The following is a 57,671-nucleotide window of genomic DNA, read 5'->3' as shown; positions in this document are numbered from 1 at the left end:
GCTGTTCCAGCGCGCCGACGCCGCCGGCCCCGACGCGCTGGCGCTGGCCGACGCCGCCCCGGACGACGTCGCCGCGCAGACCCGCGCCGCCGACTTCCTGCTGGGCACCGGCGACGTCGAGGGCGCGTTCGCCCGGCTGGTCGACACGGTGCGGCGCACCGCCGGCGACGACCGCGACGCCGCCCGCCAGCACCTGGTCGAGCTGTTCGCGGTCGTCGGCGACGACGACCCGCGGGTGGCCGCCGCGCGCCGCCAGCTGATGCTCGCCCTCTACTGACGAAGGACCCCCTCGCCCCCCACCGCTCGCACGCTCGCGGCGGAGCCCTGCGAGGGGGCCGGCCGCTGGTCGCGACACGCACACCTCTCAGGAGACGTTGCAGGCGGAGGCGCCCTGCAGGAAGCCGTTGCGGAAGAGGTCGACCAGTTCGAAGCCGTCGCCGCCGGTCGCCAGGTCGGCGTCGCTGAACTCCCGCTGGGTGAACGGCCGGCCGGGACCGAACTCGTCGCGGCACGCCTCGGCGCCGGCGTCGAAGCCCTCCTGGAACGCGGAGACCCGGTCGAAGAAGGAGCCGTGCGCCTGCTCCTCGAACTGCCCGGTGCCGACCGGGTCGCGCAGCTGGAGGTAACCGCCGAGCACCTGGTCCAGCTCCACCTCGCGGATCCGGGTGTGCCCGGCCTCGCCGGCGGCCACCCAGGCGGTCCAGGCGCCGGCGAAGCAGTCGGCCTGCGTCTCGGTGAGGATCGACGTCCGGGGGTGGCCGACCCGCGCCTGGATCGCGTGGCCGTACTCGTGCGCCATCACCAGCGCCGGCAGGAAGCGCCCGGAGTCCTCGGCGAGCGCGCCGAGGAAGGCGCGGTCCCAGCTGATCGAGTCGGAGTTCGCGACGCGCCCGGCCTGGCAGTAGAAGGCGTTGTCCGCCAGCGCGGCCGGCTCGGCGCCGCACCCGACGCCGTCGGGGTAGTCGGCGGGGTCGGCGTCGTCGGGGTCCACGCTGAAGAAGCCGCCCCGCAGGGGCTCGAGGTCGACGCCGAAGACGTCGGGCAGGGTCCGGGCCCAGTAGGTCTCCAGGTCGGCGAGCGCGTTGGTGGCCAGCTGGTCCACCGGACCGCCGTCGGTGCCGACCACGGTGATCGCGCCGTCGGGCACGTCCGGTGGCCGCGGCTCGGCGGCCCGCGGCGCGCCGCCGAGCGTCACCACGCACCCCGACAGCAGCAGGCCGGCGGCCACGGCAGCGAGAACGGCGGCGGGACCGGCGCCGCCCCGGCGCCGGACCCCGGAACCAGGACGTCCCACCGTCGCGGGGTGCCCGCGACGGTGGGACGGCAACCGCGCTGCGCGGTCCTGCGGCTACTGGATGCCGCAGGGAGCGGCGCCCGGCCCCCCGAGGAAGCCGGCGCGGAAGGCCCCGACCAGCTCGAAACCGGTGGCGTCGACGTCGGGCAGCACGCTCTCGGTCTGGCCGTAGGTGAGGAGGAACTGGATCGCCTCGTCGACGTCGCCCGGGCTGAGCGTGGTGTTCTCCTGGAAGTCCCCGTTGAAGAAGGCCGCGGTGTAGGCGCCGGTGAGGCAGACCGTCGCCGTGGTGTCGTCGGGAGCCAGGCCCAGGTGCGCCCGGACGGCCTGCGCGTAGGGCAGGGCGAACGCCGTCGCCACGGCGAAGTCGCCGATCTCCTCGTATGCCGGCTGCAGCAGGTCGGTCTCGTCGACGTAGACGGTGTTGTCCGCCTCGCACCAGCCCAGGTCGAGGTCCTGGGCGCCCAGGTCCCCGCAGTCGGGGGCCGTGCCGTCGAAGGTGGCCAGGGAGGGGGCCGAGAAGCCGTCCACCCAGGTGTCGAAGTACACCGGCAGGGAGCCGTTGATGATGCCGGGCAGGTCGGCGTAGGGCGCGTTGCCCTCGTTGTCGTAGTCCTCCTGCGACGCGAAGTCCGCGACGGTGAAGACGCGCGCGCCCACCTCGTAGTTGTCCCGGCAGGCGGCCACGCCGTCGGTGTAGCCCTCGTAGAAGGCCGAGGCGCGGTCGAAGCCGGACCCGTGGGCGCCCTGGACGTCCACGTCGGTCAGGCCGACCGGGTCGCGCAGCTCCACGAAGCCGGTGATGACCCGGTCGAGGTCCTCGACCCGCACGGTCGTGTGCTCGGCGTTGCCGGCCACGACCCACGCGGTGAATGCGCCGGCGAGGCAGTCGGCCTGGGTCTCGAGGTAGATCGTGATGTCGGTGAAGCGGCCGATGCGGCCCGCGGGTTCGTCCAGCGGGCCCTGCAGCAGGTGCCCGAACTCGTGCGCCATGATCGCGGAGTTGATGTACGGGCCGAACTGCTCCATCTGGCTGGCGATGAACGGCCGGTCGTAGGCGACGACGTCGCAGCCGTAGTGGTAGAACGCGTTCATCTCCACCTCGGCCGGGTCGACCGGGTATCGCTCGCAGCCGATGCCCGTGTCCTCCGGGTACTGGCCGTAGTCGATGTCGTCGGTGTCGACCGAGGAGTAGGGGCCCTGCAGCGGCAGGAAGTCCTCGCCGAAGTACTCCGGGAACGCCTGGGTCCAGAAGGTGTTGAGGTCGAGGAAGGCGTTGCGCGCGATCCGGTCGACCTCGTTGTCGGTCGCTCCCACGATCGGGAACTCGTCGGCCGTCGCGTCGGTCACCGGCGGGTTCGCGGTGCCGTCGATGCTGCTGGTGCAACCGGCGAGCAGCGCGCTGCCCACCGCTGCCGCGACCATCGCGCGGCGCGAGACCTGCCTCATGGAGCGTCGTCCTCGTCTACTGGGGTTCGCCGCCCCGCGGGCGGTCCGTTCGCGAGCCGGCACATGATGCACGAGCGCGGTCCGCCGTGGTGCCGAATCTCGCGCCGAGTCCTCCTGGTGGGGGGCCGGGTGCCGCCGGCTCAGAGCCCGCAGGACCCGGCGCCCTGGAGGAAGCCGGCGCGGAAGGCGCCGACCAGCTCGAACCCGGTCGCGTCGGTGTGGGGCAGGACGGCTGCGGTCTGCCCGTAGGCGAGCAGGAACAGGACCGCCTCGTCCACGTCGCCCGGGCTGAGCAGGACCCCCGCCTGCTCCCCGGGGTCGTAGAAGTCGCCGGAGAAGACCCGCGCCGTGTAGGTGCCGGTGAGGCAGACGGCCGAGACCGTGGCCTCGGGGGTGCCGGTCGGCAGGCCGAGCGCGGCACGGGCGGCCTCGGCGTAGGGCAGCGCGATCGCCGTGACGACGGCGAAGTCGCCGATGTCGTCGTAGGCGGGCTCCAGCAGGTCGGTCCCGTCGGCGTAGACCGTCCCGTCGGCCGGGCAGAACCCCACGTCCCGGTCCTCGGCGCCCATGTCCCCGCAGTCCGGCGCCGTGCCGTCGAAGGTCTCGACCGCAGGCGGCTCGAAGCCGTCGACGAACGACTCGTAGAAGACCGGCAGCGTGGCCTCGACGAGCGCGGGGACGTCCCCGTACGGGGCGTTGCCGTCGTTGGCGTAGTCCTCCTGCTCGGTGAAGGGGACCTGGGTGAACACGCGGTCGGTCCCGAAGTCGTCGCGGCAGGAGGTGACGCCGTCCTCGTAGCCGCTCAGGAAGCCCGACACCCGGTCGAAGCCGGATCCGTGGGCGAGCTCGTCCTCGGGATCGGACCCGACGTCGTCGCGCAGCCCGAGGAAGCCGAGGACGACCGGGTCGATCTCCGCCCGGCGCACGGCCACGTGCGCCCCGTTGCCGTCGGCCACCCAGCGGGTGAACGCGCCGGCGAAGCAGTCCGCCTGCGTCTCGTCCTGGATCGACGAGTCGTTGTAGCCGAAGCGGAACTGCATGGCATGGCCCATCTCGTGGGCCATGACGGCGGGTCCGATGAACGGGCCGTACTCCTCGCCGAGCTCGGCGAGCAGCGCGGTGTCGAAGGCGATCACGTCGCAGTTCGGGTCGTAGAAGGCGTTGCCGGCCACCTCCTCCGGATCGGTCGGCGACCCGGGGCAGCCGATGCCGTGGTCGGGGTAGCGGCTCTCGTCGAGGTCCTCGGAGTCGACCGAGAAGAACCCGCCCTCCAGCGGCGTGAAGGGCTCCCCGTAGGCCTCCGGGTAGGCCTGCTCCCAGAAGGTGACCAGGTCGTCGAGCGCGTTGCGGGCGTACCGGTCGACGTCGCTGTCGGTGGCCCCGGTGATCGGGAAGTCCTCCGCGGGGACGTCGGTGACCGGGTCGGCGAACGCCGCCGCGCCCTCGACGGTGCTCGTGCAACCGGTGACCAGCGCGCTGCCCACCGCGGCCGCGACCAGCGCGCGGCGCGAGACCTGCCTCATGGAGCGTCGTTCCTCGTCTGCCGGCGCCGCCGCCCCGGCGGGGCGTCCGTGAGCGGGCACATGATGCCCGCCGGCGACCGCCGGTGGCGGGCGCCACGCAGGCGGTGACCGGATCGGCGTGCGACCCGGCCGCCAGGGTCCTGCGTGCCACCCGGCCGCCGGGTCCTGCGGGGATCCGGCCGCCGGGTCCTGCGGGTCAGCCCTCGTGCAGCAGCCAGACGGTGCCCAGCGGGGGAGCCGAGAGGGTCACCGAGAACGGCTGCCCGTGCCAGGGCTGCGCCTCGGCGACGACGAGCCCGGAGTTGCCCACGCCCGACCCGCCGTAGCCCTCGGCGTCGGTGTTGAGGACCTCCCGCCAGGCACCGCCGCGGGGCAGGCCGATGCGGTACCCGTGGTGCGGGTGGCCGGCGAAGTTGGCGACGACGGCCAGTGCCTGCCCCGGCGCCTCGCCGGCGACCGGGCCGGCGTCCTCGCCGGGCTCCGCGCCCTCCGGCAGCTGCTCGGATCGCGGCCTGCCGTAGCGCAGGAAGCTCAGCACGTTGCCGGAGGCGTCGTTGGCGTCGATCCACTGGAAGCCCGCCGGGTCGACGTCGAGGGACCACAGCGCGTCGAGTTCGCGATACCGGGCGTTGAGGTCGGTCACCAGCTGCAGGACGCCGCGGTGCGCCGGGTCGTCGAGGTGCCACCAGTCCAGCGACCGGCTCTCGGCCCACTCGGCGTCCTGGCCGAACTCCGAGCCCATGAACAGCAGCTGCTTGCCCGGGTGCGACCACATGAAGGCCAGGTAGGCGCGCAGGTTGGCCAGTTGCTGCCACCGGTCGCCGGGCATCTTCCGCAGCAGCGAGCCCTTGCCGTACACGACCTCGTCGTGGCTGATCGGCAGCACGTAGTTCTCGGAGTAGGCGTAGATCATCGAGAAGGTCATCTGGCCGTGGTGGTAGCTGCGGTGCACCGGCTGCTTGCTCACGTACTCGAGCGAGTCGTGCATCCAACCCATGTTCCACTTGAAGCCGAAGCCCAGGCCGCCGAGGTAGGTGGGCCGCGTGACGCCGGGCCAGGCGGTGGACTCCTCGGCGATGGTGACCACGCCGGGCACCTCGCGGTAGACGGTCGCGTTCATCTCCTGCAGGAACGCCACCGCCTCCAGGTTCTCCCGCCCGCCGTGGACGTTCGGCGTCCACTGGCCCTCCTCACGGGAGTAGTCCAGGTAGAGCATCGAGGCCACCGCGTCGACGCGGATGCCGTCGACGTGGAACTCCTGGCACCAGAAGAGCGCGTTCGCGACCAGGAAGTTGCGGACCTCGACGCGGCCGAAGTCGAACACGTAGGTGCCCCAGTCCGGCTGCTCGCCGCGGCGGGGGTCGGGGTGCTCGTACAGCGGGGTGCCGTCGAAGCGGGCCAGCGCCCACGCGTCCTTGGGGAAGTGCGCCGGGACCCAGTCGACGATGACGCCGATGCCGGCCCGGTGCGCCCGGTCGACCAGGTAGCGGAAGTCGTCGGGGCTGCCGAATCGCGCGGTGGGCGCGTAGTAGCTGGTCACCTGGTAGCCCCAGGAGCCGCCGAAGGGGTGCTCGGCGACGGGCATGCACTCGATGTGGGTGAAGCCGGCGGCGGACACGTAGTCGACCAGCTCGTCGGCCAGCTGCCGGTAGGACAGGCCCTGCCGCCACGAGCCCAGGTGGACCTCGTAGACGCTCATCGGCCGCTCGTGCCAGTTGCCGGCCGCGCGCGCGGCCAGCCACTCCTGGTCGCCCCACTCGTGCGTGGACTCGGTGACGACCGAGGCGTTGAGCGGCGGCACCTCGGTGGCGAAGGCCAGCGGGTCGGACTTCTCCCGCCACGTCCCGTCGGCGCCTAGCACGTGGTACCGGTACCGGCTGCCGACCTGGATGCCGGGCACGAAGATCTCCCACACCCCCGACGAGCCCAGCGACCGCATCGGGTAGGAGCGGGCCTCCCAGTAGTCGAAGTCACCGGTCACCTTGACCCCGCGGGCGTTGGGCGCCCACACCGCGAACGAGACGCCCTCCACGGTGCCGCGCGGGGTCTCGTAGCGGCGGACGTGCGCGCCCAGCACCTCCCACAGCCGCTCGTGCCGGCCCTCGCCGATGAGGTGCTGGTCCAGCTCGCCGATCGTGGGCAGCCAGCGGTAGGGGTCGTCGACGGTGAACGCGGAGGTGCTCCCGGAGCCGTCGCCGTAGACCACCTCCAGGCGGTAGTCGCCCGGCTGGGAGGGCAGCAGTGCCTCGTAGATGCCGCCGCCGTGCAGCTGGCGCGCCTCGTGGCGGGAACCGTCCTCGTCGAGGACGGCGACCGACACCGCCTCGGGTCGCAGGGTGCGCACCGCCCAGCCGTCCGCGGTCGGGTGCGCGCCCAGGACGGCGTGCGGGTCGTGCGACCAGCCCTCCACGACGGCGCGCAGGTCGTCCCCGGAGACCGCGCGGGGGCCGTCGGAGGCCGGCGGGACGCCGTCGGTGCCCGGGGGGACGCCGTCGGTGTCCGGCGCCGGCGCGGCGGCGGGGCTCTCCTCCGGTGCCTGCGGCGTGCTCGGCGTCGCCGGGTCGGGGTCCGGCGCCTCCGGCTGACCGGCCGGGGCCCCGGTGGGCGAGCCCGGCTCGGCGATCGGCGCGGGCGCGACGACGGGTGCCGCGGTGCCGCCCTGCTCGGCGACCACCTCGGCCTGCGGCTCGTGGATGTCCGCGGGGGAGCTCGCGGTGGCCTTCTTCCGCGGCGCCCGCTTCGCCGGGGCGCGACCGGCCGGCGCCTTCCTGGGCGACCGCTCCGCCGGACCCGCTGCGGCGTCCCCGGTGGGGGCGTTCTGCGCGCCCACGGTCCCGGCGTCGGCCGGGGGCTCGACCTCGGCGACGATCCCCTGCGCCGCGACGGTCTTCTTCGCCGCCGCCTTGCGGGTCGCCTTCTTCGCCGGCGCGGCGCCCTCCGCGGCGGTCGCCGTCCGCGCGGGCGCTTTCTTCGCGGCGGGTGCCTTCTTGGCGGCGGGTGCCTTCTTGGCGGCGGGTGCCCTCTCGGCGGGAGCCTCGCCCGCGGCGGTGCCCGGGCCGGGCACCGTGGCGTTGACGACGGGCTCGTTCTCGGCGGACCGCGCCTGCTCGGCCATCTGGTCGACCGCCTGCTGCAGCTGCTCGCGGGTGGCCGGGCTGTCCGGGGTCTCGGAGCTCATCTGGGGGTCCTCTTCATCGGAGTCTGTGTCATGCCGTCCCGGCCCCTCGGCGCCGGCCCACCGCGCGCCTGCGAGCGGTCGGGGGCAGCGGGGTCGTCCATCAGCTCCCGGTCGCGAGCCGCGCCAGCGACTGCAACGGGATCATCAGCCAGTGGGGGCGGTTGCGCGCCTCGTAGAGGCACTCGTAGACGGCCTTGTCCGCCTCGAAGGCCCGGAGCACGGGGGAGTCGGCGCAGGGGTCGAGCCCGCTCGCGGCGGAGTAACCGGCGCAGAAGGCGCCGCGGTTGCGCTCGGCCCACTCCTGGGCGCGGTAGGCGCGCTGGGCGTCCTCGGGTTGCTCCACCAGCATGTGCCGGGCGGCGTAGTCGAAGCTGCGGAGCATCCCGGCGACGTCGCGCATCGGGCTGTCCAGCTGGCGCCGAGCGGCCAGCGGCCGCGCCGGCTCACCCTCGAAGTCGAGGATGATCCAGCCGGTGGCGGTGCGCAGCACCTGGCCCAGGTGCAGGTCGCCGTGCACGCGCTGGCGCACGACCGGCTCGTCGCAGCCGGCGAGCTGCTCGTAGAGCCGCCGCAGGCCCTCGGCGTGCTCCTCCAGCTGCGGGACGACCGGCAGCGCGGCCTCCAGCCGGCCGGTCATCTCCTCGGCCGCGGCGGCGAACCACGCGCGGTCGGCCGGTCGGGTCGGGAGCACCTCGGCGAGGTCGCGGTGCACCGAGGCGGTCGCCGCGCCGAGCCGCTCGCTGTCGGCGGCGAAGTCACCCCCCACCTCGTCGGCGTGCAGATCGCCCTCGGCGTAGAGGTCGCGCACGCTCGCGGTGGCCAGGCGCCACCCGTCGCTCGCGTTGGGGACGAAGGTCTGCAGCATCGCGACCGTGGCCGGCTCCCGCGACGGGTCGGGATCGAGGATCTCGATGTGCCCGAGCAGCGGGGCGATGTGCTCGTTGCGGGTCTCGCGGAGGGCCGCGTGGATCTCCACGTCGGGGTTGAGCCCGGGCTCCAGCCGGCGGAACAGCTTGAAGATCGCCTCCTGGCCGTAGACCAGCGAGGTGTTGCTCTGCTCGGTGGAGACGACGTCGCCGGGCACCCCCTCGGGGATGGCGGCGACCCCGGCGGGGTGGAAGTGCATCGGGCCGACGGTGTCGGCGGCGACGAGGTGCACCAGCCACGGCGGGGTGGCGTCGCGGTCGCGCATCGCGTCGTAGGCGTAGTTCTCGACGGCGTGGCCCTCGCGGTCACCGCCCGCGACGGCGCCGACGAACGCCGTCGACAGCTCCTCGACGGCGTGGTCGCGCCACGACAGCGGGACGAGGTAGGTGTCACTGCCGCCGTCGGCGTAGGAGACCCGCACCCGGTGCACCGAGAGCACCGGGTCGACCCGGCTGAGGAGGAAGCCCTCCTCCTCGACGCCGGTCCACTCGCGTCCCTTGCCGCCGAACCAGCGCTGGTGCGGCATCCACTCGCGCAGGATGTCGGTGAGCGCGCTCATCGGTCCCCTCCCGGTACGTCCTCGGCGGCGGAGACGACGCCCGCGGCGAGCAGCGAGTCGGCGACCGCGCTGGTGGTGGGCTCGTGCTCCTCGACGACCGGCTCGGGCTCGGGGGCCGGCTTGGCCAGCTCGAACCAGTAGAAGCCGTGCCCGGCGAGCGTGAGCATGTACGGCAGGACGCCGATCTGGGGGAACTCCACCCGCCCGGTCAGCTCGATCGGCGTGTAGCCCTCGAAGCGGCGCAGGTCCAGCTCGACCGGCTGGGGGAAGCGCGACAGGTTGTTCACGCACAGCACGACGTCGTCGCCGAACTCCCGCACGAACGACAGCACCGTGGGGTTGCGCGAGCCGATCTCGGCATAGCTGCCCAGCCCGAAGGTCGGGTGCTGGCCGCGCACGCGCAGCATCTCCCGGATCCAGTGCAGCAGCGAGGTCGTGTTCCGCAGCTGGGACTCGACGTTGGTGACCTGGTAGCCGTAGACCGGGTCGGCGTTGAGCGGCAGGTACATCCGCTGCGGGTCGGCGGTGGAGAACCCGCCGTTGCGGTCCGGGGTCCACTGCATGGGGGTGCGGACGCCGTCGCGGTCACCGAGCCAGATGTTGTCGCCCATGCCGATCTCGTCCCCGTAGTAGAGGACCGGGGAGCCGGGCAGGCTCAGCAGCAGGGCGTTGAACAGCTCGAGGGTGTCGATGTCGTTGTCCAGCAGCGGCGCCAGCCGGCGGCGGATGCCGATGTTGGCCTTCATGCGGGGGTCCTTGGCGTACTCCGCCCACATGTAGTCGCGTTCCTCGTCGGTGACCATCTCGAGGGTCAGCTCGTCGTGGTTGCGCAGGAAGATGCCCCACTGGCAGTTGTCGGGGATGTCCGGCGTCTGCGCCATGATCTCCGAGATGGGGAAGCGCTGCTCCCGCCGGACGCCCATGAACAGGCGGGGCATGACCGGGAAGTGGAAGGCCATCTGGCACTCGTCGCCGTCCTCGCCGAAGTACTCGACGACGTCGGCCGGCCACTGGTTCGCCTCGCACAGCAGCACCCGGTCGGGGTAGTCGCGGTCGACCACCTTGCGCACCTGCTTGAGCAGCTCGTGGGTCCGGGGGAGGTTCTCGCAGTTGGTCCCCTCCTCCTCGAACAGGTAGGGGACGGCGTCCAGCCGGAACCCGTCGATGCCCAGGTCCAGCCAGAAGCGCAGCGCCTCGAGGACCGCCTCGACGACCTTCGGGTTCTCGAAGTTCAGGTCGGGCTGGTGGGAGAAGAACCGGTGCCAGAAGTACTGCTTGCGCACCGGGTCGAAGGTCCAGTTCGACGACTCTGTGTCGACGAAGATGATCCGGGCGTCGGTGTAGCCGGTGTCGTCGTCGGCCCACACGTAGAAGTCGCCGTAGGGACCCTCCGGGTCGCTGCGGCTGGCCTGGAACCAGGGGTGCTGGTCCGAGGTGTGGTTCATGACGAAGTCGATGATCACGCGGATGCCGCGGGAGTGCGCCTCCTCGAGCAGCTCGCGGAAGTCCTCGATGTCGCCGAACTCGGGCAGCACCGCGGTGTAGTCGCTGACGTCGTAGCCACCGTCGCGCAGCGGCGAGGCGAAGAACGGCGGCAGCCACAGGCAGTCGACGCCGAGCCACTGCAGGTAGTCCAGCTTGTCGATCATCCCGCGCAGGTCGCCCACGCCGTCGGCGTTGCTGTCGGCGAAGCCGCGCACGAGCACCTCGTAGAAGACCGCGCGCTTGTACCACTCCGGGTCGGTGCCGGGTGGGGGCAGCGCGGAGCGACGGGGTGAGTCGGGAACGGGAACGGTCATCGGGAGGAGTGCCCCTCGGTAGTGCTGAGCGGGTGGGGTGCGCGGCCCCCTCGCCGTCCCCCGCCGCGGTCGTGCGGACGGCGGGGGGCGAGGGGGTCCTTCATCAGGCGACCGGCGGCGGCCAGGTCACCGGCCGGGGGAACGTGACCGAGAAGACGTGCGCCGGCTCGTGGTACGGGTCGAGCTCGACGTAGTTGAACTGGCCCCAGTCGTAGGTGGCGCCCGACAGCTCGTCGCGGACCGTGAACCGCTCGTGCCAGTCCAGACCCAGCACGCTCATGTCCAGCGCCGTCGTCCCGATCTGCCGGTTGTGGCTCTCCAGCGCGACGACCACCAGGACGGCGTCCTGCGAGCCGGGGTCGGTCTTGGAGAAGCAGATCAGGTTCGGGTTGTCGACCGGGTGGAACCGCAGCGTGCGCAGCTGCTGCAGCGCCGGGTGGGCGCGGCGGATCTCGTTGAGCCGGGTGAGGTACGGCGCCAGGCTGCGGCCCGCCGCCTCGGCCGCGGCGAAGTCGCGCGGGCGCAGCTGGTACTTCTCGCTGTCGAGGTACTCCTCGCTGCCCGGGCGCACCGCCACGTGCTCGTACAGCTCGTAGCCGGAGTAGACGCCCCAGGTCGGGCTCATCATCGACGCCAGCACCGCGCGGATCTTGAACATCGGCGGCCCGCCGTACTGCAGCGACGCGTGCAGGATGTCCGGGGTGTTCACGAAGAAGTTGGGCCGCATGTAGTGCGCGTTCTCGGCGAGTTCGCGGCCGTACTCCTCGATCTCGCCGCGCTCGGTGCGCCAGGTGAAGTACGTGTACGACTGCGTGTACCCCAGCCGGGCCAGCTGGTGCATCATCGCCGGCCGCGTGAAGGCCTCGGCGAGGAACAGCACGTCGGGGTGGCTCTCCTTGACGTCCCAGATGAGCCAGTGCCAGAAGTTCAGCGGCTTGGTGTGCGGGTTGTCGACGCGGAAGACCTTCACCCCGGCGTCGATCCAGACCTGGATCACCCGGCGGCACTCGGCGTAGATGCCCTCGGGGTCGTTGTCGAAGTTGACCGGGTAGATGTCCTGGTACTTCTTCGGCGGGTTCTCCGCGTAGGCGATCGTGCCGTCGGGCTTGGTGGTGAACCACTCCGGGTGGCTGGTCACCCACGGGTGGTCGGGTGCGGCCTGCAGCGCGAAGTCCAGGGCCACCTCCATGCCCAGCTCGCGGGTGCGGTCCACGAACGCGCGGAAGTCCTCCATCGTGCCCAGCTGCGGGTGCACCGCGTCGTGACCGCCCTCGGCGGAGCCGATGGCCCACGGGGAGCCGACGTCGTCGGGCTCCGGGCTGAGCGTGTTGTTGCGGCCCTTGCGGTTGACCGTGCCGATCGGGTGGATCGGCGGCAGGTAGACGACGTCGAAGCCCATGTCGGCGACCGCGGGCAGCCGGTCGGCCGCGGTGGTGAACGTGCCGTGGGTGGGGGTCCCGCCCACGACGGGCCCGGTCGACCGGGGGAAGAACTCGTACCAGGAGCCGTACAGCGCCCGCGGCCGGTCGACCCACACCTGGTACTCGGGCGTGGCGGTGACCAGCTCGCGGACCGGGTGGTCGTGCAGGTACTCCTGGACCGCGGGTGCCAGGGCCGGCGCCACCCGCTCGTGCAGGACCCGGCCGGTGTCGCGCAGCGCGGTCACCACGTCGGCCAGCCGGCCCCGCCACTCCTCGTCGGCCTCGGCGGCGACCCGCTCGACGAGCCGGGCGCCCTCCTCGAGGTCGTTGGCGAGGTCCTCGGGGCCCTGCCCGGCCTCGATCTTGACCTCGACGGCGTGGTGCCAGGTGGCCAGCGGATCGCTCCACGCCTCCACCCGGAACGTCGAGCGGCCCTCGCGGTCGGGCACGACCGTGGCCAGCCAGCGGTCGGGCTCCTGGCTGTAGGGCGCCATCCGGGTGGAGACGCCGCCGGTGCCGTCGGGCGTGGTGCGGGCTGGACCGCCGGCCGTCTCGCCGGGTGGGCTCCACACGACGTTCGCGGCGACGGCGTCGTGGCCCTCGCGGAACACGGTGGCGGTGATCGGCAGGTGCTCGCCGACCACGGCGCGGGCCGAGAAGGACCCGCAGGACACGACGGGGGCGACATCGGTGATGCCGAGGCGGAGGTCTGCGCGGCCAGTCATCGCGATCACGCTAGCGAGAGGGCGTGGGTCGGGCACGTCGGGACGGATCGCGGCCGCCGGACCCGCACCGGTGGCCCCGTGCCCGGGGGCCTGCCGGGTCGCTCACCGAGTGGTTCGGTTAGCCTCACCTCACCGTCGCTGACCGACAGTGGCCGATGACAACGGAGTTCTCGTGCGCGCTCACCCCACCCGTTCCCCACGTGCCGTGGCCGCCGCCGGGGCGGGCCTCCTCGCCCTGGGTCTCGCGGCGTGCGGCGACGCCTCCGACGACGAGGGGGGCGCCTCGGCCGCGGAGACCACGTGCCGGGCCGGGGCCGTCGAGTACGGCGAGGTGGACCCCGAGGCGTCGGCCTCGCCCGTCGACGGGGACGCTCTGGTCGTGTACTCCGGTCGCAACGAGCAGCTCGTCGCGCCGATCCTCGAGGAGTTCACCGCCGAGACGGGCATCGAGCTGGCGGTCCGGTACGGGTCGACCTCCTCGATCACGGCACAGATCCTCGCCGAGGGCGCGGAGAGCCCGGCCGACGTCGTGCTGCTGCAGGACGCCGGTGCGCTCGGGGCGCTCGGGGACTCCGACTGCCTGGCGGACCTTCCCGCGGAGCTCACCGGACAGACCTTCGAGGCCTACGCGGACGAGGACGGCCGCTGGGTCCCGGTGACCGGGCGGGCGCGCGTCGTCGCCTACAACCCCGACCTGATCGCCGAGGCGGAGCTGCCCCGGGACACCGCGGACCTGGTCGACCCGCGCTTCGCCGGGCAGCTCGGCATCGCGCCGGGGAACGCCTCGTTCCAGGCCTTCGTGACCGCGCTGCGCCAGCTGGAGGGCGAGGAGGCCGCCGAGGAGTTCCTCCGCGCCCTCGTGGACAACGACGCGCAGACGTTCGACGGCAACGGCGACATCCTCACGGCCGTCGACTCCGGACAGCTGCCGATGGGCCTGATCAACCACTACTACTGGTTCGAGCTCGCCGCCGAGGTCGGGGTGGAGAACGTGCAGGTCCAGCTGGCCTACCTGCAGGACGGGGCCGCGGGCTCGCTGGTCAACGTCAGCGGGTCCGGGGTGATCAGCTCCACCGACCGGGCGGAGGACGCCACCGCGCTCGTGGCCTTCCTCCTCAGCGACCGGGCGCAGGAGTACTTCGCTCAGGAGACGTACGAGTACCCGATGACCGACTCGGTGTCGGCCGAGGCGCAGCTGCCGCCGCTCGACGCGCTGCAGGCCCCCGCCATCGACCTCGACGACCTGGCCTCCTTGTCGCAGACCCTCGAGCTGCTGGACCGGGTGGGTCTGACCTGACCGACGCCGACCTCGCCGTACGCACCGCCCCGACCGGCGCCGGCATCCTCGATGCCGGCGCCGGTGGGGTCGCGCCGTCGGTCCTCCCGCCGCCACGCGGGGTCCGCCGGAGCGCGCGCCGGAGGCTGCCCCGGTTGCTGCTGATCCCGGCCGTGCTCAGCTGCGCGGTCGCGGTGCTGCCGCTGGGGCACCTCGTCGCCATGGCGGCGGGGGCCAACGCCGGGGAGATGCTCGACGTCCTCCTCCGCCCCCGCACCCTGGAGCTGTTCGGCGTCACCCTGGCGCTCGCGGCCGTGGTCGCCGCGGGCAGCCTCGCCGTGGGGTCGGGCGCCGCGTGGCTGGTCGAGCGGCACGACTTCCCGGGGCGCCGGGTCCTCGCGCTCGCGCTGGCACTGCCGCTCGCGGTGCCGTCCTACGTGGCCGCCTACACCTGGCTGGCTGCCGCGCCGGCGGTGCGGGGGTTCTGGGGAGCCGCCCTGGTCCTCACGCTCTGCTGCTACCCCTACGTCTACCTGCCCGTCGCGGCCGCGCTCCGCGGGTTGGATCCGGCATGGGAGGAGGTGGCCCGGTCGTCGGGGCGCGGCCCGTGGGCGGCCTTCCGCCGGGTGACCGTTCCCCAGCTGCGCCCGGCGGCCGCGGCCGGCACCCTGCTGGTCGTCACGTACGTCCTGGCCGACTTCGGCTCGGTGTCGATCATGCGGGTCGACACGCTCACGCGCTCGATCGCGACCTCGATGGAGAACAGCTTCACGCGGCTCGTGCCCACGACCCTGTCCCTGCTGCTGGTGGCCGTGACCGGCATCGTCGTCCTGGCCGAGCTGCGCAGCCGGGGGCGGGCCCGGTTCGCCCGCCTGGGCGGCGGCGCCGGTCGCCGTCCGAGGCCGCGATGTCTGGCCGGCGCCGCCCGGCTGGCTGCTCCGGCGGCCCTGGGACTCGTGCTCGTCGCCGCGCTGGGGGTCCCCCTGGCCAGCCTGGGGTGGTGGCTGACGGTCGGCCGGTCCAGCGACCTGGACGGCTCCCGGCTGGCATCGGCGGCCGTGACGACGGCGGGGTACGCGGTCGCCGGCATGGTGCTGACCCTCGTGCTCGCGCTGCCGGTGGGCCTGCTGGCCGGGCGCCACGCGGGGCGCACCGCGCGCGCTCTCGAGGCGGGTAGCTGGCTGCCGCACGCCGTGCCGGCGATCGTCGTCGCCCTGTCGCTGGTCTACCTCTCGGTGCGGCACGCGCCGGCCGTCTACCTCAGCCCCGCCCTGCTGGTCCTGGCCTACGCGATCCTCTTCCTCCCCCTGGCGGTCGGGGCGATCCGTGCCTCGGCCGCCCAGTGCCCGCCGGTCCTGGAGGAGGCGGCTCGGTCACTCGGCCGGAGCCCGAGCCAGGTGCTCCGGGCGGTCACACTCCCGCTGGCCGCACCCGGGATCGCGGCCGGCGCCCTCCTCGTGCTCCTGTCCGGCCTCAAGGAGCTCACTGCCACGCTGGTGCTGCACCCCACCGGGACGGAGACCCTGGCGATGCGGCTGTGGACGACCACGGGCGTCGGGCAGTACGCCGCGGCCGCGCCGTATGCCGCCCTCATCGTGCTGCTCGCGGCGGTTCCGGGCGGGTTGCTCGTCTGGTGGCAGGGGCGTCGTGGCTGACCGCGGTGATCCCGGCGCCGGGCTGGTCGTCGACGGGCTGGTCAAGGCCTACGGGCCGGTGCCGGTCCTCGACGGGGCGAGCCTCGCCGTGCCGCAGGGGAGCCTGACGGCCGTGCTGGGCCCCTCCGGCTGCGGGAAGACCACGCTGCTGCGCCTGATCGCGGGGTTCGAGCGGCCGGACTCGGGCACGATCACCGTGGGTGGCCGGACGGTCGCCGGCCCGGAGGTCCACCTGCCGCCGGAGCGCCGGCGGGTGGGCGTGGTCCCGCAGGAGGGGGCGCTGTTCCCGCACCTGTCCCTGGGGGAGAACGTCGCCTTCGGCCTCTCCCGGGCCGAGCGGCGGACCGGCCGCGTGGCCGAGGCGCTCCGGCTGGTGGGGCTCGAGGGGCTCGGCGAGCGCATGCCGCACGAGCTCTCCGGCGGCCAGCAGCAGCGGGTGGCCGTCGCGCGCGCGCTCGCGCCACGACCGGCGCTGGTCCTGCTCGACGAGCCGTTCAGCGCGCTGGACGCCGGGCTGCGGGCCGACCTGCGCGCCGACGTCCGGGCCGCGCTCGCCGCGGACGGGGCCACCGCGGTCCTCGTCACGCACGACCAGCAGGAGGCGCTGTCCTCGGCGGACCTCGTCGCCGTCCTCCGGCACGGCCGGGTCGTCCAGGCCGCTGCTCCGGCCACCCTGTACCGCGAGCCGGTCGACCTGGGGGTGGCGACGTTCGTCGGCGAGTCGATCGTCCTGCCCGGGACCGCCGTCCCCGGTGGCGTGCGCACCGTCCTGGGCGAGCTCCCGGTCGCGGAGGACGTCACGTGCGCCGGTGCGGCGGTGCGGGCGCTGCTCCGGCCGGAACAGGTGGAGCTGGGCGAACCCGGCGCCTCCGGCGGCGTGCCGGCGACCGTGGGGTCGGTCGTCTTCGCCGGAGCCGACTCGCTGGTCCGGATCGCGGTCAGCGGGCCCGGCGGGGTGGAGCACTTCACCGTCCGCGAGCGCAGCAGGGATCGCGCGTCCGGTTCTGCCGTGTCCGTGCGGGTCGCCGGCCCGGCCCGCGTCTACCTGACCGCCTGACCGCCGTCGGCGGGAGCGGAGGCCCCGACATGGATAGTCTCGGCCGGTGCGTGCTCTCCGTCGGTTCACGGTCCGGGCATCCCTCCCCGAGGAGCTGATGCCGCTCGCCCAACTCGTCATGAACCTCCGGTGGTCCTGGCACCCGGAGACCCGGGACCTGTTCGAGGCCCTCGATCCCGAGCTCTGGCAGACCTGCGGCGGCGATCCGGTGAAGGTGCTCGGCGAGGTCTCCGCCGAGCGGCTGGCCACGCTGGCCAGGGACCGGCGCTTCGTGCGCCGCCTGCAGGACGCGGTCGACGACCTGGAGGAGTACCTGTCGGGCCCGCACTGGTACCAGTCGCTGGGGGAGGACGCGCCGGCGTCGATCGCCTACTTCAGCGCGGAGTTCGGCATCACCGAGGTGCTGCCGCAGTACTCCGGCGGCCTGGGCATCCTGGCCGGGGACCACCTCAAGGCCGCCTCCGACCTCGGGGTGCCGCTGATCGGCGTGGGGCTGCTGTACCGGGCCGGCTACTTCGAGCAGGGGCTGTCGGCCGACGGCTGGCAGCTGGAGCACTACCCCTCGCTGGACCCGCACGGCCTGCCGGTCAAGCTGCTGCGCCAGTCCGACGGGTCCGCCGTCGTCGTGCACGTCCCGCTGCCCGAGGGGCGCGCGCTGCACGCCCACGTGTGGCGGGCCCAGGTCGGCCGGGTCTCCCTGCTGCTGCTCGACAGCGACATCGAGGAGAACGCCCCGGCCGAGCGCGGGGTCACCGACCGGCTGTACGGCGGCGACGAGGACCACCGGCTGCGCCAGGAGATGCTGCTGGGCATCGGCGGCGTCCGGGCGCTGCGGGCGTACTGCCAGCTCACCGGGACCCCGGCGCCGGAGGTGTTCCACGCCAACGAGGGCCACGCCGGCTTCCAGGGGGTGGAGCGGATCCGCGAGCTCACCGAGTCCCACGGGCTGTCGTTCCCCGAGGCGCTGCAGGCCGTCCGCGCCGGCACGGTGTTCACCACCCACACCCCGGTGCCGGCCGGCATCGACCGCTTCCCGCGGGCGCTGATCGAGCGGTACTTCGCCGGTTTCGGCGTCCCGCTGGAGCACCTGATCCCGCTCGGCGCCGAGGACGACCCGGCGAAGTTCAACATGGCCCACATGGGCCTGCGGCTGGGCCAGCGCGCCAACGGCGTGAGCCGGTTGCACGGGCACGTCAGCCGGGGGATGTTCAGCGGTCTCTGGCCGGGCTTCGACGAGTCCGACGTGCCCATCTCCTCGATCACCAACGGCGTGCACGCCCCCACCTGGACCGCCCGGGAGCTGGTCGACCTCGGCACGCAGAGCTCCGGCTCCGGCGACCCGTTGGGGAGCGAGGGCCCGGCGTCCTTCGACGGCGTCGACCGGATCCCGGCCGGCGACCTGTGGAACACCCGCCGCATGCTGCGCGGCCGGCTGGTCGACGAGGTGCGCCGCCGGCTGCGGGAGACCGCGCTGTCGCGGGGCGCGGCCGAGGCCGAGGTCGGCTGGACCGACACCGCGTTCGACCCCGACGTGCTGACCATCGGCTTCGCCCGGCGCGTGCCCAGCTACAAGCGGCTGACGCTCATGCTGCGCGACCCCGAGCGGCTGCGGGCGCTGCTGCTGGACGCCGAGCGGCCCGTGCAGCTGGTCATCGCCGGCAAGAGCCACCCGGCCGACGACGGCGGCAAGCAGCTCATCCAGCAGATGGTCAAGTTCGCCGACGACCCCGCCGTCCGGCACCGGATCGCCTTCCTGCCGGGATACGACATCGGCATGGCCCGGTACCTGTACTGGGGCTGCGACGTCTGGCTGAACAACCCGTTGCGCCCGCTGGAGGCGTGCGGCACGTCGGGGATGAAGGCCGCGCTCAACGGCGGGCTCAACCTCTCCATCCGCGACGGCTGGTGGGACGAGTGGTTCGACGGCCAGAACGGCTGGGCCATCCCGACCGCCGACGGCGTCGCCGACCCCGACCGGCGCGACGACGTCGAGGCCCGGGCGATCTACGAGCTGCTGGGCACGCAGGTCATCCCGCGCTTCTACGAGACCGACCGCGACGGCATCCCCAGCCGGTGGGTGGAGATGGTCCGGCACACGCTGCGCGAGACCGGTCCGAAGGTGCTGGCCACCCGCATGGTCCGCGACTACGTGCAGCGGCTGTACGTGCCCGCCTCCGGCTCGGCCCGGGCCATGGCCGGCGGCGGCTACGCGCCGGCCCGGGAGGAGTCGGCGTGGCGGGCCCGGCTGGCCGACCGCTGGGCCACCGTCCGGGTCGCGCACGTGGAGGCGACCGGGGTGGGGGACACCCCCGAGATCGGCACCACCCTGGCCCTGCGGGCCGAGGTGGAGCTGCCCGGCCTGACCCCGGACGACGTCGAGGTCCAGGCCGCCTACGGACGGGTCGACGACGCCGACGGGCTGCACGAGGTCACCACGGTGCCCATGGCCCACGAGCACACCGACGGCTCCCGGCACTGGTTCACCGCGACGCTGCCGCTCGAGCGGACCGGCGCCTTCGGTTACACCGTGCGCGTGCTGCCGCACTCCGCGCACCTCGCCGACCCCGCGGAGCTCGGCCTCGTCGTGACCGCCTGAACGAGGACCGCGAGCCGAGGTACGACCACATCCGCCACGCCGGTCGCACCGTTCCCGCCGTCCGGCGGGGCGACCGGCGTGGCGGGCCCGCCGGACCGCCGAGTTCCGTCCTCGGTCACTAGGCTGGCGGGCATGCCCGACCGCTGTGAAGTCCTGCCCGGAGACTCCGTCGTCGCCCGTCGCGGCGGCGGTCTGCTGTGGGTGGACGCTCCCGGTGCCCCCGCGCTGACGGCCGCTCTGCACGCCTGCCTGGGGGTGTCCGGCCCCGGCGCCGATCGCGTGCTGGGCGCGGTGGCCGGCGAGGTCGCCGCGCTGGGCGGCGGGTCGGCGTCCTTCGCCGTCGTCCTCGTCGACGCCGCGGGCGGCACCGGCACGGGCGTGGCGCTGTGGGCCGGCAAGGGCCAGCCGGCGGTGGACGGCGTCCCCGTCGCCGGGCACCAGGTCGAGGGCGGGTGCACGCTGGCCGCCGGCTTCCAGCTGGGCTCCAGTCTCTACGTCGGTCCCGGTCAGCCGGTCCCGTCCATGCCGCCGGGCGTGGCCTACGACCTCGTCGAGGGCACGGTGCCCGGCGGCGGCGCGATGCTGCAGCTGGCCGCCGCCGCCCACCCCTCGGCCGCCGTGGCGCCGAGCGCGACACAGGCGCCCTCGTCGTTCTCCGCCGGCTCCGACGCGGGCTTCGGCGCGCCCGGCGGGGGCTACGCCCCGGCCGCCGCCGCGCAGGGTGCCGCCCCGGACGGCGGGGAGGAGACGGCGTTCTGGAAGCCCGACGCCCCGGCCGCGCCGATCCTCCGCTTCGACGACGGCCTGGTCGTCACCGTCGACGAGGACCTCGTCCTCGGCCGGCGCCCCGACAGCCACGAGCTGGTCACCACCGGGTCCGCGCGACCGGTGCCGATCGCCGACACCCAGAACGTGCTCTCCTCGGCCCACGCCGCCGTGCAGCGCCAGGGCCGGGAGGTGTCGCTGGTCGACCTCGGCTCGCTCAACGGCACCCACGTGGCCGGCCCGGAGGCCACCGAGTGGACCCAGCTCGAGCCGGGGGTGGCCCACCCGCTGTCCGACGGCGACCGCCTGCTGCTGGGCTGGACGGTCATCACCTTCGAGCAGCCCCAGGACTGACGAAGGACGCCGCTGCCCCCCACGCCTCGCGAGCTCGGCGCGGGCCCCTGCAGCGGGGCCGACAGGGCTGCCACGTGCCGTCCCGGTCTGCGCTGAGCCGCTGCCCGTGTCCCGTCCGGGAGCCCCTCCGGGGCCCCGCGGCCGGTCCACCCCGGCTCGCCGCCGTCCCCGGCGCGCGCCGACCCGTCGCGCCCCGGTTCTGGTCGTGCGGTCCTGACCGGGCGGCCCCGGCTCAGGGACGGCGGAGCACCCGCAGCAGCCAGACCGTGCGCGAGGGGACCTCGATCGCGCCGGGCGCCACGACCGCCGGGCGCGGCGGGACGCCGGTCGGGAACTCGGTGGAGACGACGAACTCGTAGCCGTCGCTCCAGGGCGGGCCGGGCAGCTGCACGGTGACCGGGTCGGCCCCGGCGTTCAGCCAGACCAGGTAGGACTCGTCGTGCACCGGGCGGCCGCGCTCGTCCCGGTGCCGGATGCCGCGCCCGTCGAGGTACATGCCGATCGTCTGCAGATCGGTGTCGAACCAGTCGCTCGTCGTCAGCTGGCCGCCGTCGGCCGCGAACCACGCCAGGTCGCGCGTCCCGCCGGTGCCGGGGATCTCGTGCCCCTCGAAGAAGGCGACCTGGCGCAGCACCGGTGAGGTCCGCCGGATGGCGACCAGCCGGGAGACGAAGGCCAGCAGGTCGCCGTCGACGTCCTCCCAGTCCAGCCAGGAGAGCTCGTTGTCCTGGCAGTAGGCGTTGTTGTTGCCCTGCTGGGTGCGGCCGAGCTCGTCGCCGGCGGTCAGCATCGGCACGCCGGTCGACAGCAGGAGCGTCGTCAGCAGGTTGCGCACCTGGCGGCCGCGCAGCTCGGTCACCGCGGGGTCGTCGGTGGGGCCCTCGACGCCGCAGTTCCAGTTCCGGTTGTGGCTCTCGCCGTCCCGGTTGTCCTCGCCGTTGGCCTCGTTGCGCTTGTGCTCGTAGGTGACGAGGTCGCGCATGGTGAAGCCGTCGTGGGCGGTCACGAAGTTGATGCTGGCGAACGGCCGGCGGCCGTCGGAGCGGTAGAGGTCCGAGGAGCCGGTGAGCCGGTAGGCCAGGTCGCGGACGCCGACGTGCGCCCCGGCCCACACGTCGCGCACGGTGTCGCGGTAGAGCCCGTTCCACTCGGTCCACAGCGGCGGGAAGTTGCCGACCTGGTAGCCCCCCTCGCCGATGTCCCACGGCTCGGCGATCAGCTTCACCTGGCTGACCACCGGGTCCTGGTGGACGACGTCGAAGAAGGCCGACAGCCGGTCGACGTCGTGCATCGACCGGGCGAGCGCCGCGGCCAGGTCGAACCGGAACCCGTCGACGTGCATCTCGGTCACCCAGTACCGCAGGGAGTCCATGAGCAGGGCCAGCACCTGCGGGCGCCGGACGTCGAGGGTGTTCCCGCAGCCGGTGTAGTCGGTGTAGCGGGCGGGGTTGGCGCCGTCGAGCCGGTAGTAGCCGCGGTTGTCGATGCCCTTGAACGACAGCGTGGGGCCGGCGTGATCACCCTCGGCGGTGTGGTTGTAGACCACGTCGAGGACCACCTCGATGCCCGCGGCGTGCAGCGCCTTGACCATCGCCTTGAACTCGGTCACCTGCTGCCCGGCCGACCCGGAGGAGCTGTACGCCGCGTGCGGCGCGAAGTAGCCCAGCGTGTTGTAGCCCCAGTAGTTGGTGAGCCCGCGCCGGAGCAGGTGCGGCTCGCTGACGAAGTGGTGCACCGGCAGCAGCTCCACGGTGGTCACCCCGAGCGAGCGCAGGTGCTCCACGAACGCCGGGTGGGCCAGGCCCGCGTAGGTGCCGCGCAGGGCCGGCGGGACGTCGGGGTGGCGCATCGTCGCCCCGCGCACGTGCACCTCGTAGATGACGGTGTCCGACCACGGCGTCCCCGGGTGCCGGTCGCCGTCCCACGGGAACGGGTCGTGCACCACGACCCCTCGGGGCACGAAGGGCGCCGAGTCGGTGGTCTCGGCGACGCCCGAGTCGACCGCGTCGCCGGTGTGGCCGAACAGCGCCGGGTCCAGCGCCAGCTCGCCGTCGACCGCGCGGGCGTAGGGGTCGAGCAGCAGCTTGGCCGGGTTGTAGCGCTGCCCGGCGCCGGGGTCGTGGCCGCCGTGGACCCGGTAGCCGTAGCGCTGCCCGGGCCCGACGCCGGCCACCCGGCCGTGCCAGACCTGGTGGGTGGTCTCCTGCAGCCGGTGGCGGTGCTCGGTGCCGTCGGGGTCGAACAGGCACAGGTCGACCGCCTGCGCCCCGGCCGACCAGAGCGCGAAGTTGGTGCCGTTCCCGTCCCATTGCGCACCCAGCGGTGCGGGTGAGCCCGGCCAGACCTCGAGGTCGTCCCCTGCTGCGCGCATCTCCCGATCCTGCCAACCGGCGGGCCGGGGCGGGTTGGTTGGATGGCCTCGTGTCGAGCACCGCCCCGTTCCCCGCCTCGGGAGCCGAGTCCGTCGTCGAGGTCCGCGGTGTGGACGTCGTCCGCGGCGAGACCCACCTGCTGCGCGGGGTCGACTGGACCGTGCGCGCCGACGAGCGCTGGGTGGTGCTGGGGCCCAACGGCGCCGGCAAGACGACGCTGCTGCAGCTGGTGTCGGCGCACATGCACCCGACCCGCGGCGAGGTCCGGCTGCTGGGGGAGACCCTCGGTGCCGTCGACGTCTTCGAGCTGCGCCCGCGCATCGGCCTGACCAGCGCGGCCCTCGCCCAGCGGATCGGCCCGGGCGAGCGCACCGGGGACGTCGTCGTCTCGGCCGGCTACGCCGTCGTGGGCCGCTGGCGGGAGCGCTACGAGATCGCCGACCTCACCCGCGCGGGGATGCTGATGCGGCAGTGGGGCGTCGACGCCTTCGCCCACCGCCCGTTCGGCACGCTGAGCGAGGGCGAGCGCAAGCGGGTGCAGATCGCGCGGGCGCTCATGCCCGACCCGGAGCTGCTGCTGCTGGACGAGCCGGGTGCGGGGCTGGACCTCGCCGGCCGGGAGGACCTCGTGGCCCGGCTGTCCGACCTCGCCGGCTACCTGTACGCGCCGGCCCAGGTGCTGGTGACCCACCACGTCGAGGAGATCCCGCCCGGCTACACCCACGCGCTGCTGCTGCGCGGCGGCGAGGTGGTGGCGGCCGGCCCGATGGAGGCCGTGCTCACCGCCGAGGGACTGTCGGAGACCTTCGCCCTGCCGCTGCGGCTGGACCGCGCCGACGGCCGCTTCACCGCCCGCCGCGCGGGCTGACCCCGACGCTCGATCCCCGAGCAGCTCCGGCGACCACTCGGACGGCGACGCGTCGAGCCCAGCGGTGGCCCCGTACCGGCCACTCGCAGGCGCGTCCTGGCTCCTCCTGGGCCAACGCTCCAGCCGGGAGGGATGCCGCCGGTCGACCGCCCGCCGGGCCGGCCTGCCCGGCGCTCTCCTAGGGTTCCGGGGACGACGACGTCCCCACCGCCGGAGGTACCCGTGAGCGAGCCGGAGTTCGTGACCCTGCAGGTCGAGGACGGGGTGGGCACCATCCGCCTCGACCGGCCCAAGATGAACGCGATCGACGACCAGCTGCACCGGGAGGTCCGCGCGGCCGCGCTGGAGGCCGGCCGCCGCGAGGACGTGCGGGCGGTGGTGCTCTACGGCGGTGAGCGGGTGTTCGCCGCGGGGGCCGACATCAAGGCCATGGCCGACCTCGACGCGCGCGGGATGGCGGTCTGGGGCCGGGAGCTCACCGAGTCCTTCGCCGCGGTGGAGCGCATCCCGCGGCCGGTCATCGCCGCCATCACCGGCTACGCGCTCGGCGGCGGCTACGAGCTGGCGCTGTGCGCCGACTTCCGGGTCATGGGCGCCGGGGCCAAGGTGGGCCTGCCCGAGATCACCCTCGGCATCATCCCGGGCGCCGGCGGCACGCAGCGGCTGGCCCGCCTGGTGGGTCCCGCGAAGGCCAAGGACCTGATCTTCACCGGCCGGCACGTGTCCGCCGAGGAGGCCCTGGAGATGGGGCTGGCCGACGCCGTCGTGCCCGACGACGAGGTCTACTCCACCGCGCTGGCCATGGCCCGCCGCTTCGCCGCCGGACCCACCCTGGCGCTGGCCGCGGCCAAGCAGGCGGTCCACGACGGCCTGGACATGACCCTGCCGCAGGGGCTGGCGCTGGAGACCCGGCTGTTCTCCGGCCTGTTCGGCACCGAGGACCAGCGCACCGGCATGCAGTCGTTCATCGAGAACGGCCCGGGCAAGGCGACCTTCAGCGGGCGGTGACGCGCGCAGTTCGTCTCGTGTTGGCCACACCGTCGCCGTTCCGGGCCACCTGACGCCTCGCCGTCTGTCACCATCCCGGAGGCCGCCGGGCCGCGGTGAGCCGCAGCCCGGCGCAGATGCTCCGGTACCGACATGGAGGAACCCCGTGCGACGCAGCACCCCCAAGACCGCCGCGACCGGGCTCACGGCCCTGCTCGCGGCCGGCCTGACCCTCGCCGCCTGCGGCGGTGACGACGGGGGCGGGAGCGGCGGCGGAGGCGGTGGCGGGTCCGACGCCGCGGCGGCCACCTCGCTCGCGGACTTCGGCTCGATGGACGACCTGATCGCCGCCGCGCAGGCCGAGGGCGAGCTCAACGTCATCGCCCTGCCGCCGGACTGGGCGAACTACGGCGAGATCATCTCGACGTTCGAGGAGAAGTACGACATCCGGGTCAACAGCACGCTGCCCGACGGCTCGAGCCAGGACGAGCTCAACGCCGTCCAGAGCCAGCGGGGCCAGGACCGCGCGCCCGACGTGCTCGACCTCGGCACCGCCTTCGCCCGCCAGGCCCAGGCCCAGGACCTCCTCGCCCCGTACCAGGTCGAGACCTGGGACGACATCCCCGAGGGGCAGAAGGACCCGGAGGGCCACTGGTACAACGACTACGGCGGCTACATCTCCATCGGCTGCAACGCCACCATCGTCGCCGAGTGCCCGGAGACGATGCAGGACCTGCTCGACCCGCAGTACCGCGGCCAGGTGGCGCTCAACGGCAACCCGACGCAGGCCGCGGCGGCCTTCGGCGGCGTGTGGGCCGCGGCGCTGTCCAACGGGGGCGACCTCGACGACATCGGCCCCGGCATCGACTTCTTCGTCGAGCTCAAGGAGATCGGCAACTTCAACCCGGTCGAGAGCACGCCGGCCACCGTCGAGAGCGGCGAGACCCCGATCGTCATCGACTGGGACTACCTGAACGCCGCCTACGCCGAGGGCCTCGCCGAGATCGGCACCGAGTGGCAGGTGGTCGTCCCCGCCGACGGGCTGTACGGCGGCTACTACAGCCAGGCCATCAGCGCCTACGCCCCGCACCCGGCCGCCGCCCGGCTCTGGCAGGAGTTCCTCTACAGCGACGAGGGCCAGAACCTCTGGCTGGCCGGCGGCGCCCGCCCGGTGCGGCTGGACGCGATGGAGGAGGCCGGCACCGCCGACGCCGAGGCGCTGGCCGCCCTGCCCACGGTCGAGGGCGAGGCCCAGTTCCCGACCGAGGAGCAGGAGGTCGCCGCCAAGGAGGTCGTGACGGCCCGCTGGAACGAGGAGATCTCCGGCTGAGCACCACCCTGGAGGCCCCCGGCGCGCCGGCTCCCCGCACCCGCGGCGGCCGGCGCGCCGGCGCGCGCCGCGCCGAGCAGCCCCGCGCTCGCCGCGCGGGGCTGCTCAGCGTGCTGGGCACGCTGCCGTTCTTCCTCTACGTCGCGGTCTTCCTGCTGCTGCCGCTGGGCGTGCTCGCGGTCGAGGCGTTCCGGGTCACCGACCCGATCACCTTCGACGAGACCTGGTCCACCGACAACATCAGCAGCATCACCGAGGGCGCCTCCGGGCGGGCCTACCTCGGCAGCCTGCAGCTGTCCGCGACCACCGCCGTGCTCGCCACGGTGCTGGGCCTCGCCCTGTCCTTCGCGGTCGTCGGCTCCCGCCGCGGGCGGGCGCTGCGCCGGCTGGTGCTCACCGCCTCCGGCGTGCTGGCCAACTTCGGCGGCGTCCCGCTCGCGTTCGCCTTCCTCGCCACCATCGGCAACGCCGGCGTCGTCACCCCGCTGCTCACCGAGAGACTCGGCCTGGACGGCTTCTCGCTGTACTCCATGAGCGGCCTGGCGCTGGTCTACCTGTACTTCCTGATCCCGCTGATGGTCCTCACCATCACCCCCGCGGTGGAGGCGCTGCGCCCGCAGTGGCGGGAGGCGGCCGACAACCTCGGCGCCAGCGGCTGGCAGTACTGGCGGTACGTGGGCGGGCCGGTGCTGGCGCCGCCGGTGCTGGGGGCGGCCATGCTGCTGTTCGCCTCGGCGTTCGCCGCCTACGCGACCGCCAAGGCGCTCGTCGGCAGCAGCGTCCCGCTGGTCACCCTGCAGATCGCCGACTCGCTGTCGAGCAACGTCGTCGTGGGCGCGGAGAACCTGGGCAAGGCGCTGGCCCTGGGCATGGTCGTGCTCGTCGGCCTGGTGATGGTCTTCTACGCCTGGGTGCAGCGGCGAGCGCAGCGGTGGCTCACGTGACCGGGCCGGCGGGGTCAGGCAGCGACGCGGCGCCGGCCGGCATCGCGACGAGCGCCGGCGAGGCGGGGCGGTGACCACCATGACCACGGGCGTGACCGGAGCCGGCAGCGTCGCCCCGGAGACGCCGACCCGTCCCGGGCGCCGGGGCGGCGGGTGGTGGCGCTGGGCGGTCTTCGCCGTCCTGGGCGTCTACTTCCTCGTCCCGCTGGGCGCGTCGATCTGGTTCACCGTCCGCGACCGGCGCGACGGCGGCGTCACCCTCGAGCCGTACACCCGGATCCCCGGCGCCGAGGGCTTCGCCGAGGCGTTCGGCCGCTCGCTGGTGCTCGCGCTGCTCACCGTGGTCGTCGCCCTCGTGCTGGTGGTACCCGTCGTCGTCCTGGTGGAGCTGCGGCTGCCGCGGCTGCGGACGACGGTCGAGCTGCTCACCCTGCTGCCGCTCGTGCTGCCGCCGATCGCCCTCGTCGTCGGCGTCCGCAGCGTCCTCGCCTGGGCTCCGGACTACTTCCTCGGCACCCCGCTGGCGGAGTTCATGTTCGCCCTCCAGGAGCCCGACCTGCCCTGGATCCTGGTGCTGGTCTACGTCGTGCTGGCGATGCCCTTCGTGTACCGCGCCCTGGACGCCGGGGTGCGCGGCGCCGGGCTGCGCACGCTCACCGAGGCCGCCCGCAACCTCGGCGCCTCCTGGCCGCGGGTGATGGTCTCGGTGGTGCTGCCGGTGCTGCGCACGTCGGTGCTCAACGCCTCGTTCCTCGCCGTCGCCCTGGTGCTCGGCGAGTTCACCGTCGCCAACATCCTCGGTTTCCAGACCTTCCCGACCTGGATCGTGCTCGCCTCCGGGGCCGAGCCGCAGCTGTCGGTGGCGGTCTCGGTGCTCTCGCTGCTGCTCACCTGGGCGCTGCTCCTGCTGATCTCCGCGCTGGACCGCCGGCGCCGGGAGGAGGACCCCGCATGACCGCCGTCCCCTCGACCTCCTCGGTCCCGTCGCCGGCTCCCGCACCGGGCAACGCGGCCGCCGCCGAGCTCCGGCAGCGGCCCGGCGTCGCCGTCCGGCTGGAGGGCCTCACCCGGCGCTACGGCACCGTCCTCGCCCTGGACGGGCTGGACCTCGACATCACCGGCGGGGAGTTCCTCGCCCTGCTGGGGCCCTCCGGCTGCGGCAAGACGACGGCGCTGAGGGCGATCGCCGGCTTCGAGCGCCCCGACTCCGGGCGGGTGCTCCTCGACGGCGACGACGTCACCGGGGTTCCGGCGAACAAGCGCGACATGGGCATGGTGTTCCAGGCCTACAGCCTGTTCCCCAACCTGACCGTGGCCGACAACGTCGCCTTCGGCCTGCGGGTGCGCCGGCGCGGCTCGCGGGACGAGCGGCGCGGGCGGGCCGGGGAGCTGCTGGAGCTCGTGGGCCTGGCCGACCGCGCCGGCCGCTACCCGCACCAGCTCTCCGGCGGCCAGCAGCAGCGGGTGGCGCTGGCCCGGGCCCTGGCCGTCGAGCCGCGGGTGCTGCTGCTGGACGAACCGCTGTCGGCCCTCGACGCGCAGGTCCGCGTGCAGCTGCGCGAGGAGATCCGCCGGCTGCAGCTCGAGCTGGGGATCACGACGGTCTTCGTCACCCACGACCAGGCCGAGGCGCTGTCGGTCGCCGACCGGGTCGGCGTCATGCGGGCCGGCCGGCTGGAGCAGGTCGCCTCGCCCGACGAGCTCTACGAGCGCCCGGCGACGGCCTTCGTGGCCCAGTTCGTCGGCACGATGAACCGCATCCCCGCCGTGCTCGGCGACGGCGACGTCGAGTTCCTGGGGGTGCGCCGCGAGGTGCTGGGCGCCGCCCCGGCGCCGGGCCCGGCGGTGGCGCTGGTCCGGCCGGAGGGCCTGCTGGTCACCGCGGACGAGCGGGGCGCCGGGCGGGTCGTCACCCGCACCTTCTCCGGCGCCACCACCCGGCTGGCGGTCGCCCTGCCCGACGGGGCCGAGGTGCTGGTCGACGTCGCCAGCGCCGGCAGCCAGGACCTCACCCCCGGCACGGCCGTCACCGTGGTCCCCGCGGAGCGGCCGGTGCTGGTCGCCGCCGCGGAGCCCGCCACGGGACCCGCCGCGGTGGGCTGACCGGCGTCCGCAGCGGGGCACCTACCCGGTGAGGTCGAACACCCGGACCGTGGCGGTCGCCAGGTCGGTGACGTAGGCGCGGGCGCCGTCGGGGGAGACGTCCACGCTCGTGGGGGACTCCCCGGCCGGCACGCTGGCGGTGACCGCCAGGGTGTCGGCCGCGACCACCGACATCGTGCCGCCCTCGACGTCGGCGGTGTAGAAGCGGCGGCCGTCGGGCGCCCAGGTGACGTCCTGCGGGTTGTCCCCGACCGGGCCGCTGGCCACCACCTGCTCGGTCGCGGTGTCGACGACGTGGACGTCGCTGCTGTCGAACGCGACCACGGCGACCCGGCTGCCGTCGGGGGAGACGGCGACGCTGTGCGGGGAGTCGCCGGCGGGCAGGGTGCCGAGGACGCGGCCGCCGTCGGTGAGGTCGAGCACCGACAGGACGTCGGACTCGTGGTTGGCGGTGTACGCGCGGGTGCCGTCGTCGCTGAGCGCGATCCAGTGCGGGTTCGGCGGCACCTCGTAGGAGTCGACCTCCCGGGCGGTGGCGGTGTCGAGCACCTCGACCCGGCCCTCGTTGTGCAGGGGGATGTAGAGCAACGCGCCGTCGGCGGAGACCGCGGGCGCGAACGGCCGCAGCCCGACCTCGACGGTGGCGGTCACCTCGTTGGTCGCGGTGTCCACGAAGACGACGGCGTTCTCGCTGTAGTCGGCGTTGTAGACGGTGATGTAGGCCCGGTCGCCGGCCGGCGAGAAGGTGACGAACTGGGGCGGACCGGCCTCGATCCGGATCGTCGCGTTGACCGCCAGCGAGGTCGTGTCGAGGACAGAGACGACGCCCTCGTCGCGGTGGGCGATGTAGGCGTAGCGGCCGTTGGGGGCGACGGCGAGGAAGCCCGGGGTCGGCGGGACGTCCACCGGTTCCCCCACCGCCGTCGGTACCGCGACGCTCGCTTCCGGGACGGGCCGCTGCTCCTGCGGGGACGGCCGGTCCTGGCCGGCCGGTCCGCTGCTGCCGCCCGGTGCGCCGGTCCCGGCCCCGGCCGTCGCCGTGCCCCCGCCGTCGTCGGCCGGCCAGAGCTGCGCGGCACCCAGGCCCGCACCGCCGACCAGGAGGACGAGGGCGGCGGCGACCGCCAGGCGGCGCCCCCACTGCGGTCGCGGTCGCGGGAGGCCGGGCGGGAACGCGGCCGCCGGGGGCGGCGGGAGGGGTGCCGCTGCCGCGGTGGGCGCCGGAAGCGGGTCCACCGACCGGTGGCTGCCGTCCCCGGAGGTGATGCCGAGATCCGGGACGCCGACCGGTCCGCCCGCGACGGCCGGGGCCGGCACGGTCTCCGGGGCCCCGTCCGCCGCAGGGGGTCCGTCGGTACCCGGGGTGCGCCGCGCCGCCGGGGCGCCGGTGAGCGCGGACCGTGCGGCGGCCATCAGCTCGCCCGGGGTGTCGTACCGGTCCTCGGGCCGCTTGGCCATCCCGCGGGCGACGACCTCGTCGAGCGCGGCGGGGACGCCCGGGACGACCTCGCTGGGCCGCGGCGGGTCGGTGTAGAGGTGCGCGTACAGCAGCGCGGGCAGGTCCTCGCCCCGGAAGGGACGCCGGGCGGTGACGGCCTCGGCGAGCACGCAGGCCAGGGAGTAGACGTCCACCCGCCCGTCCAGCGGCTGGTTGGTGAACCGCTCCGGGGCCATGTAGTCCAGCGTGCCGACCGTCGCCCCGGTCATGGTCAGCGAGGTGCTGGTGCTGCCGACCGACCGGGCGATGCCGAAGTCGACGACGTACACGAAGTCGCTGCGGGTCACCAGGACGTTCCCCGGCTTGACGTCCCGGTGCACCAGGCCGTCGTCGTGCGCCGCCTGCAGCGCGTCGGCGACCTGCCCGAGCAGGGCCACCGCGCGCGCGGGCGGCAGCGGGCCGTCCTGCAGCAGCCGGCCCAGGTCCTGGCCGTCGACCAGCCGCATGTCGATGAACAGCCGGCCGTCGATCTCCCCGTAGTCGTGGATGGGGATCACGTGCGGCTCGCGCAGGCGGGCGGCGACGTGGGACTCCCGGCGGAAGCGGTTGGCGAACTCGCGGTCGGCGTTGAGCTGCGCGGGCAGCAGCTTCAGGGCCACCCACCGGTCCCGGCGGGTGTCCCGGGCGCGCCAGACCTCGCCCATCCCGCCGACCCCGAGGATCTCGGCGAGCTCGTAGGGGCCGAACTGGCTCGCGGTCATGGGTGCTCCCCCGGCGGCCCGGCGGTGGCCGCCTCGCGCGGGCAGCGTAGGACCGCGACGGGGGTGCCGGGAAGGTCGTGCGGGCCGGTGCCGGCCCGTGCGCCACGATGGCCCGGTGAGCGCACCGGAGGCCCCCGACATCGACCGTTCCGACCTCGCCGGCCGCGCGTGGGTGGACCGGGCGGTCGCCGTGGTCGAGGCCGACGCCCACCGCAGCGCCGACACCCACCTGCTGGCCTACCCGCTCCCGCCCGAGTGGGAGATCGACCTGTACCTGAAGGACGAGTCGACCCACCCGACCGGCAGCCTCAAGCACCGGCTGGCGCGGTCGCTGTTCCTGTACGGGTTGTGCTCGGGGCAGATCACCGAGGGGACGCCGGTGGTGGAGGCCTCCAGCGGCTCCACCGCGGTCAGCGAGGCGTACTTCGCCCGCATGCTCGGCCTGCCGTTCGTGGCCGTCATGCCGGCCTCGACCAGCGCGGAGAAGGTGGCGCTCATCGAGTTCCACGGCGGCCGCTGCTCCTTCGTGGAGAACGCGCCGGACATGTACGACGAGGCCCGCCGGCTGGCCGCGGAGTGCGGCGGTCACTTCCTGGACCAGTTCACCTACGCCGAACGGGCCACGGACTGGCGCGGCAACAACAACATCGCCGAGTCGGTGTTCGACCAGATGGCGCTCGAGCGGCACCCCGTCCCCGACTGGGTGGTCGTCGGCGCCGGTACCGGCGGCACCAGCGCCACCATCGGCCGCTACCTGCGCTACCGGCGGTTCCGCACCCGGCTGGCCGTCGTCGACCCGGAGGGCTCGGCGTTCCTCCCCGGCTGGGCCGCGGGGGACCCGGACCTGACGACCGGACTCCCCTCCCGCATCGAGGGCATCGGCCGGCCCCGCGTGGAGCCCTCGTTCGTGCCGACGATCGTCGACCGCATGATCGGCGTCCCGGACGCCGCGTCGCTGGCGGCGATGCGCCACCTCGCCGAGGCGACCGGACGGCGGGCCGGGGGATCGACCGGCACGAACCTGTGGGGGGCCTTCACGCTGGTCGCCGAGATGCTGCGGGCCGGCGTCCGCGGCAGCGTCGTCACCCTGCTGTGCGACGGCGGCGAGCGGTACGCCCACACCTACTACTCCGACGAGTGGGTGGCCGGCCAGGGGCTGGACCTGGCGCCGCACGCGGAGACCCTGCGCCGGTTCGCCGCGACGGGGGAGTGGTCTCCTCCCCGGTGAGACGGGCGTCACCGGTCTCCGCCGTCCCGGCGGTCGACACCTGGACGTAACCTCCAGAGTTGGAGCCAGGCGGGCCGTCGGGCTCGCGTCCCCTGACCGTTCCCGGAGGTAGGTCTGGCGATGAACATCGTCGTTCTGGTCAAGCAGGTCCCCGATTCCGGCACCCAGCGCTCGCTGGACCCGTCGGACAACACCGTCGCGCGTGCCGGTGCCGACAACGTTCTCAACGAGATCGACGAGTACGCCATCGAGGAGGCGCTCACTGTCAAGGAGGCGCAGGGCGGCGAGGTGACCGTGCTGACCGTGGGCCCGGCCAGCGCCACCGACGCGATCCGCAAGGCACTGTCGATGGGCGCCGACAAGGCCGTCCACGTCGTGGACGACGCCATCCACGGCTCGTGCGCCATCCAGACCTCGGCGATCCTCGCCGCGGCGCTGCAGCAGATGGAGTACGACCTCGTCCTCACCGGCGCCACCTCGACCGACGGCCAGGTGGCGGTGATGCCGGCGCTGCTGGCCGAGCGCCTGGGTCTGCCGCAGGTGTCGGGTGCGCAGAAGCTCACCGTCGAGGGCTCCACGGTCAAGGTGAACCGGCAGACCGACGGCGGCTACTGGGCCCTGGAGGCCCCGCTGCCGGCGATCGTGTCCACCTGGGACACCATCAACGAGCCGCGCTACCCCTCCTTCAAGGGCATCATGGCGGCCAAGAAGAAGCCGGTGGAGACCAAGTCGCTCGCCGACCTGGGCATCGACCCCTCCACCGTCGGCCTGGGCAGCGCCACCAGCGAGGTGCTGGACTTCGCCGGCCGCCCGCCCAAGGGCGAGGGCGTCAAGGTGCCCGACGAGGGCGACGGTGCGCAGAAGTTCGTCGACTTCCTCGCCGGCCAGAAGATCGTCTGAGCGCGGACCCGGATCACAGGTAGAGGAGACAGACACGTCATGGCAGAGGTCCTGGTCCTGGCCGAGCTGAACCCCACCGGCGACGGTGTGCGCAAGACGACGCTGGAGGCGCTCACCGCCGCCCGCGCCCTGGGTGAGGTGTCGGCCGTCGTCGCCGCGGCCCCCGGTGCGGCCGCCGCGGTGCGGGAGAAGCTCGCCGAGTACGGCGCGGCGACCGTCTACGTCGCCGAGAGCCCCGAGATCGACGAGTACCTGGTCGCCCCCAAGGCCGAGGTGCTGGCCCAGCTGGTGAGCGAGAGGTCGCCGGCGGCCGTGGTCATCCCGTCCTCGCCCGAGGGCAGGGAGATCGCCGCCCGCGTCGCCCTGAAGACCGGCAGCGGCTTCCTGACCGACGTCACGGAGATCGCGTCCGACGGGACGGCGACGCAGCTCGCCTTCGCCGGGCAGACCATCGTGCACTCGCGGGTGAAGGTCGGCACGCCCATCTACACGCTGCGCGGCAACTCGGTCGCCCCCGAGCCGGCGCCGGCCGCGGGCACCGAGCAGCAGGTCGCCGTCCAGCTCTCCGACGCCGCGAAGGCCACCCGCGTGCTCGACCGGGTCGTGGAGCAGAAGTCCTCGCGGCCGGAGCTGACCGAGGCCGCCATCGTCGTCTCCGGCGGGCGCGGCGTGGCGTCGGCGGAGAACTTCTCGGTCATCGAGGGCCTGGCCGACTCCCTCGGCGGGGCCGTCGGCGCCTCCCGCGCGGCGGTGGACTCCGGCTTCTACCCGCACAGCTTCCAGGTCGGCCAGACCGGCAAGACGGTGTCGCCGCAGCTCTACGTCGCGGTCGGCATCTCCGGCGCCATCCAGCACCGGGCCGGCATGCAGACCTCGAAGACCATCGTGGCCATCAACAAGGACCCCGAGGCCCCGATCTTCGAGCTGGCCGACTTCGGCGTCGTCGGCGACCTGAACACCGTCGTGCCGCAGGCGACCGAGATCATCACCGCCCGCAAGGCGTAAGGGCCCCGTCCTCCTCACGCCACGCTCCGGCGCGGCGCGAGCCTCGGGACGAGGCCACGGCGGCCGAGCGCCGGTCCCCCCGTCGGGGGACCGGCGCTCGGTCGTGTCCGGGGGCGGGAAGTGCGGAGGAGGGCGGCGGGTTGGGCGCAGACGTGGAGTCCGTCGACGGGGGGATCTTCGGCCGGGGCCTGCGGTTGCGGACCACCGGCCTGCTGCTGCTCGTCACCCTGATCGCCTTCGAGACGATGGCCGTGGGCACGGCGATGCCGACCGTGGTGGCCGAGCTCGACGGGCTGGCCTGGTACGGCTGGCCGTTCTCCGCCTTCCTCGTCGCCTCGGTCGTCGGCATGGTCGTCGGCGGCGACATCGGCGACCGCCGCGGGCCCCGGACGGCCGTCGTCGCCGGGGTCGGGGTGTTCGCCGCCGGGTTGCTGGCCGCGGGGCTGGCCGGGTCGATGGCCGTGCTGGTGGCCGGCCGTGCCGTGCAGGGGCTGGGCTCGGGTCTGATCGCCGTCTCCCTCTACGTGGCGGCCGGCCAGGCCTTCCCGGCCCGCGTGCGCCCGGCGCTGTTCGGCGCGTTCTCCACCGCCTGGGTGGTGCCCGCCCTCGCGGGGCCGGTGATCGCCGGGCTGGTCACCGCGCACGCGTCGTGGCGGCTGGTGTTCCTCGGGCTGCTGCCGCTGGTCCTCGCCGGGCTGGTGCTGGTGCTGCCCGCGCTCCGGGCGCTGCCGGTGCCCGGGGAGCCGGGCAGGCCCGACCCGGCGCGGCGCTGGTGGGCGGGGCTGGCCGGGCTGGGGATCGCGGCGCTGCAGTACGCCGGGCAGCGGCTGGACGGCCTCTCCGTCGTCCTCGTCGCGGTGGGTCTGGCCGCCCTCGTCGCCGGGCTCCGGCGGTTGCTGCCGCCGGGCACGGTGCGCGCGGCGCGCGGGCTGCCGACCGTGGTGGCCTCCCGCGGGCTGCTGGCCGCCTCCTTCTTCGGGGTGGACGCGCTGCTGCCCCTCGCCCTCACCGAGCTGCACGGCTACAGCCCCGTCGCGGCCGGCATCCCGTTGACCGCCGGCTCCCTGGGCTGGGCGCTGGCCTCCGTCGCGCAGGGCCGCCGGCCGGGGCTGTCGCGGGTGCTGCTGCTGCGCGTGGGCTTCGCGTCGCTGGCCCTGGGTGTCGCGGGCACCGCGCTCGTGGCCGTGCCGGGCCTCGGCGGCTGGACGGCGTACGTGACCTGGACCGTCGCCGGCTTCGGGATGGGACTGGGCATGCCGAGCGTCGGCGTGCTGCTGTTCGAGCACTCGCCCGAGCACCGCCGCGGCGCCGACTCCTCGGCGCTGCAGATCTCCGACGTCACGGCGTCGGCACTCAGCGTCGGTGCGGTCGGCGTGCTGGTGGGGGCGGCCGGCCAGGGCTCGCTGCCACTGGCCGGGGCGGTGCTCGCGGCGGTCGCGCTGCTCACCGTCGTCGCCGCCACCGGGGCACTGGTGGCCCCGCGCGCCGGCGGTGGACCGGCGCGGACCGGGCCCTCCGCGTCCGCGACTACCCTGGCCGGGGCGGGCCGGCCTGTAGCGGGCACGCGGGCGCCGGCCGGCGAGGAGGCTGCGTGACCGAGCGTGCGAGGTCACCGAGGGGCGGAGCACGTCACGGCGCCGGGCCGACGAGCGCCAGCGAGGAGGCTGCGTGACCGAGCGTGCGAGGTCACCGAGGGGCGGAGCACGTCACGGCGCCGGGCCGACGAGCGCCAGCGAGGAGGACCGGTGACGTATCTCGACCACGCGGCGACCACGCCGTTGCTGCCCGAGGCGCTGACGGCGATGACCGAGCAGCTCGGCCGGGTCGGCAACGCCTCCTCGCTGCACGCCAGCGGCCGCGCCGCCCGTCGCGCCGCCGAGCAGGCCCGCGAGCGGCTCGCCGCGGCGCTGGGGGCCCGGCCGTCGGAGGTGCTGTTCACCGCCGGCGGGACCGAGAGCGACAACCTCGCCGTCAAGGGCCTGTTCTGGGCCCGGCGCGAGGCCGACCCGCAGCGACGCCGGATCGTGACCAGCCCGATCGAGCACCACGCCGTCCTGGACAGCGTCGAGTGGCTCGCCAAGCACGACGGCGCCGAGGTGACGTGGCTGCCGGTGGGACCCACCGGCCGGATCACGCCGGCGGCCCTGGCGGACGCGCTGGGCGACGGGTCCGACGTGGCGCTGGTGAGCGTCATGTGGGCGAACAACGAGATCGGCACGGTCAGCGACCTGGCCGCCCTGGCCGACGTCGCGCACGAGGTCGGCGTCCCGCTGCACACCGACGCGGTGCAGGCGGTGGGCCAGGTGCCTGTCGACTTCGGCGCCAGCGGCGTCGACGCGCTGACGATGACCGCGCACAAGCTGGGCGGACCCATGGGCGCCGGGGCCCTGCTGCTGCGCCGCGACGCGGCCTGCATGCCGCTGCTGCACGGCGGCGGGCAGGAGCGCGACGTGCGCTCGGGCACCCTGGACGTGGCCGCCATCGTGGGCCTGGCCGTGGCCGCCGAGGTCGCCGTCGACCGGCGCGAGGACCGCGCGCGGCGGCTGACCGGCCTGCGGGACCGGCTCGTCGCCGGGGTGGTGGAGCGGGTGCCCGACGCCCGCCTCAACGGCGCTCCGCTGGACGACGTCCTCGCCGGCGATCTCGGGCGGCTGCCCGGCAACGCGCACCTGTCGTTCCCGGGCGCGGAGGGCGATGCGCTGCTCATGCTGCTCGACGCCCGCGGGGTCGAGTGCTCCACCGGCTCGGCGTGCAGCGCCGGTGTCGCGCGGCCCAGCCACGTGCTGCTCGGCATCGGTGCCGAGGCGGACCGGGCGCGCAGCTCGCTGCGCTTCTCCCTCGGCTCGACGTCCACCGACGCGGACGTCGACGCGGTGCTCGAGGTGATCGGCCCGGTGGTGGAGCGGGCCCGACGGGCGGGGATGAGCCGGGCGTGAGGCGCGGGGGAGAAGGTGCGGCGGCGAGGTCCGCGCGCAGCGACCGCGGGACCGGGCGGGAGCGGTCGTGAGGGTGCTGGCCGCCATGAGCGGCGGGGTCGACTCCGCGGTCGCCGCCGCGCTCGCCGTCGACGCCGGGCACGAGGTGACCGGCGTCCACCTCGCGCTGTCCCCGGACCGGCAGACGCTGCGCAGCGGCGCCCGCGGGTGCTGCAGCGTGGAGGACGCGCACGACGCCCGCCGGGTCGCCGACGAGCTCGGCATCCCGTTCTACGTCTGGGACCTGGCCGAGCGGTTCAGCGAGGACGTCGTCGCGGACTTCGTCGCCGAGTACGCGGCCGGGCGCACCCCCAACCCCTGCCTGCGCTGCAACGAGAAGATCAAGTTCAGCGCGGTGCTGGACCGGGCGCGGGCGCTGGGCTTCGACGCCGTCGTCACCGGCCACCACGCCCGGCTGGCCGACGGCGAGCTGCGCCGCTCGGCCGACGCGGCCAAGGACCAGTCCTACGTGCTCGCGGTGCTGACCGCCGGGCAGCTGGCCGGCGCGGTGTTCCCCCTCGGCCCGATGACCAAGCAGCGGGTGCGGGAGATCGCCGCCGAGCGGGGCTTCGCCGTGGCGACGAAGGCCGACTCGCACGACATCTGCTTCATCCCCGACGGCGACACCCGCGGCTTCCTCGCCCGCCGGCTGGGGGAGCAGCCCGGCCCCCTGGTCGACGCGGCCACCGGCGCCACCGTGGGCGAGCACTCCGGCACGTACGGCTTCACCGTCGGGCAGCGCCGCGGGCTGGGCGTCAGCGTGGGGGACCAGCGGCCGCGCTACGTGCTCGGCATCGAGCCGGTCAGCCGCACGGTGACCATCGGGACGGCCGACCTCGCGGGCGTGACCGAGGTGCGCACCGGCCCGCCGACCTGGACCGGCGGGGCACCCACGCTGCCGCTGCGGGCGCAGGTGCAGCTGCGGGCGCACGGCAGCGCGGTGCCCTGCACCGTCGACGGCGACTCCGGCGGCCTGGTCGTCGCGCTCGACGAGGCCCAGCGCGGGGTCGCGCCGGGGCAGTCGGCGGTGGTCTACCTGCCCGACCCCGAGCGCGGCGACCTCGTCCTCGGCCAGGGTCCGGTGGCCTCGGCGGGCCGGCCGTGACCGAGCAGCCGCAGGCGTCGCCCTGGGGGCCGGCCACCGGTGTGGGCTCGCTGCCGGGCACCGACCCGGTCGAGGCGCTGCGGGTGGTCCTCGGCGAGCTGCCCGATCTGCCGCACCTGCCCGAGCTGCCCGGCCGGGGTGCCGGCGCGGACCTGCTCGGCCGCAGCGCCGCGCTGCTGGTCGACCTCGCCGTCGACCTGACCCCGGCCGGCTGGCGGCTGGTCCCCCGGGGCGGGGTCGACCAGCGACGGGCCCGCGAGTTCCTGGCGCGTGACCTCGACGTCCTGCACGACCTGGCGGCCGGGTACGCGGGCACGTTGAAGGTGCAGGCGGCCGGGCCGTGGACGCTCGCGGCCGGCCTCGAGCGGATGCGCGGCGACCGGGCGGTCGTCGACGCCGGGGCCCGCCGTGACCTCGGGCAGTCGCTGGCCGAGGGGATTGCGGCGCACGTCGCGGAGGTCGCGGCGCGGGTCCCGGGGGCGCGGGTGGTCGTGCAGCTGGACGAGCCGTCGCTGCCCGCCGTCGTCCAGGGCGCGCTGCCGACCGCCAGCGGCTTCGGGAAGCTGCCGTCGGTCGAGGCGAGCGTCGTGGAGCAGGAGCTGGCCGCGGTGGTGGCCGCCGTCCCGGGGCCGGTGGTCGTGCACTGCTGCGCGTCCCGGGCGCCGCTGGAGCTGTTCCGGGCCGCCGGCGCGGCCGCGGTCTCGTTCGACCACGGGCTGGTGCAGGACCTCGACGCGGTGGGGGCCGCGGTCGACGCCGGCCTGCACCTGGTGCTCGGCGTGGTGCCGGGTACCGACGCCGTGCTGCCCGCCCCGAAGGCGACGGCGTCGCGGCTGCGGGCGTGGTGGAACGAGCTGGGTTTCCCCGCCGACGACCTGGCCGCGGCGGTGACGCTGGCACCGTCGTGCGGCCTGGCCGGCGCCTCACCGGTGTACGCGCGGGCGGCGATGACCCACGTGCGCGAGGCGGCGCGCCACCTCCAGCCGGAGTAGCCACCCGATCGGGCGGGAGGGGCTTGGCTGTCGGTACCGCTGGATACGGTTCGCGGGTGAGCACGGACGCCGAGACCGCCGTCGACGCCCCGCGGGTCACCGCCGCCGTCGACCGGGAGGACCTCACCGAGGTCCCCGACGGGGCGCGCACCCGTCACCGGGACCTCGCCGAGGAGCTCGACCGCTACGCCTTCGCCTACTACGTGCAGGACGCCCCGCTGGTCAGCGACGGCCAGTACGACGAGCTGATGGCCGAGCTGAGGGCCGTCGAGGCCGAGCACCCGGCGCTGGTGACCCCGGACTCGCCGAGCCAGAAGGTCAACGGGGGCTTCACGGCGACGTTCGCGCCGGTGCAGCACCTGGAGCGGATGCAGAGCCTGGACAACGCGTTCAGCAGCGACGAGCTGTCGGCGTGGGCGGCGCGCGTCGAACGGGACGCGGGCAGCGGGGTGAGCTGGCTGTGCGAGCTGAAGATCGACGGCCTCGCGGTGGCGCTGCTCTACGAGCGGGGCCGGCTGGTCCGCGCGGCGACCCGGGGCGACGGCGTCACCGGCGAGGACGTGACCGCCAACGTGCGCACGATGGCCGACGTCCCGCACCAGCTCGCGGGGGAGGAGCTCCCGGAGCGGCTCGAGGTCCGCGGCGAGATCTACTTCCCGGTCGAGGCCTTCGCCGACCTCAACGCCTCGATGGTCGAGCAGGGGAAGGCGCCGTTCGCCAACCCGCGCAACGCCGCGGCGGGGTCGCTGCGGCAGAAGGACCCGCGGGTGACCGCGTCCCGGCGGCTGCGGCTGATCGTGCACGGTCTCGGCGTCCACGACGGGTGGCAGCCGCAGCGGCAGTCGCAGGCCTACGACCGGCTGCGGGAGCTCGGGCTGCCGACCAGCGATCGGTTCGAGGTGGTCGACGACCTCGAGGGCGTGTGGGCCTACGTCGAGCGCTACCGCGAGCAGCGGCACTCGGTGGAGCACGAGATCGACGGGGTCGTCGTGAAGGTCGACCAGGTGGCGCTGCAGCGGCGGCTGGGCTCGACGTCGCGGGCGCCGCGCTGGGCGATCGCGTTCAAGTACCCGCCGGAGGAGGCGACCACCACGCTGCTCGACATCCGGGTGAACGTCGGCCGCACCGGCCGGGTGACGCCGTTCGCCCACATGGAGCCGGTGAAGGTGGCCGGCTCGACCGTGCAGCTGGCCACGCTGCACAACGCCTCCGAGGTGGTGCGCAAGGGCGTCCTGATCGGCGACACCGTCGTCATCCGCAAGGCCGGCGACGTCATCCCCGAGGTGCTGGGCCCGGTCGTGGCGGCGCGGACCGGTGACGAGCGCGCGTTCGAGATGCCCACGCACTGCCCCGAGTGCGGCACCGAGCTGCGGCCGGAGAAGGAGGGCGACGCCGACATCCGCTGCCCCAACGCCCGGTCGTGCCCCGCCCAGCTGCGGGAGCGGGTCTTCCACGTGGCCGGCCGCGGCGCCTTCGACATCGAGAACCTCGGGTACGAGGCCGCGACCGCGCTGCTGCAGAGCGGGTTGCTGCAGGACGAGGGCGACCTGTTCTTCCTCGACGCCGAGCAGCTGCAGCGCTCGGCCTTCTTCACGAAGAAGGACGGCACGCTGTCGGCCAACGGCCAGAAGCTGCTGGCGAACCTGCAGACCCGCAAGGACGTGCCGCTGTGGCGGGTGCTGGTCGCCCTCTCCATCCGGCACGTGGGACCGACAGCGGCGCAGGCCCTCGCGCGGGACTTCCGCTCCATCGACCGCATCATCGAGGCGGGCGAGGAGGAGCTGGCCGCGGCCGACGGCGTCGGCCCGACCATCGCGCGCTCGGTCCGGGACTGGTTCGCCGTCGACTGGCACCGCGAGGTCGTCGAGAAGTGGCGGGCCGCCGGGGTGCGGTTGGCCGACCAGGGGGAGGACGCCGGTCCCGGCCCGCTCACCGGGGTCACCGTCGTGGTCACCGGTTCGCTGCGCGACCTCAGCCGCGACCAGGCGATCGCCGCGATCCAGGCGCGCGGCGGCAAGGTCACCGGCTCGGTCAGCAAGAAGACCGGGTTCGTGGTGGTGGGGGCGGACCCGGGCAGCAAGTACGACAAGGCCGTGCAGGTCAAGGCGCCGATCCTGGACGACGACGGCTTCCGGGTGCTCCTCGACGAGGGGCCGGACGCCGCCCGCGCCGTGGCCACCGTCGGCGACGGAGAGCCCGCCCCGGTACCGGCGCCGGCGGAGGACGCGGCGGCGCCCGCGGAGGAGCCGCCCGCCCACGGCTGATGCGCTCGGGCCTGCCCGGCGCGGGGAACGGGGGGGCGGGGACGGCGGCGTCGGCCCTGTGCCGGCCCGGTCGCCGGACCGGAGTGGCCGCCCGGGGGACGACGGTTCCTGCCCGACGGGTGCCCGGTGCCGGTGGACGACGGGCAGCTGCTCAGCAGTCGAAGACCGACCAGCAGAGGTCGTTGCGCAGCCGCTGGTCATCGAGGACCAGGTCACGGATCGCCTCCGGCAGCCGGGATCGCTGCCAGCGGCACTCGGCCCGTCCCGCGGCGTCGTCGGCCCCTGCCGGTGCGGCCGTCCGCACCGCCTTGATGGCGTAGGCGGCCGCGCCGAGCTCGTGCGCGGCGACGTGGGCGACGACCGCTGCCTGACCGGCGGCGTAGGCGGCGTGCCGGGCGGCCCCGCGCAGGTCCCGCGCCGCGCCCATCGCGTGCCCGCCGGCCGCGCGGGCCCGCATCATGCCCAGCTCCCCGCGTGCCCAGGCGCGGACCGCCCCGATCGCGGCACGTGGCCGGTCGTCGTCGGGGCGGGCGGACTCGAACAGCCCGAGGACGTGCTCGGCGCACTCGGCCGCCCACAGGGCGAGCAGGTGGTGGTCGGTGTCGGTGAGGCTCCCGCCCCGGCGGATCGTCACGAGGCGGGGGTCGCGGACCGGGGAGAGGATCACCGCCCGCGCCCGTGGTCGCCGGCGGGCGGCCGGCTCACGCCGGGGGCAGGTGGGCGACGGTGGCCGCGATGCCGGCCAGGTGCACCAGCCGCAGCAGCTCGGAGCGGCGGAACGCCGGTCCGCCGGAGCGGCCGATGACGACCGCGGTGCGCGGCGAGCCGAACGGCGTGGCCATCATCTCGATGGCCATCTCCCGCCACCGCTCCGGCAGCCACTCGTCCTCGCTCGGCAGCAGCCGCGGCGACTCCAGCGGCAGCCAGGGCAGCGGCATCCCCTCGAACGAGGGCGCCGCGTCGGACGCCGCCAGCGCCTCGCACGGGCCGCCGTCCCCCGTGAGGACGGCGGCCCAGCCGCTGGTGAAGACCCGGGGCAGCTCGGCGGCCAGCAACTTGACGGCGGTGCCCTCGGCGGCCCGGGAGAGCGCCTCCAGCAGCTCGAGCTCCCGGTGGGTGTCGAGCGTCCCGGAGAACGGCCGCAGCGACTCCACCTGCACCCCGGGCACCGCCCGCGCGGCGGTGATCAGGCTGTCCGGCAGCCGGTCGGGCGGGAGGTCGATGACGATGTCGTCGACCGCGACCCCGCCGCCGCGCTCGAGGACGTCGACCGACACGATGTCGACGCCTGCGGTGCCGAGCGCGGTGGCGACGGCGCCGAGGATGCCGGGCCGATCGGGGACGACCAGCCGCAGGAGATAGGACACGGTGCCTCCGGGCGTCCTTCGGGTGCGGGCCGATCCTCGTCGATCGCAGACGCGGGCCAGCTTCCCCCATGGCCCCCGGCCCGGTCGAGCAGCACCGGCAGCGGCGTCGGCCACCGACCGTCCGCCGCCGAGCCGCCGCGCGGGGGCCACGTACAGTGGCGGGGTTGGTTCCCCGGTCCCGCACGTCCCCGCACCGCACGGTCCGGGCCGGCGGCGGGACGGCGCAGGAGTGGAGTTCCGCCCGAGCATGAGCACGCCGTCACCGCACGAAGCCCCGGAGCGGGATGCCTCCGCCGGACTCCGGCGCGAGGACATCGCGCACCTGGCGCGGCTGTCCCGCCTCGCCCTGACCGAGGAGGAGCTCGACCGCTTCGCCGGGCAGCTGGGCGCGGTGCTCGACGCGGTCGCGCAGGTGGGGAGGGCCGACGTCGCCGACGTGGCGCCCACCACGCACGCGGTGCCGTTGACCAACGTGCTCCGCGAGGACGTGGCCACCCCGAGCCTGCCGCGCGACGTCGTCCTCGCCGCTGCGCCCGCGGCCGAGGACGACCGCTTCCGCGTGCCGCGGATCCTGGGGGAGGACTGACATGGCCGACCTGACCGATCTGGACGCCGCCGAGCTCGGCCGCCGGCTCGCCGGTGGGGAGGTCTCCTCCGTCGAGGCGACGCGCGCCTACCTCGACCGGATCGAGGCCGAGGACGGCGCCGTCGGCGCCTACCTGCACGTCGACGCCGAGGCCGCCCTGGAGCGGGCCGCCGCCGTCGACGCCTCCCGCGCGACCGGCGAGGAGCCGGGCCCGCTGGCCGGGCTGCCCGTCGCGCTCAAGGACGTCGTCGTGACCGAGGGGGTCCCGACCACCAGCGGCTCGCGGATCCTTGAGGGCTGGCGGCCGCCGTACGACGCGACCGTGGCCGGCCGGCTGAAGGACGCCGGCACGGTCCTGCTCGGCAAGACCAACATGGACGAGTTCGCCATGGGCAGCTCGACCGAGAACTCCGCCTACCGGGTCACCCGCAACCCGTGGGACCTGGCCCGGATCCCGGGTGGCTCCTCGGGCGGGTCGTCGGCGGCGGTCGCCGGCGGGCTGGCGCCGTGGGCCCTGGGCACCGACACCGGCGGCTCGATCCGCCAGCCGGCCGCCCTGACCGGGCTGGTGGGGCACAAGCCCACCTACGGCTCGGTGTCCCGCTACGGCCTCATCGCCTTCTCCTCCAGCCTCGACCAGGCCGGACCCATGGCTCGCACGGTCCTCGACGCCGCCCTCCTGCACGAGGCGATCGGCGGGCACGACCCGCGCGACTCGACGAGCATCGACGCGCCGCTGCCGCCGCTGGCGGAGTGCGCCCGCCGCGGGGCTGCCGGGGACCTCGCCGGCCTGCGCGTCGGGGTCGTCCGCGAGCTGGGCGGCGAGGGCCACACCGAGGGCTACGACGACGGCGTCCTCGCGCGTGTCGCCGAGGCGGTGCAGCTCATGGAGGGCATGGGCGCGCAGGTCCGGGAGGTGTCCTGCCCGAGCTTCGACCTGGCGCTGCCGGCCTACTACCTGATCGCGCCGAGCGAGGCCTCCTCCAACCTCGCGCGGTTCGAGGGCATGCGCTTCGGCATCCGGGTGGCCGACGACGGGGAGCACGACCTCGACGAGGTGATGGCCCTGACCCGCGAGCAGGGCTTCGGCCCCGAGGTGAAGCGCCGGATCATCCTCGGCACCTACGCGCTGTCGGCCGGCTACTACGACGCCTACTACGGGCAGGCGCAGAAGGTCCGCACGCTGATCACGCGCGACTTCACCGCGGCCTTCGACGACGTGGACGTCCTGGTCAGCCCGACGACGCCGACCGTCGCGTTCCCGCTGGGCGCCCGCGTCGACGACCCGCTGGCCATGTACGCCGCCGACCTCTGCACGCTGCCGGCGAGCCTGGCGGGCCTGCCGGCCACCTCGGTGCCCGTGGGCCTGTCCGAGGGGCTGCCGGTCGGCCTGCAGATCATGGCGCCGGCGCTGGCCGACGACCGCTGCTACTCGCTGGCCGCCGCCGTCGAGGCCGCGCTCGACGACGCTCGCGGGCACCGGCTGCTCGACGAGCTCCCCACCCGCGCCGGAGCGGCGACGTGAGCGCCCCGGCCGGTTCGGGCCCGACCACGGTGACGCTCGCGTGCGCGGGGCCGACGGGTGCCGGGGAGGTGGGCTCGTGAACGGGCCGCTGAAGGCCGCGTGGGCGTTGACGGCATTCGTCGTCGTCGCCGGAGCGGTGCTCTGGATCCTCACCGGCGAGGTCGTCTTCGCCGTCTTCATCGTCCTCGGACTGCTCACCGGGGCCGGCGCCTGGATCACCGGCCGGTCCCTCCCGAAGGGGGACACGACACCGTGACCACCACCCAGACCGGCGACCGCCTCGTCGACTTCGACGAGGTGCTCACCCGGTACGAGCCGGTCATCGGCCTGGAGACCCACGTCGAGCTGGGCACCGCCTCGAAGATGTTCTGCGGCTGCGCCACCGCCTTCGGTGCCGAGCCCAACACCCAGACCTGCCCGGTCTGCCTCGGGCTGCCCGGCTCGCTGCCGGTCGCCAACGCCGCCGCGGTCGAGCACACGATCCGGATCGGCCTGGCGCTGGGCTGCCGGATCGCCGGGTGGTCCCGCTTCGCCCGGAAGAACTACTTCTACCCGGACATCCCCAAGGGCTTCCAGACCAGCCAGTACGACGAGCCGCTGTGCACCGCCGGCCACCTCGACGTCGAGGTCGACGGCCAGACGTACCGGGTCGAGATCGAGCGCGTGCACCTGGAGGAGGACACCGGCAAGAACCTGCACGTCGGCGGCTCGACGGGACGGATCCACGGGGCCGACCACTCGCTGGTCGACTTCAACCGTGCAGGCATCCCGCTGGTGGAGATCGTCACCCGGCCCATCCCGGGCGCCGGCGCCAAGGCCCCCGAGGTCGCCCGCGCCTACGTGACCGAGCTGCGGGAGATCGTGCAGGCCCTGGGCGCCTCCGACGTCCGCATGGAGCAGGGGAGCCTCCGCTGCGACGTGAACACGTCGCTGGCTCCGATCGGCAGCCTGGAGTGGGGGACCCGCACCGAGACCAAGAACGTGAACTCGCTGCGCTCGGTCGAGCGAGCCGTGCGCTACGAGATGCGCCGGCAGGCCGCCGTCCTGGACGCCGGCGGGCGGGTGCTGCAGGAGACCCGGCACTTCCACGAGGACACCGGCAGCACCTCGCCGGGCCGGAGCAAGGAGGAGGCGACCGACTACCGGTACTTCCCCGAACCCGACCTGGTGCCGCTCGCGCCGGACACCGAGTGGGTGGAGAAGCTCGCCACCGGCCTGCCCGAGCTGCCGGCCGCCCGCCGCGCCCGCCTGCAGGAGGAGTGGGGGCTGTCGCCCACCGAGATGGCGTGGCTGGTCAACGCCGGCGCGCTCGGCCTGGTGACCGACACGGTGGCCGCCGGGGCGTCCCCGGCCGACGCCCGCAAGTGGTGGCTGGGCGAGCTCGCGCGGCGGGCTAACGACGCCGGCGTGGAACTCGGCGAGCTCGCGGTCACCCCGGCCCAGGTGGCCGAGCTGACCGCGCTGGTCGGCGAGGGCACGATCAACGACCAGCTCGCGCGCCAGACGCTCGACGGCGTGCTGGCCGGCGAGGGCGATCCGCGGCAGGTGGTGACGGATCGCGGCCTGGCCGTCATGGGCGAGTCCGACGAGCTGGTCGCGGCGGTCGAGGCCGCGATCGCGGGTGCTCCCGATGTCGTCGAGAAGGTCCGCGGCGGCAAGGTGCAGGCTCTCGGCGCGCTGGTCGGCGCGGTCATGAAGGCCACCCGCGGCAAGGCGGATGCGGCCACGGTCAGGCGCATGCTCGAGGAGCGCGTCGTCGGGTAGCACGGCCGGATCCGGTGGTGGGCCCGGCAGGGCTTCGCCGGGTCCGGTGCGGCCCGCCCGGGGGGACGGCACCGGACCGCGTCTGTCGGCCGGGAGGCCGACGACGTCACAGCGGGCTGAGTTCGGCAGCGGGGTGTGATCTGGGTGGGAAAACCCGTCACAGGCTTCTACGCCTCGGGTCCTCCGTGGTGGCCGCCGGCCTCGTCGTAGTAGCGGCGAACGTGCAGCGACCGAACGAACAGCGCCACCAGCATGAGCGCGGCAAGGCCGGTGAGTACGGCCGCGAACGGCCGTATCCACGCGGACTCCACCCCGACGGTGAACGACGCGACGAAGCCTGCGATCAAGAAGACGACGCAGAACAGGTAGAACCCCTGTGCCGCGCGGCTCGCCGTCCACGCTGGCGTCTCCTCAAGCGGTCGCCAGAACCTCACGGCCGGACCGTATCCTCAGGTCACCGCGCTGTGCCACGCAGAGCGGCCGGGCGCGCTGACCTGGGCCGCGGAGTAGATGGCGATTTTTCCCACCCAGATCACACCCCGCTGCCGAACTCACAGCGGGCTGTCCTCCCCGGACGCCCCCGGGGGCAGGATCCGCAGGACCTTGTCGTCGTCCTCGGCGGGCTGGCCCAGCCCGTCGCGGTTGGACGTCGTGATCCACAGGGCGCCGGTCTGCGGTTCCAGGACGACGGTGCGCAGCCGGCCGTACTGGTCGGGGAGCAACTCCTCGGGCTCGGCCACGGGGACGCCGGCGCCGTCGAGCGTGACGGAGTAGATGCGCCGGCCCTCCAGCGCGCCGAGGTGGATCGTCGGTCCGGCGACGGCGCACCCGGCCAGGCCGCCCGCAGCGCCGTCGATGTCCTGCACCGCGTCCGGTGCGCTGCCGCCCTCGACGACCTCGCCGAGCAGGTCGGGCCCTTGTCCCGGGTCGTCGGTGGCGTAGAGCGATTCGTCGCCGCCCAGGCAGAGCGCAGTGACGTTGCTGAAACCGCTGCCGTGCACGGGGTTGTCACCGATCGGCTGGCCGAAGACGTCGATGCGCAGCACCTTTCCCGCCAGCGACGCCGGATCCCGTGCCAGCGCCGGGTCACCGGTGTCCCCGGTTCCCACGTACAGCGAGCCGTCCAGGCCGAACAGCAGTGCGCCGCCGTTGTGCACCTCGCCGCGCGGGATGCCGGTGAGGACGGCGTTCGGAGTACCGCCGCTGAGCGGGAAGCGGACCACCCGGTTGTCCGTGGCGGTGCTCAGGTAGGCGTAGACGAGACCGTCCTCGTCGAAGGTGGGGGAGAGCGCCAGCCCGAACAGGCCGCCGTCCCCTGCGGTGTCGACGCCGGGGACCACCATGATCTCCCGGGCCGGCGACCGGTCGGGGAAGACTTGCAGCAGCCGGCCCGTCTCCCGCTCGGCCACCAGGGCGGTGCCATCGGGGAGCAGGACCAGTCCGGTGGGCACGTCCAGGTCCGTTGCCACCACGTTCGGGTCCTGTGCGCCCTCGCCCGGCTGGCCCGACGGAGGTCCGGAGGGCGGCGGCGGTACCCGGCCCTCGGTGGGCGGGGCCACCTGGGGAGGTGCGCCCTCGGGGAGTGGCCGCCAATCGCCGGACGGCTCGTAGCTGTCGTCGCTGCCGCAGCCGGCGACCACGGCTGCCAGGAGGAGCGTGCCGGCCAGCCGGGACGCCCGTCGTCCGCGCTCCCGCCTCACGCCTCAGACAGTACGTGCGCTGCGTGCCCGCCGGGGGCGACGCCGACGGCGCGGGGAACCGGTCGTCGGGTGGTCGGGCGGCGTGAGGGGGTGCCATGAGGGCCAGCGTGCCCGTCGGCTCGGACGGGGAGCGCGTGGACGTCCACAGGGAGCTGGTTCATCCACAACAGCGTCTTTGCTGGTCAGGCGCCCGTCGAGGCGCTAGTATCGAACACGTGTACGAGGCGTCGGCGGTTGACGGTGACGGTGTCCTGTCGCCGGTCGAGGTTGCCGTGGGCGAGTTGGTCGAGGGGTTGGCGGACAGTCGCTGGGAGGTCCGCCGGCCACCGGGTCAGTGGATCCTGGAGGCGTTCCACCCGCACGGGAGCGGCGCGCTGGTTGCCGCGGTCGGTCGCGCGCTGGCGGAGTCGGCGGCGGCAGAGACCCCGTCCGCCTCATCGCCCGCCTCCTCCACGTCCGCTTCGTCCCCGCCGTCCACCTCGTCCACCGCGTCTTCCACGTCCACCTCGTCGGGTGGGGCCGCGTCAGCGTCTGCGCTGTCGGGAGGAACCGCGCACGCTGCCCCGTCGGGCGATGGCATCGCGTCTTCTGCGGTGTCCGCCGATGGCCCCGCGGTGGAGGTGCCGCCTGCTGACGGTGCGGCGGTCGGTGCGCCGGCCGGCGCGGTGGTGCCGTCTGCGGCTGGCGTGTCGTCGGTGGATGGGCGGGTGCGGTTGCTGGAGGAGGGGGCGGGCTGGCTGGACGTGGCGGTGGATCTGGAGCAGGGGTTGGCGCAGTTGGCCGGGGCGCGGGTGCGGGCGGTGGCGGCGTTCGCCCGGTGCCGGCCGGCGGCCTGGGACCGGCAGCCCGGGGAGGTGGGGGCGGCGTCGGCGGCGTCGCGGGCGGCGCGGCCGGCGGTGGTGGCGGCGGTGAGTGAGTGGGCCGCCGATGAGCTGGGCGCGCGGTTGCGGTTGCCCGGGCCGGCCGCGGCGGAGTTGCTGGTCGAGGCGGTGGAGCTGGTGGAGCTGTTGCCGGGCACGCTGGCGGCGTTGGAGGCCGGGGACATCTCCTGGGCGCAGGCGCGGGCGTTGGTGGAGTTGCTGCGGCCGGTGGCGGTGGGCAAGAAGGCGGCGGTGGAGGCGCGGGTGTTGCCGCGGGCGCCGGGGCAGACGGTGACTCAGTTGCGCCAGTGCACCCGGCGGGCGATCGCCCGGATCGACGCCGATGCGTTGCTGCGCCGGCTGGAGCAGGCCATCCGGGAGCGGAAGGTGACCCGCCAGGCCGGGCAGGACGGGATGGCGGTGTTGTCGGCGTGGCTGCCCGCGCCGGTGGCGCGGGCCTGCTGGGAGGTGCTGCGCGCCCACGCCCGGGCGTGCGCGGTCGACGCGGAGGGGCGGGCGGATCCGCGCAGCCTGGATGAGCGGATGGCCGACTGCCTGGCCGATCTGATCCTGCGCCCCGACGCCGCCGGCCGCTCTCCGGTGCAGGTGCTGCTCACGCTGGTGGCCTCGGTGGACACGCTGACCGGGACCGGGCCCGACGCCGATGAGCCCGGTGAGCTGGAGACAGACACGGTGCCGGCGGCGCTGGTCCGCGAGCTGGCCCACACCCTGGGCCTGCTGCCCCGCCCCACGACCCAGACCACTCCCAGCGACCCGACCCAGCCGGCCGACCCGACCGACCCGGCCGACCCGGCCGACCCCGCCGACCCGGCCGAGGCGGCTGATCCGGGCGATCCGACTGACCCGGCCGAGCCGGCCGAGGCGGGTGAGGCCGCGCCGGGCGCAGACGACCGCGCCGGGGACGGCTCGGACGAGCACGACACCGGCACCGGTGCCCGACCGGACTCCGCCGCCGGAGGCGACAGCAGCGGCAGCGGCGGCGACACCGAGGGCGCAGGCGGCGGTAGCGGCGGCGACATCGAGGGCGACGGCACCGGCGGCGACGGTGACGCCGAGGGCGAGGACGGCGGCACCGGCGGCGGTGGCGCCGAAGCCGGTCGTGTCCGCGGCGCCGAGGACCTGCCCGCTCGTGCCGAGCCGACCTCGACCGGCCTGACCCCCACGGAGCCGGCCCCCGCAGAGCCGGCCCCCGCAGAGCCGACCCCCACAGAGCCGGCCCCCACAGAGCCGACCCCCACAGAGCCGACCCCCACAGAGCCGACCCCCACGGGGCCGACCCCGGCAGAACAGGCCCCGGCGCCCCCGACCCCGGCGCCCCCGGCGCCGGCCCCGGCGGACTCGACCTCGGCCGAGGGTGCGGCGGGTCTTCCCGCGGCGGAGGTCGCGGCGGGTGCCCGGGCTTCCGCCGCGCTGGCCGCCGCCGGCGCCGCACCGCCCGGCCCGGCCGGGCAGGCGGCGACCGCCGGGGCCCGGCAGGCGCTGGCCGCGCTGCTGGACCTGCGCCGGCTCACCGACACCGCACTGGCCCAACGCCCCCGCATCGCCGTCGTGGACAACCTCACCGGCTGCCTGCTGGCCCTCACCGACAGCATCGAGCTGCGCGCAGCAGCCCGCGACGGCGCCGGGCTGAGCCCACCACCGGACACCGACGGCTACCGCCCCTCGGCCCCACTGGACCGGTTCGTCCGGCTACGCGACCGCCGCTGCCGCTTCCCCGGCTGCCGCGCCCGCGCCCGCCGCGGCGACCTGGACCACCGCGTTCCCCACCCGCTGGGCCCCACCGCCCACCACAACCTGGAAAGCCTCTGCGAGCACCACCACCGGCTGTCCCACCAAGCACCGGGCTGGCAACTGAGCGGCTGCTCCGACGGCGGCCTGGTCTGGACCCTGCCCGGCGGCACCACCATCACCACCGTCCCACCCCGCTTCGGCACCGACGACGGCAGCCAACCCACCCCCACCGGCACCGGCACCGGCGCCGACCCGGCCAGCGACGACCTGTCCAGCGACGACCTGCTGCGCGACGACATCCCCTGGTACCGCCTCACCCCCACCCAACGCCGCGAACGCATCCGGCTCGCCGTCTGCGGACGACCGGCCCGCCCCGGCGACCCACCCGCACCCTTCTGAGAAGGAGTCGCAGCACGTGAGCAGCACGTGAGCAGCACGGTGGACGGGCGGAGCCTGCGGATACACGGGGAACGCAGCCGCAGGAGTGTCGGCCTCCCCGGCGTCCACGTGCACCCTGCTGAGCGGCTCCCGACGAGCAGCTCGCCGGATGGGGCGGAATCGAGCGGCCGGGGCGCGATGAGCAGGCCCCTGGCGGAGAGCCGCTCAGCCGCGAGGCGGGGCGGGGACGTCGATCCGGCCACCGGACAGCGCCGCCAGCCGTGGCAGGTCCCGTGCCCGCAGCACCGGCAGGCGGACCTCGGTGCCGCGGGTCGTGACCAGCCACAGCCCGGCGCGGTCGTCGACGCGGATGCCGGCCACCTCCCGCCACGGCACCCGGCGCGCCCCGACCACCGATCGGGCGGTCACGGCCTCGTCATCGATGTCGACACCGACCCGCAGCACCCACGCGGCCGCGACCAGCGGGATGAGCAGGAAGACCAGCGTCCACACCGCAGCTGCAGCCAGCGGCAGGACGCAGACCAGCAGCACGACGACGGGCACCAGTGCGGTGCGGCTCATGCGCAGACGGACGGGGGCGGCGGCCACGCTTCCCGATGCTCCCAGACGCGCTCACTCGCGGAGCCGGCGCAGCCGATCGGCGGTCTCGCTGCCCGGGGCGGCCGTGTAGACGACGAGCTGCACACCCGGGGCATCGGCAGGCGTCAGCTGGTGGTGATCGAGCAGCAGCGTGCCCACGGTCGGGTGCTCGAAGCGCCGCTCGCCGGCGCTGAACCGGTCGACGTCCCGGCTGGCCCAGCCCGCACGGAAGTGCTCGCTGGCCGCCTCCAGCCGGGCCACCAGGGCGAGCACCTCGGGATCGCTGAGCCGGGCGCCGGCCTCGGCGCGGAACTGGGTGAGGAACCGGCGGCTGTCGGTCTCCCAGTCACCGAGCAGGGCGCGGACCGCCGGGTCGGTGAAGACCAGCCACAGCAGGTTGCGGTCGGCCGGCGCGGCGGCTGCAGCGCCCGGGTAGAAGCGGGCGTAAGCGGTGTTCCAACCGACGATCGCCCAGCTCGCGGTGATCGCGTAGGCGGGCGAGGGATCCAGGGCATCGAGCAGCCGCTGCAGGTGTCCGGGCAGCCGGTCGGGACCCGACGCCGGCGCCGGAGCCCGGTGCCCGGTCAGCCGCAGCACGTACTCGTGCTCGGCGGCCGACAGCCGCAGCGTGCGGGCCAGCGCGTCCACGACCTGGCGCGACGGGTTGATGTCCCGCCCCTGCTCCAACCACGTGTACCAGGTGTGGCTCACCCCGGAGAGCAGCGCGACCTCCTCGCGGCGCAGCCCCGGCCCCCGTCGCCTGCCGGCTCCCGGGACGCCCGCCGTCTCCGGGTCGACCTGCTGGCGGCGGGAGCGCAGGAAGGCGCCGAGCTCGCGGCGGGCGGCGCTGGGCACGGCGATACCTCCCGGTGCCAGGACTGGTGGTGGTGATACCAGTATCAGCGCTGTCTCGGCTCGCCCGGGCCCGGCGCCTACGCTCTGGAGTCGTGACCACGGTCGAGACAGAGCCCACCGCCAACGACGCCCGCGCGGCCACCGTCGACGTCAAGCCCCGCAGCCGCGAGGTGACCGACGGCATCACCAAGGCGCCCGCCCGCGCGATGCTGCGCGCGGTCGGCATGGGCGACGACGACTGGGAGAAGCCGCAGATCGGCGTCGCCTCGTCCTGGAACGAGATCACCCCGTGCAACCTCTCCCTCGACCGGCTGGCCAAGCGGGCCAAGGAGGGCGTGCACGCCGCCGGCGGCTACCCGCTGGAGTTCGGCACCATCTCCGTCTCCGACGGCATCTCCATGGGCCACGAGGGCATGCGCGCCTCGCTGGTCTCGCGCGAGGTCATCGCCGACTCCGTCGAGACCGTCATGTTCGCCGAGCGCCTCGACGGCTCGGTGCTGCTGGCCGGCTGCGACAAGTCCCTGCCCGGCATGCTCATGGCCGCCGCGCGCCTGGACCTCGCCGCCGTCTTCCTCTACTCCGGCTCCACGTTGCCCGGGAAGCTGGGCGACCGCGACCTCACCCTCATCGACGTCTTCGAGGGCGTCGGGGCCTGCGCCGCGGGCCGGATCACCCGCGACGAGCTCACCGCCATCGAAAAGGCCGCCTGCCCCGGCATGGGCTCCTGCGGCGGCATGTACACCGCCAACACGATGGCCAGCGTCGCCGAGGCCCTGGGCATGAGCCTGCCCGGCAGCGCCGCCCCGCCGGCTCCCGACAGCCGCCGCGACGCGTTCGCCGTCGCCTCCGGCGAGGCCGTGGTCAACCTGCTGCGCAAGGGCATCACCGCCCGCCAGATCATGACCCGCGAGGCGTTCGAGAACGCGATCACCGTGGTCATGGCGCTGGGCGGCTCGACCAACGCCGTCCTGCACCTGCTGGCGATGGCGCACGAGGCGCAGGTCGAGCTGACCCTCGAGGACTTCAACCGGATCGGTGACCGCACCCCGCACCTGGCCGACGTGAAGCCCTTCGGCCGGTACGTGATGACCGACATCGACCGGGTCGGTGGCGTGCCCGTCGTCCTCCGGGCGCTGCTGGACGCCGGCCTGCTGCACGGTGACGCGCTCACCGTCACCGGAAGGACGATGGCCGAGAACCTGGCCGAGATCGCCCCGCCGGACCTCGACGGCACGATCGTCCACGCGATGAGCGACCCGATCCACAAGACCGGCGGGCTGACGATCCTGCGCGGCTCGCTGTCCCCGGACGGCGCGGTCGTGAAGTCCGCCGGCTTCGACGCCGAGGTCTTCGAGGGCACCGCGCGGGTCTACGACGGCGAGCAGGGTGCGATGGACGCCGTCACCGAGGGCACGCTCCGGCCGGGCGACGTCGTCGTCATCCGCTACGAGGGGCCCAAGGGTGGCCCCGGCATGCGCGAGATGCTCGCGGTCACCGGCGCGATCAAGGGCGCGGGCCTCGGCAAGGACGTCCTGCTGCTCACCGACGGCCGCTTCTCCGGCGGCACGACCGGCCTGTGCGTGGGGCACGTCGCGCCGGAGGCCACCGACGGCGGCCCGATCGCCTTCGTGCGGGACGGCGACCGGATCCGCCTGGACCTGGCCACCCGGACGCTCGACCTGCTGGTGGACGACGACGAGCTGGCCCGCCGCCGCGAGGGCTGGCAGCCGCTGCCGCCGCGCTACACGACCGGCGTGCTGGGCAAGTACGCCAAGCTCGTCGGCTCGGCCGCGACCGGCGCGATCTGCGGCTGAACGGGGCACGCTGACCCGCGCGGGCGGGCGCACCCCCAAGGGGTGACCCCGCCCGCGCCGGGCTCCAGACGCCCTCACGCACCGCCGAAGCCTGCGGTGTGGACAGGCAGAGGTGGGCCCTGCTCGCGGGTGCCGCAGCGGCGCTCGCGGCGTGCGCCGTCGCCGCCGTCCTGCCCTCCCTCGCCCGCGTCGGTGACGTGGCCGTGGCCACCGCCGGGGTGGGCGCGGCCGCCTGGATCGCCCGCGCGACCTGGCGCTCCCAGGAGGGGGCCCGCGGCTGGCGGCTCATGGTGGTGGCGACGCTGTTCCCGGTCGCCGCCTTCGTCGCCTACCTGCTGGTCGCACCGACCGACCCGCTCGACACCGTCCTGCTGCGCTGGGTGCCGACCGTGCCCGGCTACGTCCTCGCCGTCGCCGCGCTGCTCACCCTGGCGCCCCGCGAGCGCCTGCGCAGCGGCGTCCGCGGCGTCGTGGAGGTGGCGCTCTTTGGCGCGGCCTGCCTGACCGGCATGCTGCTGCTGATCTTCGGCACCCAGGGCACCTGGGCGGCCACCCCCGTTCCCGGGCGGTTCGTGCTCGTCGCCGCCGTCGTCGCCACCTCGGCGATGCTCGTGGCCGCCCTCGTCCTGCTGGCCGCCGTCGAGAGCCACCGCCAGCCCACGGCCCTGGTCCTGCTCGGCGCCGCCATGGCCCTGACCGCCGGCCGCGGCCTCGCCACCTCCGCGACCCTGAACGGACTCGACGGCGCGCTCACCGCCAGCCGCTTCCTGGTGGTGGTGGGTCTGGCGCTGCTGTCGCTGGCCGCCGGCATGGACCCCGGCCCGGGCCGCGCCCCCGCGGTCCGGCCGCGCACCGGGCGGTCGGTCCGGCTGGGCTCGGTCCTGCCCCACCTGGCCATGCTCGTCGCCGTCCTCGGCGTCGGCGTCACCGCGCTGCTCGACCTGCGCCCGACCAGGGCAGCGGTCGTCGGCGCCGTCCTGTGCGTGGCCCTGGCCGGTGTGCACCGCTGGGTCACCGCGCTCGACGAGGCCCGGCTGAGCACCCGGATCATGCGCAGCGAGGCGTGGTTCCGCTCCCTCGTGCGGTCCAGCAGCGACCCCGTGCTGATCCTGGACGACGCCCTGCGCGTCACCTGGGCCTCGCCCACGGTCACCCGCCTGCTCGGGAACGGCGGACCTCTCGCCGGCCGGGACCTGCTCACCCTCACCCACCCCGCCGACGTGCTGCCGGTGGCCCGCGCCCTGCATCCCGCCGTCCCCGGCGAGCCGGCCGGTGCCCTGGTCCTGCTGCGGCTCCCGCACGCCGACGGCTCCTGGCGCCACGTCGAGGCCGGTGTGTCCGACCTGCGTGCCGACGTCGACGTCCGCGGGCTGGTGCTGCACTGCCGCGACGTCAGCGAGCGGCACGACCGGGAGCGTGCGCTGGAGGACCTGGCCTTCACCGACCCCGCGACCGGGCTGCCCAACCGCGCCGGCTGCGACCGCCTGATCGGGCAGCACCTCGCCGCCGCCGTCCCCGGCGACGAGCCGGCGACGCTGCTGCTGGTCGAGCTCGACGGCCTGGCCGAGGTCCGGGAGGACGCCGGACGCGACCTGGCCTCCTCCGTCCTGGTCGAGCTCGCCCGCCGGCTGCGCGTCACCGTCCGCGGCGACGAGGCGGTAGCCCGGCTGGGCGGCGACGCCTTCGCCGTCCTCGCCGCCGGCGGCCCGCGGGCCGCCGACCTGCTGGCCGACCGCTGCCTGTCGGCCGTCGAGCAGCCGATCACCACCGCCGCCGGCGTCTACGACCTGACCGCCGACATCGGCCTGGTGTCGCTGGAGGCCGGCCTGTCCCCGGGCGAGGTGTGGACCCGCGCGGAGATCGCCGTGCGGGCCGCGCGCAAGGCCGGGCGGGGGAGCGCGCGCCGGTTCGAGCCCGCCCTGGGCGCGGCCGACGAGCGGCGGGCGCGGCTGCGCGAGGACCTGCCGGGCGCCTGCGCCCGCGGTGAGCTCACCGTGGCCTACCAGCCGGTCGTCTCCCTCGAGGAGCAGCGGGTCGTCGGCGTCGAGGCCCTGCTGCGGTGGCGGCACCCGGAGCTCGGCGAGGTCCCGCCGGCGGAGTTCGTGCCCATCGCCGAACGGGCGGGGGTGATCGGTGACCTCCAGCGCTGGGCGCTGGAGCAGGCCGCCCGCGCGGCGGTCGGCCTGCCGGTGCGGCATGCGCCGCTGCGGCTGGGGGTCAACATCTCCGCCTCCCACGTCGCCGCGCGCACCCTCGTGGGGGACGTCGCCGCGGTGCTGCAGTGCACCGGCCTGGCGCCCGAGCGGCTGATCCTCGAGATCACCGAGGCGACTCTGGCCGCCGACACCGACGCGATCGCCGTCGACGTCGAGGCCCTGCGGCTGATGGGCGTGCACGTCGCCCTCGACGACTTCGGCACCGGCCACTCCTCGCTGCACCACCTCGGCGCGCTGCCCATCGACGTGCTGAAGCTCGACCGCGACTTCGTCGCCCGTGTCGACCGGGACCCGCGCAGCCGGGCGCTGTGCGAGTCGGTCATCGCGATCGGCCGCGCCCTCGGGCTCGACGTGGTCGCCGAGGGCGTGGAGACCCCGGCCCAGCTCGGCGTGCTGCGCGGGCT

The 57,671-nt window shown here is 74.8% G+C and carries 42 protein-coding genes (2 of these 42 only partly in view); 27 read left to right on the top strand and 15 right to left on the bottom strand.

Annotation, left to right across the window (positions count from 1 at the left end):
- A protein-coding gene (locus ACK586_RS07460) for a tetratricopeptide repeat protein (RefSeq protein WP_409329827.1) crosses the window boundary here: on the top strand, positions 1–277 show its 3' portion. 689 nt of this gene lie to the left of the window's left edge; the window shows 277 of its 966 coding nt (coding positions 690–966); its start codon lies beyond the left edge, outside the window; the stop codon is at positions 275–277.
- Positions 278–364: 87 nt separating this feature from the next.
- Here the strand turns inward: ACK586_RS07460 and ACK586_RS07455 are convergent, their stop codons facing one another.
- The 7 genes from ACK586_RS07455 to ACK586_RS07425 form a co-directional block, all read right to left on the bottom strand.
- On the bottom strand, positions 365–1,228 hold the full coding sequence (locus ACK586_RS07455) for a neutral zinc metallopeptidase (protein WP_409329826.1): 864 nt from the start codon (positions 1,226–1,228) through the stop codon (positions 365–367).
- A 120-nt stretch (positions 1,229–1,348) separates the two neighbouring features.
- Positions 1,349–2,743, bottom strand: coding sequence for a neutral zinc metallopeptidase (locus ACK586_RS07450; RefSeq protein WP_409329825.1), 1,395 nt, complete (start codon positions 2,741–2,743; stop codon positions 1,349–1,351).
- Between the two features lie 140 nt (positions 2,744–2,883).
- Positions 2,884–4,266: a neutral zinc metallopeptidase gene (locus ACK586_RS07445; RefSeq protein WP_409329824.1), complete on the bottom strand. Its 1,383-nt coding sequence runs from the start codon at positions 4,264–4,266 to the stop codon at positions 2,884–2,886.
- Between the two features lie 196 nt (positions 4,267–4,462).
- A complete protein-coding gene (glgB, locus tag ACK586_RS07440) occupies positions 4,463–7,444 on the bottom strand; it encodes a 1,4-alpha-glucan branching protein GlgB (RefSeq protein ID WP_409329823.1) in 2,982 nt (993 codons plus the stop codon).
- A gap of 100 nt (positions 7,445–7,544) precedes the next feature.
- Complete coding sequence (locus tag ACK586_RS07435; protein WP_409329822.1) at positions 7,545–8,930, bottom strand: maltokinase N-terminal cap-like domain-containing protein; 1,386 nt, start codon at positions 8,928–8,930, stop codon at positions 7,545–7,547.
- On the bottom strand, positions 8,927–10,729 hold the full coding sequence (gene treS / locus ACK586_RS07430; RefSeq protein WP_409329821.1) for a maltose alpha-D-glucosyltransferase: 1,803 nt from the start codon (positions 10,727–10,729) through the stop codon (positions 8,927–8,929). The genes ACK586_RS07435 and treS overlap by 4 nt, the downstream gene beginning before the upstream one ends.
- 103 nt (positions 10,730–10,832) lie before the next feature.
- Positions 10,833–12,875, bottom strand: coding sequence for an alpha-1,4-glucan--maltose-1-phosphate maltosyltransferase (locus tag ACK586_RS07425; protein ID WP_409329820.1), 2,043 nt, complete (start codon positions 12,873–12,875; stop codon positions 10,833–10,835).
- A gap of 205 nt (positions 12,876–13,080) precedes the next feature.
- Here ACK586_RS07425 and ACK586_RS07420 point away from each other — a divergent pair, with 205 nt between their 5' ends.
- The 5 genes from ACK586_RS07420 (at position 13,081) to ACK586_RS07400 (ending at position 20,578) form a co-directional block, all read left to right on the top strand.
- Positions 13,081–14,172, top strand: a complete 1,092-nt coding sequence (locus tag ACK586_RS07420; RefSeq protein ID WP_409329819.1) for an extracellular solute-binding protein — start codon at positions 13,081–13,083, stop codon at positions 14,170–14,172.
- Between the two features lie 134 nt (positions 14,173–14,306).
- Positions 14,307–15,806, top strand: coding sequence for an ABC transporter permease (locus ACK586_RS07415; protein ID WP_409329818.1), 1,500 nt, complete (start codon positions 14,307–14,309; stop codon positions 15,804–15,806).
- On the top strand, positions 15,799–16,863 hold the full coding sequence (locus ACK586_RS07410; RefSeq protein ID WP_409329817.1) for an ABC transporter ATP-binding protein: 1,065 nt from the start codon (positions 15,799–15,801) through the stop codon (positions 16,861–16,863). The genes ACK586_RS07415 and ACK586_RS07410 overlap by 8 nt, the downstream gene beginning before the upstream one ends.
- Positions 16,864–16,909: 46 nt before the next feature.
- A complete protein-coding gene (glgP, locus tag ACK586_RS07405) occupies positions 16,910–19,459 on the top strand; it encodes an alpha-glucan family phosphorylase (protein WP_409329816.1) in 2,550 nt (849 codons plus the stop codon).
- A gap of 132 nt (positions 19,460–19,591) precedes the next feature.
- Positions 19,592–20,578: an FHA domain-containing protein gene (locus ACK586_RS07400; RefSeq protein WP_409329815.1), complete on the top strand. Its 987-nt coding sequence runs from the start codon at positions 19,592–19,594 to the stop codon at positions 20,576–20,578.
- Positions 20,579–20,810: 232 nt separating this feature from the next.
- On the opposite strand, the gene glgX is transcribed toward ACK586_RS07400, so the two are convergent.
- Entirely contained in the window at positions 20,811–22,949 is a 2,139-nt protein-coding gene (gene glgX, locus ACK586_RS07395; protein WP_409329814.1) for a glycogen debranching protein GlgX, read from the bottom strand.
- Positions 22,950–22,999: 50 nt separating this feature from the next.
- Between glgX and ACK586_RS07390 the strand changes: the two genes are divergently transcribed.
- The 6 genes from ACK586_RS07390 (at position 23,000) to ACK586_RS07365 (ending at position 29,182) form a co-directional block, all read left to right on the top strand.
- On the top strand, positions 23,000–23,818 hold the full coding sequence (locus ACK586_RS07390; protein ID WP_409329813.1) for an ABC transporter ATP-binding protein: 819 nt from the start codon (positions 23,000–23,002) through the stop codon (positions 23,816–23,818).
- 222 nt (positions 23,819–24,040) lie between these two features.
- Positions 24,041–24,826 (top strand): enoyl-CoA hydratase/isomerase family protein, encoded by a 786-nt coding sequence (locus ACK586_RS07385; protein ID WP_409329812.1) that lies wholly within the window; start codon positions 24,041–24,043, stop codon positions 24,824–24,826.
- 145 nt (positions 24,827–24,971) lie between these two features.
- Positions 24,972–26,135, top strand: a complete 1,164-nt coding sequence (locus tag ACK586_RS07380) for an ABC transporter substrate-binding protein (RefSeq protein WP_409329811.1) — start codon at positions 24,972–24,974, stop codon at positions 26,133–26,135.
- A 110-nt stretch (positions 26,136–26,245) separates the two neighbouring features.
- Positions 26,246–27,079 (top strand): ABC transporter permease, encoded by an 834-nt coding sequence (locus tag ACK586_RS07375; protein WP_409329810.1) that lies wholly within the window; start codon positions 26,246–26,248, stop codon positions 27,077–27,079.
- Positions 27,080–27,158: 79 nt separating this feature from the next.
- Complete coding sequence (locus ACK586_RS07370; protein WP_409329842.1) at positions 27,159–28,034, top strand: ABC transporter permease family protein; 876 nt, start codon at positions 27,159–27,161, stop codon at positions 28,032–28,034.
- Complete coding sequence (locus ACK586_RS07365; protein ID WP_409329809.1) at positions 28,031–29,182, top strand: ABC transporter ATP-binding protein; 1,152 nt, start codon at positions 28,031–28,033, stop codon at positions 29,180–29,182. The genes ACK586_RS07370 and ACK586_RS07365 overlap by 4 nt, the downstream gene beginning before the upstream one ends.
- 21 nt (positions 29,183–29,203) lie before the next feature.
- On the opposite strand, the gene ACK586_RS07360 is transcribed toward ACK586_RS07365, so the two are convergent.
- Complete coding sequence (locus ACK586_RS07360) at positions 29,204–31,381, bottom strand: protein kinase domain-containing protein (protein ID WP_409329808.1); 2,178 nt, start codon at positions 31,379–31,381, stop codon at positions 29,204–29,206.
- Between the two features lie 115 nt (positions 31,382–31,496).
- On the opposite strand from ACK586_RS07360, the gene cds1 reads away from it, so the two are divergent.
- From cds1 to ligA, 8 genes are all read left to right on the top strand, one after another.
- Entirely contained in the window at positions 31,497–32,609 is a 1,113-nt protein-coding gene (gene cds1, locus ACK586_RS07355) for an L-cysteine desulfhydrase Cds1 (RefSeq protein ID WP_409329807.1), read from the top strand.
- 120 nt (positions 32,610–32,729) lie between these two features.
- A complete protein-coding gene (locus ACK586_RS07350; RefSeq protein WP_409329806.1) occupies positions 32,730–33,509 on the top strand; it encodes an electron transfer flavoprotein subunit beta/FixA family protein in 780 nt (259 codons plus the stop codon).
- A gap of 39 nt (positions 33,510–33,548) precedes the next feature.
- Positions 33,549–34,514 carry an electron transfer flavoprotein subunit alpha/FixB family protein gene (locus tag ACK586_RS07345; protein WP_409329805.1) on the top strand — a complete coding sequence of 322 codons (966 nt, stop codon included), beginning with the start codon at positions 33,549–33,551 and terminating at the stop codon, positions 34,512–34,514.
- Positions 34,515–34,654: 140 nt separating this feature from the next.
- The gene (locus tag ACK586_RS07340; RefSeq protein WP_409329804.1) at positions 34,655–36,109 is read left to right on the top strand and encodes an MFS transporter; all 1,455 of its coding nucleotides are present in this window, start codon (positions 34,655–34,657) and stop codon (positions 36,107–36,109) included.
- 150 nt (positions 36,110–36,259) lie between these two features.
- Entirely contained in the window at positions 36,260–37,450 is a 1,191-nt protein-coding gene (locus ACK586_RS07335; RefSeq protein WP_409329803.1) for a cysteine desulfurase family protein, read from the top strand.
- A 67-nt stretch (positions 37,451–37,517) separates the two neighbouring features.
- A complete protein-coding gene (mnmA, locus tag ACK586_RS07330) occupies positions 37,518–38,594 on the top strand; it encodes a tRNA 2-thiouridine(34) synthase MnmA (protein ID WP_409329802.1) in 1,077 nt (358 codons plus the stop codon).
- Positions 38,591–39,586, top strand: coding sequence for a methionine synthase (locus ACK586_RS07325; protein ID WP_409329801.1), 996 nt, complete (start codon positions 38,591–38,593; stop codon positions 39,584–39,586). The genes mnmA and ACK586_RS07325 overlap by 4 nt, the downstream gene beginning before the upstream one ends.
- A gap of 56 nt (positions 39,587–39,642) precedes the next feature.
- On the top strand, positions 39,643–41,850 hold the full coding sequence (gene ligA / locus ACK586_RS07320) for an NAD-dependent DNA ligase LigA (protein ID WP_409329800.1): 2,208 nt from the start codon (positions 39,643–39,645) through the stop codon (positions 41,848–41,850).
- Between the two features lie 151 nt (positions 41,851–42,001).
- On the opposite strand, the gene ACK586_RS07315 is transcribed toward ligA, so the two are convergent.
- Both ACK586_RS07315 and ACK586_RS07310 read right to left on the bottom strand, forming a co-directional pair.
- Positions 42,002–42,484, bottom strand: coding sequence for a putative immunity protein (locus ACK586_RS07315; RefSeq protein WP_409329799.1), 483 nt, complete (start codon positions 42,482–42,484; stop codon positions 42,002–42,004).
- Positions 42,485–42,551: 67 nt separating this feature from the next.
- Positions 42,552–43,217, bottom strand: a complete 666-nt coding sequence (locus ACK586_RS07310; protein ID WP_409329798.1) for an ACT domain-containing protein — start codon at positions 43,215–43,217, stop codon at positions 42,552–42,554.
- A gap of 247 nt (positions 43,218–43,464) precedes the next feature.
- Here ACK586_RS07310 and gatC point away from each other — a divergent pair, with 247 nt between their 5' ends.
- The 4 genes from gatC to gatB all read left to right on the top strand — a co-directional run bounded on the left by gatC (position 43,465) and on the right by gatB (position 47,092).
- Positions 43,465–43,803, top strand: a complete 339-nt coding sequence (gene gatC, locus ACK586_RS07305) for an Asp-tRNA(Asn)/Glu-tRNA(Gln) amidotransferase subunit GatC (protein WP_409329797.1) — start codon at positions 43,465–43,467, stop codon at positions 43,801–43,803.
- Between the two features lies 1 nt (position 43,804).
- Complete coding sequence (gatA, locus tag ACK586_RS07300) at positions 43,805–45,328, top strand: Asp-tRNA(Asn)/Glu-tRNA(Gln) amidotransferase subunit GatA (protein ID WP_409329796.1); 1,524 nt, start codon at positions 43,805–43,807, stop codon at positions 45,326–45,328.
- Between the two features lie 76 nt (positions 45,329–45,404).
- On the top strand, positions 45,405–45,584 hold the full coding sequence (locus tag ACK586_RS07295; RefSeq protein WP_409329795.1) for a hypothetical protein: 180 nt from the start codon (positions 45,405–45,407) through the stop codon (positions 45,582–45,584).
- The gene (gene gatB / locus ACK586_RS07290; protein ID WP_409329794.1) at positions 45,581–47,092 is read left to right on the top strand and encodes an Asp-tRNA(Asn)/Glu-tRNA(Gln) amidotransferase subunit GatB; all 1,512 of its coding nucleotides are present in this window, start codon (positions 45,581–45,583) and stop codon (positions 47,090–47,092) included. The genes ACK586_RS07295 and gatB overlap by 4 nt, the downstream gene beginning before the upstream one ends.
- A gap of 167 nt (positions 47,093–47,259) precedes the next feature.
- Here gatB and ACK586_RS07285 read toward each other — a convergent pair whose 3' ends face one another.
- Entirely contained in the window at positions 47,260–47,526 is a 267-nt protein-coding gene (locus ACK586_RS07285) for a hypothetical protein (protein WP_409329793.1), read from the bottom strand.
- Positions 47,527–47,643: 117 nt separating this feature from the next.
- Positions 47,644–48,792, bottom strand: a complete 1,149-nt coding sequence (locus tag ACK586_RS07280; RefSeq protein ID WP_409329792.1) for a PQQ-dependent sugar dehydrogenase — start codon at positions 48,790–48,792, stop codon at positions 47,644–47,646.
- 707 nt (positions 48,793–49,499) lie between these two features.
- Here ACK586_RS07280 and ACK586_RS07275 point away from each other — a divergent pair.
- Complete coding sequence (locus ACK586_RS07275) at positions 49,500–51,803, top strand: HNH endonuclease signature motif containing protein (RefSeq protein WP_409329791.1); 2,304 nt, start codon at positions 49,500–49,502, stop codon at positions 51,801–51,803.
- Positions 51,804–52,007: 204 nt separating this feature from the next.
- Here ACK586_RS07275 and ACK586_RS07270 read toward each other — a convergent pair whose 3' ends face one another.
- Complete coding sequence (locus tag ACK586_RS07270) at positions 52,008–52,364, bottom strand: PH domain-containing protein (protein ID WP_409329790.1); 357 nt, start codon at positions 52,362–52,364, stop codon at positions 52,008–52,010.
- A gap of 51 nt (positions 52,365–52,415) precedes the next feature.
- On the bottom strand, positions 52,416–53,237 hold the full coding sequence (locus tag ACK586_RS07265; protein WP_409329789.1) for a helix-turn-helix transcriptional regulator: 822 nt from the start codon (positions 53,235–53,237) through the stop codon (positions 52,416–52,418).
- 92 nt (positions 53,238–53,329) lie between these two features.
- Here ACK586_RS07265 and ilvD point away from each other — a divergent pair, with 92 nt between their 5' ends.
- Both ilvD and ACK586_RS07255 read left to right on the top strand, forming a co-directional pair.
- A complete protein-coding gene (gene ilvD, locus ACK586_RS07260) occupies positions 53,330–55,051 on the top strand; it encodes a dihydroxy-acid dehydratase (RefSeq protein ID WP_409329788.1) in 1,722 nt (573 codons plus the stop codon).
- A gap of 98 nt (positions 55,052–55,149) precedes the next feature.
- A protein-coding gene (locus ACK586_RS07255) for a putative bifunctional diguanylate cyclase/phosphodiesterase (RefSeq protein WP_409329787.1) crosses the window boundary here: on the top strand, positions 55,150–57,671 show its 5' portion. Its footprint extends 118 nt past the window's final position; only the first 2,522 of its 2,640 coding nucleotides appear in the window; it begins with the start codon at positions 55,150–55,152; its stop codon lies off the right edge, out of view.

This window comes from Trujillonella humicola (assembly GCF_046233715.1).
Classification (GTDB): Bacteria; Actinomycetota; Actinomycetes; order Mycobacteriales; family Geodermatophilaceae; genus Trujillonella; species Trujillonella humicola.
Note: the sequence above shows the minus strand (reverse complement) of the source record. Positions and strands in the feature narration are given on the sequence as shown.

What these genes read in the sequence shown, in the direction of transcription:
- ACK586_RS07450 (WP_409329825.1), bottom strand. Translation starts at nt 2,743, where the DNA reads ATGAGGCAGGTCTCGCGCCGCGCGATGGTCGCGGCAGCGGTGGGCAGC.
- ACK586_RS07445 (WP_409329824.1), bottom strand. Translation starts at nt 4,266, where the DNA reads ATGAGGCAGGTCTCGCGCCGCGCGCTGGTCGCGGCCGCGGTGGGCAGC.
- glgB (WP_409329823.1), bottom strand. Translation starts at nt 7,444, where the DNA reads ATGAGCTCCGAGACCCCGGACAGCCCGGCCACCCGCGAGCAGCTGCAG.
- ACK586_RS07435 (WP_409329822.1), bottom strand. Translation starts at nt 8,930, where the DNA reads ATGAGCGCGCTCACCGACATCCTGCGCGAGTGGATGCCGCACCAGCGC.
- treS (WP_409329821.1), bottom strand. Translation starts at nt 10,729, where the DNA reads ATGACCGTTCCCGTTCCCGACTCACCCCGTCGCTCCGCGCTGCCCCCA.
- ACK586_RS07425 (WP_409329820.1), bottom strand. Translation starts at nt 12,875, where the DNA reads ATGACTGGCCGCGCAGACCTCCGCCTCGGCATCACCGATGTCGCCCCC.
- ACK586_RS07400 (WP_409329815.1), top strand. Translation starts at nt 19,592, where the DNA reads ATGCCCGACCGCTGTGAAGTCCTGCCCGGAGACTCCGTCGTCGCCCGT.
- glgX (WP_409329814.1), bottom strand. Translation starts at nt 22,949, where the DNA reads ATGCGCGCAGCAGGGGACGACCTCGAGGTCTGGCCGGGCTCACCCGCA.
- ACK586_RS07370 (WP_409329842.1), top strand. Translation starts at nt 27,159, where the DNA reads ATGACCACGGGCGTGACCGGAGCCGGCAGCGTCGCCCCGGAGACGCCG.
- ACK586_RS07365 (WP_409329809.1), top strand. Translation starts at nt 28,031, where the DNA reads ATGACCGCCGTCCCCTCGACCTCCTCGGTCCCGTCGCCGGCTCCCGCA.
- ACK586_RS07360 (WP_409329808.1), bottom strand. Translation starts at nt 31,381, where the DNA reads ATGACCGCGAGCCAGTTCGGCCCCTACGAGCTCGCCGAGATCCTCGGG.
- ACK586_RS07350 (WP_409329806.1), top strand. Translation starts at nt 32,730, where the DNA reads ATGAACATCGTCGTTCTGGTCAAGCAGGTCCCCGATTCCGGCACCCAG.
- ACK586_RS07345 (WP_409329805.1), top strand. Translation starts at nt 33,549, where the DNA reads ATGGCAGAGGTCCTGGTCCTGGCCGAGCTGAACCCCACCGGCGACGGT.
- gatC (WP_409329797.1), top strand. Translation starts at nt 43,465, where the DNA reads ATGAGCACGCCGTCACCGCACGAAGCCCCGGAGCGGGATGCCTCCGCC.
- gatA (WP_409329796.1), top strand. Translation starts at nt 43,805, where the DNA reads ATGGCCGACCTGACCGATCTGGACGCCGCCGAGCTCGGCCGCCGGCTC.
- ACK586_RS07270 (WP_409329790.1), bottom strand. Translation starts at nt 52,364, where the DNA reads ATGAGCCGCACCGCACTGGTGCCCGTCGTCGTGCTGCTGGTCTGCGTC.